This is a genomic window from Pseudomonas sp. stari2 (assembly GCF_040760005.1).
GTDB lineage: Bacteria > Pseudomonadota > Gammaproteobacteria > Pseudomonadales > Pseudomonadaceae > Aquipseudomonas.
Genome location: NZ_CP099760.1, coordinates 908,829 through 965,111 on the forward strand (window position 1 = coordinate 908,829; position 56,283 = coordinate 965,111).

A 56,283-nucleotide genomic window follows, 5' to 3' on the forward strand; every position below is an offset into this window, starting at 1 on the left:
GTCAGCAGTTCCAGATGGGCCAGTACCGGGGCGGCTTCGGTGCCGCCCTCGAACAGGGCCAGCAGGTGGGTGTGCGCCCACAGCGGGGTGGTATTGAGTTCCGGTTCGAAGATCGGCTGATCTTCGGCGTCCATGAAGGTCACCGAAACAGCGCCCACTTCAAGGAAAGCGTCTTCGTAGGTTTCGGCTTGTTCTGGGCTGATGGCGAGACGGACTTGCAGCCAAGGCATGGCGGGCACCTGTGAAAAAGATTGATTGCAGCCTAGCGGCCTGCGAGAAGCGCGCAAGTTTACGCGAGCGCGACGGTTTTGTGGGAGCGGGGAATGTGTGAGCAGATGAAACCTGCAGAAACGACAAGGCCGCCCGAAGGCGGCCTTGTCATGTGCGGGCTTGAGCTTAGTGCTTGTCGCCAGCGAGCTTGTGCTCGAGGTAGTGAATGTTCACGCCCCCTTTGCAGAAGCCTTCGTCGCGGGTCAGATCACGGTGCAGCGGGATGTTGGTCTTGATCCCGTCAACCACGATTTCGTCCAGGGCATTGCGCATGCGTGCCATGGCTTCGTCGCGGGTGGCGCCGTAAGTGATCAGCTTGCCGATCAGCGAGTCGTAGTTCGGCGGAACCGCATAACCGCTGTACAGGTGCGAATCGACGCGAACGCCGTTGCCGCCTGGAGCGTGGAAATGCTTGACCGTGCCAGGGCTCGGCATGAAGGTCTTTGGATCTTCAGCGTTGATCCGGCATTCCAGCGAGTGACCGCGGATAACCACGTCATCTTGAGTGAACGACAGCTTGTTGCCAGCGGCGATGCTGAGCATCTCCTTGACGATGTCGATACCGGTGACCATTTCCGAAACCGGGTGCTCCACCTGAACACGAGTGTTCATTTCGATGAAGTAGAAGCGACCGTTCTCGTACAGGAACTCGAAGGTGCCGGCGCCACGGTAGCCGATGTCGATGCACGCCTTGACGCAGCGAGCGAGGACTTCCTTGCGCGCGTTCTCGTCGATGCCCGGTGCCGGCGCTTCTTCGAGAACCTTCTGGTGACGGCGTTGCAGCGAGCAGTCACGGTCGCCCAGGTGAATGGCGTTACCCTGGCCGTCGGACAGCACCTGCACTTCGACGTGACGCGGGTTGGTCAGGAATTTTTCCAGATAGACCATCGGGTTGCCGAACGCCGCGCCAGCTTCGGAGCGGGTCAGTTTCGCCGAGGCGATCAGGTCTTCTTCCTTGTGCACCACGCGCATGCCGCGACCACCACCGCCGCCGGCGGCCTTGATGATCACCGGATAGCCGACTTCACGACCGATGCGCAGCGCCGTTTCTTCGTCTTCCGGCAGTGGGCCGTCGGAGCCTGGAACGGTTGGCACGCCCGCTTCGATCATCGCGTGCTTGGCCGATACCTTGTCGCCCATCAGGCGAATGGTTTCGGCTTTCGGGCCGATGAAGGCGAAGCCGGAGTTCTCGACCTGCTCGGCGAAATCAGCGTTTTCCGCGAGGAAGCCGTAGCCTGGGTGAATGGCGGTAGCGCCAGTCACTTCAGCGGCCGCGATGATTGCCGGGATGTGCAGGTAGGAGTGCGCGGCAGAAGCCGGGCCGATGCAGACGGATTCGTCTGCCAGACCCAGGTGCATCAGCTCTTTGTCGGCCTTGGAGTAAACGGCGACGGTCTTGATGCCCATCTCTTTGCAGGCACGCAGAATCCGCAGGGCGATCTCACCGCGGTTAGCGATCAGAACTTTTTCCAACTTCGCAGTCATCAAAGGCTCTCCGCAGTTCAAACGATGGTGAACAGCGGTTGGTCGTACTCAACCGGCTGGCCGTCTTCGACGAGGATGGACTCGATCACACCGCTGGTTTCAGCTTCGATGTGGTTCATCATCTTCATGGCTTCGACGATGCACAGGGTGTCGCCTTTCTTCACGGTCTGGCCGACTTCAACGAAGGACGGCGAGGTTGGCGAAGATTTGCGATAGAAGGTGCCGACCATCGGCGAACGGGCAACGGTGCCGTTCAGCGCTGGAGCAGCAGCGGCAGCCGGAGCTGCTGCAGCAGCAACCGGAGCGGCAGCGGCAACAGGTGCAGCGGCCGGAGCCTGCATCGGAGCCGGTGCGTAGTACTGCTGCGCCGGGGTCTTGCTGTGGCGGCTGATGCGTACGGACTCTTCGCCTTCCTTGATCTCGAGCTCGTCGATGCCGGACTCTTCCAGCAATTCGATCAGTTTCTTAACTTTACGGATATCCATGAATCATCAACTCCCAAGGGTCGGTCAGGGGCGTATAGCTTGTTGTTCAAGCTGCTCTAGTGCAGCCTCCAGGGCCAGTCGGTAACCGCTGGCGCCAAGGCCGCAGATCACTCCCACCGCTACGTCGGAGAAGTAAGAGTGATGGCGGAAAGGTTCGCGTTTGTGCACGTTGGACAAATGCACTTCGATGAATGGGATGCTCACTCCCAGCAGCGCGTCACGTAATGCGACACTTGTGTGCGTAAAAGCTGCCGGATTGATAAGAATGAAGTCCACGCCTTCGCTGCGCGCGGCATGGATACGGTCGATCAATTCGTACTCGGCATTACTTTGCAGGTGCAGCAGATGATGGCCGGCTTCACGGGCGTGGCGCTCCAGATCCTGATTGATCTGCGCCAGGGTGGTCGACCCGTAGGTCCCGGGTTCCCGGGTGCCGAGCAGGTTCAGGTTGGGGCCGTGCAGCACCAGTAGCGTTGCCATCTGCGTGTTCCTTGTTATGGGTGAGCCTTCGTCAGAACCCGGCGACTATGCCGCAAAGACTTTGTGACTGTCCAGTTCTCTGCAATAGCCAGCACGATCTCCGATGTTTGCGCGAAATATGTGACTGAGCGATCAGATCCGGTCATTCACACCGCCAAACCCGGCACAGTCGCGATCAGACGCGGAACGCCTGAACCGCTGTATGCAGTTGCCCACCCAATACCAGCAGATTCTCACCCTGTTCACGTCCTTCACTGATGCGCAGCAGGTTATCCCCACCCAATTGGTGAATCCGTTCGCTGTGGTCGCGGATTTCGCTGACTGCGCCACTTTGCTGCGCCGTGACGTCGGCGATGCGGACTGCCGTGTCGGAAATGGTCTGGATCGCGCCGACGATCCTGTCCAGCGCACCGTCCGCCGATTGCGCCTGATTGGCCGTGGATTCGGCATGTTCCACCTGTGCGCGCATGCCTTCGACCGATTGTCGGGCGGCGGTTTGCAGGCCGGCGATCAAAGTTTGAATTTCTGCGGTAGCGCCGGCGGTGCGCTGTGCCAGTGAGCGAACTTCCTCTGCAACCACGGCAAAACCGCGGCCCATTTCCCCGGCGCGGGCGGCTTCGATCGCCGCGTTGAGGGCCAGCAGGTTGGTCTGATCGGCGATTGAACGGATCACCGTCAGCACGCCGCCGATGGTCGCCGACTCCTCCGCCAGATGCTCGATCATCTGCGCGTTGCCTTGCACTTCTTCCACCAGCGCATGCAGGCCGGTGAGGCTCAGGCCGATGACCTTTTGTCCATGCTCGACAGCCTGTCCCGCGTGACGGCTGGCGTCCGCAGCCTGACGTGCATCGCCGGCTACTTGCTGGATGGTCGCTTCCAATTCGCTCAGGGAGTCGCGGATCAGCGCGGTATCGCCGGCCTGATGTTCGGCGCCGCTGTGCAGGTCATTGCTCAGTTCGGCAAGGGTGCGACTGCTGCCTGCCACTTGTTCGGCGTTGCCGCGAATGGTCCCGACCAGATCCACAAGATAGGCACGCAGGCGATTGAGCGAGGCTTCGATGTCGTGCAGTTCGCGGTTGGTTTTACCCAGCTGAATGTCTCGGCTGAAATCACCCTCGGCCCAGGTCGACAATGCGGGCGCGAGATTGGTGAGGGTGCGGGCCAGGCGTCGCTGCAAGGTGTCGATCAACAGGGCGATCAACAGGATCAGGACGATCATCACGCCTTGCATCAGGCGTACTTCGCTCTGGATCTTCCCGTGCTGGGCGCGTACCACTGGCTCCAGACCGGCGATGGCTTGTTGAACGGCGGCGATTTTCTGGTGGGTGGCGGTGCTGAGTTCAGTGCGTTTCTGGATCTGGTCGCGAGTACGGGCCAGTTCTGCCGGGTAGCGGCCGAGCAAGCTGTTGAGTTCGCGTTTGAGACCGACGCCGGCGTCTTCGGCGACTGCCTTTTCGGTGCTTTCAATGCCCATCATCGAGGCGAAATCGTCGCTGCCGGATTCGCTGCTGGCGACCACGCCGAGCAGGGGCAGGGCATCGATTGCCTGGGCCTGGGTGCGGATGTTGGTGACCTCGCGTTCGACATCGGCAGCCAACTCGCTGCGCCCGCTGCTGACCAGTTTGTCCCTGGCCAGCGACAGCTTGCCCAAGTGCTGAGAGGCGGCGAGCAATGGTGTCAGGTACGCCACGTTGCCGCCGGCATAAGTGCTGAGCTGATCGAGGCTGGCACTCAGTTCGCGCTCGGCCTGCAGCAGTAACGCCTGAGGATCCCCGGCCAGTTTGCCGGCAGCCAGCAGGTCGGTCTTGCTGAATTCTTCGAGGCCTGACAGGCTCGGACGCAGTGTTTCGGCCAGCGCCAGTGGCAGTTCGCCGAGTTCTTTCTGCAGGCTGTCGATGGCCTGGCTGGCACTGCTCAGGCGCAGGGCGTCGCCACTGCCGAGGTAGTCTTCGACGTTGCGCGCGACTTCATTCTGAAATCGCTGGGACAGCCCGAGGTAGCGCTCCATCAACAAATACGGACGTTCGAGGGCTTTCTGCGACCACCACAGCGTGGCGCCGAGGGCCACGCAGACGGCGACCAGCAACAGTGTGTTGAGATTGGTGAGCAACTTCAGGCGCATGACGGCTACCAACGGCAGAAATGGTAAGTGCCTGAATTTATTGCGGTTCTGTTACAGGGTTATGACCGAATCGGTGGATTCCGGTGAAAAAGTGGCACTTTGCTTTGAGTCCCGCGCGGTCTGCACCCGATTGCGGCCTTCACCCTTGGCACGGTACAGCGCCTCGTCGGCCTGGCTGGCCATCATCAGGCTGTCGGAATCGTCGTGCATCTCCACCACCCCGGCGCTGAACGTGCACCACAGATCCTGCGGCTGGGCCGGATAATGGATTTCGGCGAAGCGCTGGCGGATTTCGTCGAGCACTTTGTGCGCGGCTTCTATATCGGTGTCGGGCATGACGATGGCGAATTCTTCGCCGCCGTAACGGCCGATGAAATCGGTCTTGCGCAGACGCTGCTTGAGGAACAGAGCCAGGCTCTTGATCACCCGATCGCCCATGGGGTGGCCGTGGCTGTCGTTGACCCGTTTGAAGTGATCGATGTCGAGCATCGCAAAGCTCAGCGGCTTGTTCTCGCGGCGGGCGCGGAACGAGCAATCTTCCAGCAACTGAAGAATGTGCGTGTGGTTGTACAGGCCGGTGAGGCTGTCGCGGACCATTCGCGCCTTGAGGTTGCGTGCCCGCGCCGCGCGGTTGCGTACGGTGGTGATCAGGTGGCGCGGCTTGATCGGTTTGGTCAGGAAGTCGTCGCCGCCCTCGCTCATGGCGTCGAGCTGCTTGTCCAGGTCGTCTTCGGCCGACAGGTAAATGATCGGCACGCTGACGTAGCGGTCGTTGTGGCGGATGACCTTGGCCAGTTCGGTACCGGTGCAGGCCGGCATGTACATGTCGAGGATGATCAGGTCTGGCTGGAATTCCGCCAGCTCGGCCATGGCCTGAATCGGCTCGATCAGGGTGCGGGTGACAATCCCGGCGCTGTTGAGCAGGCGCTCGGTGTGCATTGCCTGGGCGCGGGAGTCGTCGATGATCAGCACTTTATAAGGCTCGTACTGGGCGACGCAGGTCAGCACTTCGATTTTCTCCAGCAGACTCGAGGCTTCGAGGGTGCCGGTGAGGAATTCCTGGCCGCCGGCGCGAACGGCGGCGAGGCGGGTCGGGGTGTCGGTTTCGTGCAGGCTGAAGAACAGCAGTGGCAACGGTTCTTCCAGGCCTTGCTGGGCTTCGGCGGCGAGTTTCAGGCCGACGCCGGCACCGCTGAAGTCCACGTCCATGACGATGGCGGCCGGCAGTCGCTCGACCATCGAGGAGCGAAACGCCGACACACTGTCCAGCGCCTGGGCGCTGAGACCGAAGAATTCCAGTTGTTTGGCCAGTCGTTCGGCGCGGTCGTGATCCTGAAGCATCACGTAGATCGGTTTGCGCAGGGGTGGCAGAAAGGTCTGGTCGAGCTGGTCGCCATGGCGCAGCCCGGTGCGTGACAAGCGCTGCATCAAACGGTTGAGGTCAGTGATCAGGCCACTGCTCAGGCGTCCGCGATTGGCATCCACCGCTTCCAGCGACTGGCTGATGTGGTGGGCGAGTTGAGTGTGCTCGGGCTGTTCAAAGCGCTCGGCAAAACGTAGCAGGCGCAGATTGGCCTCGCTCAGTTCGGCGAGGTCGGCAGTGGACCACTCACTGCGTTGCAGGCGCTGCCATATCTCAAGAATCTGACGTGCCTGATGAATTACCCGCTGGGCAAAGTGGTGCTTGAGGCGCTCACGGCTGGGGTCTTCTGGCTCGGTCATATCCTGACTACTAGTTAGGGTGCATGCTGAGATCGACTGGTGGCTCTATGCTAGCACCTCTTTCCGGTTACATGAGTGTCGTACGTCAATAATCTGCGGTGCGTCACCATTCAGTTTCCGACCGGTGGGTTTTGATTCGAACCGGATCGTCGGGAAAGTCCCCGTGAACAGGGCGCTTTGTGGCGAATCGAGAAACAGGTGCTGCCGAAAGCGCGAAACGGAAACCTGAGGGTTCACGAATTTTTCCATCGGTACCGACAAGGTTTTCTCAGGGCGACAGGTATCAGGGAATCCCTTAGCGCACGACGGCGGACCCCAAGAGTCGTCCCCTGTCATTATTGACGGGTGCGGGCCAGAGGCACGTTGTTGTATGGTTGCTGTCGAACCGTTGAACCCAAGATTGAAAGGATATCGCCATGCTGGACTGGAAGAATCGCGCGGGCAGCGCGCCCGAACGTGCCGCCGAGCCGAAATCCGCCGCCCGCAGCTATGTGGGCGGCCTGTTGTTCAGCCGCGCGCTGGCCACGCTGGTTGGTATTTACCTGTTGGTGACCATCGCTCTGGGCTGGTACTGGAGCGAGGAACCGGCCCTGTTCCCTGTGGCGCAGAACGCCCAGCTGGCTGCCGAGAAGGAAGGCAAGCAGATGGTGGTCGGCTACACCACCGTCGAAACCCTCAAGACCGTCGCCGGTACCCTGCTGAACAAGCCGGGCGGCTACATTTCCAACGACCGCTTCCCGCCGGGCCTGTGGATGGACAACATGCCGAGCTGGGAATATGGCGTGCTGGTCCAGGTGCGCGACCTGACCCGTGCCTTGCGCAAGGACTTCGCCCGCTCGCAGTCGCAATCGGCGGAAGACGCTGATCTGGCCAAGGCCGAACCACGCTTCAACTTCGACAACAAGAGCTGGATCCTGCCTTCCAGCGAGTCGGAATACCAGGAAGGCATCAACTCCCTGAGCCGTTATCAGGCACGTCTGTCTGACCCGACGCAAAAGAATGCGCTGTTCTACGCCCGCGCCGACAACCTGAACAACTGGCTGGGCGACGTCGGTACGCGTCTCGGTTCGCTGTCGCAACGACTGTCGGCCAGTGTCGGCCGCGTCAAACTGAACACAGCGCTGAAAACCGAAGTCCCGGCTGTGGGTGAAGTGCCACAGGTTGACGAGGAAGTCGTCGAGACTCCATGGATGCAGATCGACAACGTGTTCTATGAAGCCCGTGGCCAGGCCTGGGCGCTGTCGCACCTGCTGCGTGCCATCGAAGTCGATTTCGCCGACGTGCTGGCGAAGAAGAACGCTACGGTCAGCGTGCGCCAGATCATTCGTGAACTGGAGGCTTCGCAGGAGCCGGTGTGGAGTCCGATGATCCTCAACGGCAGTGGCTTCGGGGTGCTGGCCAACCACTCGCTGGTGATGGCCAACTACATTTCCCGGGCCAACGCCGCCGTGATCGATCTTCGTCAACTGCTCAATCAGGGCTGAGTCATGAGCGACAATGCCAGAGAGGCTGCCCACCGGGCGGCCTCGGATGCCGAACAGATCGCCTGGGTCGACGAGCAGGACAACCTGCTCGGCGCCCTGGTGCGCTCCGACTTGCGCGAGCGCGGGCTGATCGGGCGTGGCACCTACATCATGCTGTTCAACTCTGCCGGTGAACTCTGCGTGCATCGGCGGACCCTGAGCAAAGCCATTTATCCCGGCTACTGGGACGTGGCGGCAGGCGGCATGGTGCAGGCGAACGAGACCTACGCCGAGTCGGCGGCCCGTGAACTGGAAGAAGAACTGGGAGTGAGCGGCGTCGAGCTGACGGCCCACGACCATTTCTACTTCGAGGACACCGGTAATCGACTGTGGTGTTCGGCGTTTTCGGCGGTGTGGGACGGGCCGTTGATCCTGCAACCGGAAGAGGTGCTCGAAGCACGCTTCATTCCGGTCGATCAGGTCATGCTGGAAATCGAGCAAAAGCCTTATTGCCCGGACTCTCTGGCCGCTCTGAAGCGCTATCTGAAGGCTCAGCAAAGCGGCGTCGCAAAGAACTCATAAAATGGCGCCGATTGGCACTTAGCAATCGGCGTTTTTGCCGTTACACTGCGCGACCTTTTCAAGCTGTACCGGCCTGCTTTACAGGAGCAACCGGAACAGTAGCGCTGCCCCTGCCTGAGTGGGGCTTCGCGGTCGATAGCCTTGCCCAAGGCTGCGATCAGTCTTTGTCCTCCCGAGAGGATTGCCGGTGGCCAAAAAAGCCGCATCCTTCGCCGCCCTGGGCGGCCTGGTATTTTCCACCGACGCAGGTCGTCATTGCCCGGAATGCAGTAAACCGGTGGACGCCTGTATCTGCAGACAAACCGTGATCCCGGCCGGCGACGGCATTGCCCGCGTGCGCCGCGAGAGCAAGGGCCGTGGCGGCAAGACGGTGACCACCATCACCGGCGTGCCCCTGGCCGAAGACGCACTCAAAGAGCTGGCGACGACGCTGAAGAAGCGTTGCGGCACCGGCGGTGCGTTGAAAGACGGGGTCATCGAGATCCAGGGCGATCATGTCGAGCTACTCTTGGCCGAGTTGATCAAGCACGGTTTCAAGGCGAAGAAGTCCGGCGGCTAGCAGCCTCTGTGAAAACCACCAGCGGCTTGATCCGGCTCTGATTGTCATCAGTCCCGGCGTCGTCTCCATGGTTTTCACAGAGCCTGTTCATGACCGGTTTCTAAACTCAACGCTGTCAGCGCGGTCTACCGCCCCGCTGACGAACCGTCATTTTCACTCTTTAGACTGCGCCGGCCTGCAATCAGGCGACGCACTATGACTTCTTTATAGGGGACTTCGATGTCCGTACGACGCACACGCAAAGACGATGGCAGCCAATGGACAGTTGCGGACAGCCGCAGTGTTTACGGGATTCGCCATTGGGGGGCCGGGTATTTCGCGATCAATGACGCCGGTCGCGTCGAAGTTCGTCCGAACGGTCCGAGCAGTTCACCGATCGACCTGTTCGAGCAAGTCGACCAGTTGCGCAAGAGTGGCTTGTCCTTGCCGTTGCTGGTGCGTTTCCCCGACATTCTGCAAGACCGCGTGCGTCAGCTGACCGGTGCTTTCGACTCGAACATCGAGCGACTGGAATACCAGAGCAAGTACACCGCGCTGTACCCGATCAAGGTCAACCAGCAAGAAGCGGTGATCGAAAACATCATCGCCACCCAGAACGTCTCCATCGGTCTGGAAGCCGGCTCCAAGCCTGAGCTGCTGGCTGTGCTGGCGCTGGCGCCGAAGGGCGGCACCATCGTCTGCAACGGTTACAAGGATCGCGAGTTCATCCGTCTGGCGCTGATGGGCCAGAAGCTCGGCCACAACGTGTTCATCGTGATCGAGAAAGAATCCGAAGTCGGTCTGGTGATCGAAGAAGCCGCGTCGCTCAAGGTCAAGCCGCAGGTCGGCTTGCGTGTTCGTCTGTCGTCGCTGGCGTCGTCGAAGTGGGCGGACACCGGTGGCGAGAAATCCAAGTTCGGCCTGTCGGCGGCACAACTGCTGTCGGTGGTGGAGCGTTTCCGCGCGGCCGGCCTGGATCAGGGCATCCGTCTGCTGCACTTCCATATGGGTTCGCAGATCGCCAATCTGGCCGACTACCAGCACGGCTTCAAGGAAGCGATTCGATACTACGGCGAGTTGCGCAATCTGGGTCTGCCGGTCGATCACATCGACGTCGGTGGCGGTCTGGGTGTCGACTACGACGGTACCCACTCGCGCAACGCCAGTTCGATCAACTACGACATGGACGACTACGCCGGTGTCGTGGTCGGCATGCTCAAGGAATTCTGCGATGCGCAGAGCCTGCCGCATCCGCACATCTTCTCCGAAAGCGGCCGTTCGCTGACCGCTCACCATGCGATGCTGGTGGTGCAGGTGACCGACGTCGAGAAACACAACGACGACGTGCCGCAGATCGAGAACAAGGAGTCGCTGCCGGAAACCGTGCAATGGCTGGTTGATCTGCTCGGCCCGACCGACATCGAAATGGTCACGGAAACCTACTGGCGCGCCACTCACTACATGAGCGACGTGGCCGCTCAGTACGCCGACGGCAAACTGACCCTGGCCGAGAAAGCCCTGGCCGAGCAGTGCTACTTCGCTGTGTGCCGTCGCCTGCACAATTCGCTGAAGGCGCGTCAGCGTTCGCATCGTCAGGTGCTGGACGAACTCAACGACAAGCTGGCCGACAAGTACATCTGCAACTTCTCGGTGTTCCAGAGCCTGCCGGACACCTGGGCCATCGATCAGGTGCTGCCGATCATCCCGCTGCATCGTCTCGATGAAGAGCCGCTGCGCCGCGCGGTGCTGCAAGACCTGACCTGCGACTCCGACGGCAAGATCAACCAATATGTCGACGAGCAGAGCATCGAAACCAGCCTGCCGGTACACGGGCTGAACGAGGGTGAAGATTACTTGCTGGGCGTGTTCCTGGTCGGCGCGTATCAGGAAATCCTCGGCGACATGCACAACCTGTTCGGTGACACCGACTCGGTGAACATCTATCAGAACGCCGACGGCAGCGTGTATCACGCCGGGATCGAGACCCACGACACCATCGAAGACATGCTGCGCTACGTGCACCTGTCGCCGGAAGAGCTGATGACCCACTACCGCGACAAGTGCGCCAGTGCCCGCATCAGCGCCAGCGAGCGCACCCAGTTCCTCGATGCATTGCGCCTGGGGCTGACCCGTTCCTCGTACCTGTCTTCCTGACGTCAGGTTCCGAATCCATCAGGTTGTCTGAAATTGTTCCGCACGCAGCGGAAGTTTCAGATGACTTGATGAGACTTCTCTCTTTTCTGCTTGCGAATTGCCCTTCATCCACCCGAGAAAAGTGATGTTGTCTGCTTTTCGCGTAGGCTATTTCCTAATTTGTACTTCGGCTCTCTACTCGGCCATGGCTCTCGGCGAGAATCCCCGGCCGCCCCTCCTGTAGAGAATCGCTCATGTTCGATCCAGCCGACGAGTCGTCGTTTCGCCTCGATGTCGCGGGGCTGTCCGCCCCGCTCGAAGTCCTGGCCTTTACTGGTTGTGAGGCGATCAGCGAGCCTTTTGCGTTCGAAATCGATCTGTTGATCGACGATCCTCATCTCGACCTTGGCGGCCTTCTGTACCGCTCGGCACGCCTGTGCTTCGGGCCCTCGGGCAATGGCGTGCACGGGCAGTTGCAGGGTCTCGTCCAGCACGAACATGGCCACGGCGCCAGGTTGTGCCGGGCGCGCATGGGCCCGAAGCTGAGTTGTCTGGGCCTGCGCCATAGCCAGCGAATCTTCAGTGGCCGGTCGGTGCCGCAGATCCTCGATCAGGTGCTCAGGGAGCACGGCATCAGTGGCCACCAGCGCCGGTTCGAATTACAGGCCAACCATCCGTCTCGGGCCTTCTGTACCCAATACGGCGAAACAGATCTGCAACTGGTGCAGCGCTTGTGTGCGCAGTCGCGAATTCACTATCACTTCGAGCATGGGCACGAGAACCATTGCCTGGTGTTCGGTGACGATCCGGCATTGCTGCCGCAAACGGGGAAAGTGAGTTTCGCGGCTGAGGGGCGTGCGCCGGCGGTGCGCCGCTGGCTGATGCGGGAGCAGGCCCGAGGACCCGGTGAATACACCCTGCGGGTCCAAACGGCGCAGGGCCATTCCGATGTACCAACCCTGCGTTGTGGTCGATGGTTGAGTGTGTCCCCGCGGCCGTTTGCAGGGTGCGACAGAGAATGGTTGCTGACCCGAGTCGAACACCGCGCCGATCAGACGCTGGACCCCTCATACAGCAACCGGCTCTGTGCCGCCGACCACTGGCAGGCGTGTGAGTCGGTGGTCGAACGTTCGGCGTTGCGCATGGGCAGTCTGCAACGGGCCTGGGTCGTAACCGTCGATGAACCGCGTCCTGATCGGTCGCGGCCGGTCGCGGTCCAGTTCGACTGGCTTTATCAGGGCGAGGGTGCAAAACCCAGCCACTGCTGGCTGCCTCTGGCCCCCGCGTTGGCGGATACGGGGCTGACGTTATTGCGTGAAGGTGTCGAAGTGGTGGTGAGCTTTCTCGAAGGCGATCCCGAGCAACCGGTGATCAGCGGCGTTCTGCAGCCCCCGGTAACTGTCGAGAGCCATGAGGATGACAATCCGCCAGCGCTGCCCGACTCTCTTGAGAGTGAAGGCCTGGCACCATGGTTGAGTACGCGCGAGCCTTTGATGCTGTTGTGTCTGATGCCGGGAGGCGGCAGTTATCGACACTGTCGGGAGTCGGTATGCAGTTGTCGACTGGTCGCCAGGCTCAACTCTGGCGATGGGCGATGAGCGGCAGGGTGTCGGGACAGAGTGCACAGTGGCTTTTGCTGGATGTCGCGCATGCACCGCAGGCGTTGAGCGTATTACGTCAAGGGTTCGCGGGTGTGCCGTGCCTGAAGTTGTTTGATGGCACGGAGTTCCAGCCTGTTTGCGAGCAGGGACCGTTGTTGGTTGATCTGCGCGATTGCCCGGTGCTATCGGCGTTGTGTCACACCGACCCGCAGACCTGGTGCGGGTTGCTGCTGGGCAGCGATGCCACGGCCGAATCGCTGCGTGAACATTTGCAACGGATGCTGACGGTTTCTATTGGCCTGAATCATCGTGCGCTGCTCAATTACTACGACCGGCAGACCGCCAGCTACTTTTTCGACGCCTGCGATGCCCGACAGTTGAGTCGCTGGCTCGGGCCGATCAGTTGGCTGCGCTGGTTCGGCGGTACCTGGGCCGACCGGGCGAGCGGCAGCCTGGGCTGGCAACAACTGCGAAATCCGGGGCTGGATGTCGAGCCTCTGAAGATCGAACAGGCACTGACCCGTCATCAACGCGAGCGCCTGCATCGCTGCCTGCTGGAGCAACATATCTGGCGCTGGAGTCAATCGACGGGAACCGATTACCGCACATTGTCCTCCCACGTTGAACAGGGCCTGACATTGGGTTTCAGCGAGCGGGCCGTGCTGGACGACTGGCTGTGGCTACGCTTGCTGCATCCGCGTGCAGAACTGGTGCAACCGCCACAAGGATTGACCCAGCAAGAGCGGCTCGATCATCTGCGACGCCGCTGGCAGAACAACCCACCCTGACACGAGGTTTCGCGCGCATGGCCCACTCTTTACGGCACTGGTTTTGCGCGATCCCCGCTGGTTTTCTGCTGTTGGTGCTCAGTGGTTGTTCGCCGCTGAAAATGCTCAATGGCCTGACCCCTGAGAACAGCTACGTCAAAACCGCAGACATCGCCTACGGAGAGGATCCGCGTCAGAAGCTCGATGTCTACGTGCCGCGTCATCTGCTCGAAGACGCCCCGGTGGTGGTGTTTTTCTATGGTGGCAGCTGGAACAGTGGCGACCGTGGAGATTACCGGTTTGTCGGCGAGGCGCTGGCCTCCCGGGGCATCGTGACGGTGGTGGCGGACTATCGCTTGTACCCGCAGGTTCGTTACCCACTGTTTCTTGAGGACGGAGCCCGTGCCGTCGGATGGACCAAGGCCCATATCCAGGAGTACTCCGGCAACCCCCGGCGGCTGTACCTGATGGGACACAGTTCCGGGGCGTATAACGCGTCGATGCTGGCGCTGGACCCGCGCCTGTTGGGCGCGGTCGGGATGTCGCCGGCAGACCTGAGCGGCTGGATCGGTCTGGCCGGCCCTTACGATTTTCTGCCGATCAAAAATCCCGAGGTACGCCCGGTGTTCTTCTGGCCGGACTCACCGCCGCAATCGCAGCCGATCCGGCATGTCAGCCCCGAAGCACCACCGGCACTGCTGATAGCCGCGAGCCGGGACAGTCTGGTCGATCCGACCCGCAATACCGGCGGGCTGGCGCGAACGCTGCGCGAGGCCGGCGTGCCGGTGCAGGATTTTTACTATGCCCGGCCCAACCACGCGACGCTGGTAGCAACCCTGTCGCGGCCATTGAGGTGGCTGTCGCCGGTACTGGATCAGGTTGTCGGTTTTATCCGGGACACGCCGTCTCAGTGAGCGGCACCGGTAAACCAGCCGTCGTTGCACCGCAGTCGCCACGCCAGTGTGCCGAGGGTCAGGCTGCGCAGCACCATGAACAGCAGGAATGAAATCCACAGGCCGTGATTGCCCAGTGCACTTAACGCCCAGGCGAACGGCAGCAGCAGAGCGACCGTCAGCAGCATGCCGTTGCGCATTTCCCGGGCGCGGGTGGCGCCGATGAACAGACCGTCGAGCAAGTAGCTCCAGACCGCAATCAACGGCAGGACGGCGAGGTAAGGCAGATAGATGAACGCGGTCTCGCGCACGCTCTGGATATCGGTCTGCATCTCGATGAACAGGTGCCCGGCAAAAAGGAACAGCGCGGCGAAACCCAGACTCGCGAGCAGCGACCAGCCTCCGGCCACCACCAGCGAACGTCGCAACGCGAGGCGGTCACGGGCACCGATGGCATGACCGCACAAGGCTTCGACCGCGTGGGCCAGTCCGTCCAGCGCATGGGCGGTCAGCAGCAGGCCGTTGAGCAGCAGCGCGTTGGCTGCGACCGTGGCATCACCCAGCCGTGCGCCTTGTACGGTGATCAGGAAAAACACCGACTGCAGCGCCAGGCTGCGGATGAAGATGTCGCGGTTGACCCCCAGCAGCGGTCGCCAGCTCTGCCACAGCCTCAATGCCGCCCAGACGATATGCCCGGGATAGGCGCGCAAGGCCTTGCGGGTCAGCGCCAGGCCAAGCAGGGCGCCGCTCCATTCGGCGATCACCGAGGCCCGGGCCGAACCGACCACGCCCCAGTCCAGGCCGATGACGAACCACAGGTTCAGCACGATGTTGATCAGGTTGGTCGTCAGCAAAATCGCCAGCGGTGCCCGGGCGTTCTGGGTGCCGAGGAACCAGCCGACCAGTGCATAACTGGCCAGGGCCGCCGGCAACCCGAACAGGCGTGTGTGGAAGAAGTCGCGGGTCAGTTGATTGAGCTCCGGCGACGGCTGCATGAAGTGCAGGGCGACCCCGCTCAGCGGCACGCCCACAGCACCCAGCAGCAGTGCCAGTCCCATGGCCAGCAACAGGCCTTGCAGCAGGATCTGCCGCAGCGCCGCACCATCGCTGCGCCCGGCAGCCTGTGCGGCGAACCCGGTGGTACCCATGCGCAGAAAACCCATGGCCCAGGCCAGAAAGGTGTAAAGGCTGGCCCCGACCGCCACCGCGCCCAACTGATGGGCGTGGGGCAGGTGACCGATGACGGTGCTGTCGACCAGCGCCACCAGCGGAACGGAAATGTTCGAAAGGATCATGGGGGCGGCGAGGGCCCAGACCCGGCGATGGGTCGGACGGTCGCGCCAGTCGGCGGTCAGGTTGGACATGCGGGCTCCTTGGGGAGCGGCATTGTAGCGGGTGGGGTCAGTGAATGATCCAGCTCAGCAGCCACAACCCCAGCAGCAACCAGATGATTCCGGCAATGATCGACGCATTCATGAACGCGCGTATCGCCGACCACAGCAGCATCAACCCGACGATCAGCGCGATGATGCTGATGATCGAAGTGTCCATGCCCAGGGCCTTCGCCAGCCCGTCGACGAAGTTGCCGCCGGCATTGCCCAAGATGTTGAACAGGCCGCTCAGGCCGTCGACGATGAAGCGGATGATCGAGCCGAGCGCCTGGCCCAACCATTCGAAAAAGCTTTCTACCTGCATGTTTGCATCCTGATGAAAGAGCTGAGCCTTGGGCCGCGCCGGGGGCGGCCGAGTTCCCTGCAAGCATAGAGGGTTTGCAGGGTGGTGGCTGCCCCTTGCCTTCGTGCGGCATCCCCCCGAAGCTATACGCCTTCAGGAGAACCCGATGAACCTTGTTGAACTGACCGAACGCCTGCACGCCATTCGCGACCGCAATGACTGGCGGCAATTTCACAGCCCGAAAAACCTGGCCATGGCCGCCAGCGTGGAAATGTCCGAGCTGGTGGAAATCTTCCAGTGGCTGACCGAAGACCAGTCCCGCGAATTGCCGGCGGACAAACTGGCCCACGCCGGCCAGGAAGTCGGCGACATCGTCCTTTATCTGTTGCTGCTGTGCAGCGAGCTGGGGCTGGACATGAATGAAGTGGTGCGCAGCAAGCTCGCCGACAGCGAACGGCGGTTCAGCTGATGAGCGACCGTCATTTCGATCAGTTGGCGACCCGTTTCGCCGAAAAGATCTACGGCGGCGCCAAAGGCGCGATCCGCCTTGCGGTGTTGCAGGCCGATCTTGCCGAAGCCTTGCCGGATCGTCCGTTGCGGGTGCTGGACATCGGCGGTGGCCTGGGCCACATGTCGTTGTGGCTGGCCGAGCGCGGACACGAGGTGACCTTTACCGAGCCGGCCGAACCGATGCTCGAAGGCGCGCGTCAGCGTTTCGCCGAGGCCGGGCAGACCGCGACGTTCATTCAGGCGCCGTGGCAGGAGCTGCTCGGCCAACTCACCGAACCTTATGACGTGGTGATCTGCCACGCCGTGCTCGAATGGCTGGCCGAACCCCACGCGATCCTGCCGGTGCTGCATCAACTGACCAAACCCGGTGGCTGGCTGTCGCTGGCGTTCTACAACCGTGATGCGCTGGTCTACCGCAACCTGCTCAAAGGCCATTTCAAGAAAATGCGCAGGAACGACATGGCCGGCGAAAAGCAGAGCCTGACCCCGCAGCAGCCGCTCGATCCACGGGAGTTGGCCGCGCAACTCGAAGGGTTGTGGCAGGTCGAAAGTCAGAGCGGGGTGCGGGTTTTCCACGATTACATGCCGGTGGAATTCCAGGCTCGTGCCGAGTTGATTGATTTGCTCGAGATGGAGCTCGCCCATCGTCGTCACCCAAGCTTCGCCGGGCTTGGGCGCTACTTGCACTGGATCTGCCGGCCGATCTGATCGGAGCATGAAATGAAAGGTCATTCAGGGTTATTGCTGATCTGTCTGGGCTTGGCCGCCTGCCAGGGCAGCAACCCTTATGTGGCGCAGTCGCGGCCATTGCCGCCGGCGCCTCCGCAAGCCGCGACCACCTTCGACCGCAGCGCTTATCCCGCGCCACCACGGGATTACGGGCGCTACCGCAGTTGGGCGTGGCTCAACGGACGCCTGCCGCCGGGGAGTGCCTGGGCGGATTCGGCGCAAGTGGCCGAAGCGGTCAGCAGTGCGCTGGATCAACGCGGCTTGCGCCCACTTCATGACAATCGCCCGGCCGACTTGTTCGTCAGCGCCAACCTGAGTCTGGAAACCCGCTTGCGCCAGGTCCAGGACGATTACGGTTATTACGGCGGATACGGTGGCTATGACCGTTACGGCCGCGGTTACGGTATGTACAACACAGTGCCGGTCGTGCGCACCTATCAGGAACAGGTCGTGGTGGTACGGGTCGATCTGTTCGATGCCGGCACCGGTCAGCCGGTCTGGAGTGCCAGCGCCGAAACCGGCACCCAGGGCAACCAGAGTGACCGGGCCGATGCGATCCGGGAGGCTGTCGAAAAGGCCATGTCGGCGTATCCTCCCAGTTAGCTTCCCGTGAACTGGAAGCTCCCTCAGGTTCATGTTTTCCACCGGAGAAAAACCATGTTCCGCCGTTTTGCTTTACTGGCCATGGCCGCGCTGCTCAGTGCCTGCGCCGCCAACCAGGTCAATCATGACTTTGACGCCAGCCGCGACTTTGCCGCCTACCGCAGCTGGAGCTGGAAAGAACCCGCCCTGCAATACCGCCCTGACGACCCACGGATCAAGAGCGACCTTACCGAACAGCGGATTCGCCAGTCCGTCGCCGATCAACTCGACCAGCGCGGCCTGCGTCCTGCCGCTGCGGGCACCAAGGGTGACTTGAATGTGCAAACCTACCTGATCGTCGAGGATCGCCAGCAGCAGGTCACCACCAACTATGGCGGTGGTTGGGGTGGCCCATGGAACGGTTACTGGGGCGCACCGATGTACAACGAAACCCGCAACATCACCTACAAGGTCGCTACGATCCAGATCGACCTGCTCGACGGCAAGGACGGCAAACTGGTGTGGCGCGGCAGCGATGAACAGATGCTCAGCCGCACGCCGAATCCGGCGGATCGCAACAGCGCCATCCATGAAACGGTGACGCGGATTCTGTCGAACTACCCTCCGCGCTGAGCCTGCGCACAAAAAACGGGAGCCAATGGCTCCCGTTTTTTTATGGAGAAGCGGCTGGCGCGTTGCCAGCAGTGTCGTTGCGCCGGGTCTACACTGACATCCACCAATGGAGCTTGCGCCCGGCCGTGCGCCGGCAAAGGAGTGCGCCATGTCGCGTCTTTCGCAGTGTCGCGGCCCCGCCCGACAGCGCGGGGCCATCGGCTTGATGGCGGCCGCGACCCTCAGCCTCGCGCTGATCCTGATGTTGCTGGTGGTGGACACCGGCCGTCTGTACATGGAACAACGCAAATTGCAGCGGCTGGTGGATAACGCGGCGCTGGAGGCGGTCAGCCGTGGCGGCAACTGCCTGCCGGGCCTCACGGCGGCCAGTTACGCGGGGCAAAGTGCGACACGCAACGGTTTTGTCACGGACGCGAATAATGTGCTGGTGGTCGACTGCGGCACACTGGTAACGGCCTCCAGCGGTTTGCGCACGTTCAGCGTGGACGCCACTCAGGCGGTGGCGGTCAAGGTCGCGGCCAACCACACCGTGACCACCAGTTTCGCCGGTGGTGTGCAGTCACTCTTCAGCGGCACACCGCTGAGCCTCAACACCGTGCTCTATGCCTCGGCCGTGGCCGCGCAACCCCAGCCCACCGTGGCCCAACTGAATATCCGCAGCAACCTGGCCAACATCAGCACCGCTCAGTCGAGCATTCTCAACCCGCTGGTCTCCGGCTTGCTGGGCGGCAATGTGAATCTGACGGCGGTGGGCTGGAACGGCCTGCTCAACACCGACATCAATCTGCTCAGTTATCTGAATCAACTGGCGATCAACCTCAACGTCGCCGCCGGCAACTACACTCAGTTGCTCAATACCCAGACCACCGTGACGCAATTGATCCAGGCCGCGATTACGGTGGTCCAGCTCAATGGCGCAACCGCCGACGTGATTACCGCGCTGGGGCAACTGCAAGTCGCGGCGATCAATGCCGCGCCACTCAAGCTGGGCGATATCCTGCAATTGCAGACCGGCACCACGGCGGCCGGGCTCGACGCCAATCTGCAACTGCTGCAACTGATCCAGGGCGTGATCCAGCTGGCCAACAGCAACAGCGCGGTGGCCGCCACCCTGCCGATCAGCGTGCTGGGGCTGGCGAATGTCACGGTGCGGGTCAAGGTCATCGAGCCGCCGCAGTTCTCCGCTATCGGTGATCCGGCGCTGGCCAAGGCCAACCCCACCGGGCCGAACCGGATTTACGTGCGCACCGCGCAGATCCGCACGATGCTTTCGGTGAATCTGCCGGTGTTGTCCGGGGTTGCCGGGCTGACCAACGCCGTGCTGGGACTGGTCGGAACCCTGACCCCGACACTAAATGCACTGCTCAGCCTGAATCTGGTCGCCACCCTGAACTCGGTGGGCTGCCTGCTCGGTGCAGGTTGCCAGCAATTGGACCCACTGCTGCTGCCCTCGCCGGAAATCGACATCAGCCTCGATGCCGGGGGCGCCATCAGTTACGTCACCGACTACAGCTGCCCCACCGGCAACACCGGGACCAAGAGCCTGACGGCCCACACCATCACCTCCGTCGCCGATCTCAAACTGGGCAAGATCGACCCGACCAACGCCTTTTCTTCTTCTGCCGAGCCCACGGTCACCCCGCTGCCGTTGGTGGATCTGGGCATCGTGACGTGCCACAAAATCCTTGGAATCGGCACTTGCGACCCGAGCACCCACGTGCAATACGGCGCCGGCGGCATTGCGATCATGGTCGATACCCAAGTGGCGAAAAACACCCAGGATCTGGTGTTTTCCAGCGGCACGCCGTTTGCCACGCCGCCCAACCTGAAGCTGCCGCCGAGCGTGATTTCCGTCGCACCCACCAGCAACATCGTCAACAGCCTGGCGAGCACCTTGGCCGGGATCAATCTGATCGTTTACAAGCCGCAGGGCAGCAACCCGCTGGGTGCTATCGTTACCGGTGTCGCCAGCCTGATCAGCGATGTGACGACGATCCTGCAACCGCTGATCACCAATCTGGTCAGCCCTCTGCTGGATCCGCTGCTCAACAATTTGCTCAGTGGACTGGGGATCAATCTGATGGACGTGGACGTCGGCGCCAACATGACCTGCGGCCAGACCGGCAAGGCTTATCTGGTGATCTAGTCGTCGGTGGCGATCGGCAGTTCGATGCAAAAGCGTGCGCCGTCCAGCGAGTTGCGCACACTGAGGTGACCGCCCATGTTTTCAATGATCCCGTAACTCACCGACAACCCCAGACCGGTGCCGACACCCACCGGTTTGGTGGTGAAGAACGGCTCGAATATCCGCTCAAGCAGACGCGGATCGATACCGCCACCATTGTCCTCGACCCACAGTCGCACCTTCTGCTCGTCGTGCTCGGCATAGATCGAGATCCAGGGTTTGAACCCTGAGTCAGACTCGCGCTTGCCCAGCAACGCATCCCGGGCGTTGACCATCAGGTTGATCAACACCTGCTCCAACTGATCGACGTAACCGCGCACCTGAACCTCGAACGGGGTTTCACTGATGCGCAAATCCACGCCTTTGCCGCGCATGCCTTCGGCCAACAACGACAGCGTGCCTTCGATGGCGCTGGCCGGGTTGAACAGCTGTTGTTCGATCTCCGAGCGACGGCCGAACACTCGCATGTGGTCCACTACTTTCGCGGCGCGCTGGACCTGGGCGTCGATGCGGTTGAGTTTGTCGGTCAGGTAGTCGATCTGCACATCGCCGTTGCTCAGGCGCTTCTGCACGTTGACGATGGCCATGCGCATGACGTTCAACGGCTGATTGATTTCATGGGCGAGACCTGTGGCCATTTCGCCGAGGGTGGCCATTTTTGCGCTTTGCGTGAGTTGTTGTTGGGAGCGGCGCACTTCGGTGTTGTCGCGGCCAACGGCTTGCACTTCGATCAGTTTGCCGTGCTCATCGAACACGCCGCGATCCGACCACACCCACCATGCATGCTCGCGCCCCGGCAATTGCAGGTTGATTTCGGCGGTGCTGACGGGGGACTCCGGGGTCAACAACGCCAGACGCTCGACGAAGTCTGCACGTTGTACGTCCGACATCCAACTGCCCAGATTGACCCCGGGTAAATCTTCGGGCGCGCATTCCAGATACTTCGCCAAAGGACGGTTGCCGAAGGTCAGGATCAGGTCCGGACGATAACGGCAGATCATCGCTGGCGAGTCTTCCACCAGAATCCGGTAGCGTTCTTCACTCTGTCTGACTTGTTCGGCGGCCAACGTTGCTTCGGTGACATCCAGCCAGAGCCCAACGGCTTCCACCGGCAGCCCGAGGTCATTGCGCAGCAGGCGGGCTTCGTCGAGCAGCCAGTGGTAATCGCCGTGACTGTCGCGAAGGCGATAGCGGGCGCGTACCGAACCTTCGCGCAACAGTTGGCGGGTGCGTTCGAAATACAGGGGCCGATCATCCGGGTGTATCCGCTCCACCAACGCACCGGCATCGCAGTCTTCCAGGCTCCAGCCCAGCAGCGGTTGCAGACTGGCGCTGAAAAACGCCGGCAGCAAGGCCCCTTCGACGTAGTGCTGGACATAGATGACCGCCGGCGAGCTGGCGATCAGATTGTCCAGCCGCGCATGGGCCGCAGCGGCCAGTTGCTGCTGGTTCTTGATGTCGCTGATGTCCAGCATGAAGCCCGCCAGCCGGCGGTGATCGCCGGTGCCGCTGACCTGCCCCTGAAGGCGATACCACGCGGGCGTCTGACTGGCATCGGGTCGATGCAGACGCACGCACAGATCGAGGATTTCCCCATGTATCTGCAGGGCTTGCAGTCGGCTGCGCACCTCTTCGCGGTCAGCGGGGTGGATCAGGTTCAGCCAGTGTTCCAGGGGCAGCGTCGAGCTGTCCTGTTGCAGGGTGACGGCCAGCGTCGGGGCCAGCTGAATGTGTTCGCCAATGCTGCCGATTTCCCACCAGCCGGTGCCCAGCAATGTCTGCAACGACTCGAGGCGCTCCAGTTGCAGTTGATGCTGCTGCTCACGCAAACGCCCGAGCAACGGCCCCGCCAGAGCGCCGGCCAGCATCAACCAGTCACTGTCGGTCAGATAGGGCGCGGTCTTGTCGACGGCGTAAAAACCGCAGAGTAGCCACGCCATCACGCCTCTATCGTCGCTGTAGGGCACGGCGAAACCCTCGGCATTGCCGAACAGCCCCTGCACCCGTGTGTGTTCATACTGGCCATAATGCGCGCCGAGGCGTTGCGGGCCGGTGCCATTGAGGCTGTCCAGCGGCGTGCCCAGGCGTTGGCCGTCGTGCCATAGCGCGGGCGCGTCGTGGGCGTGGAACTGGCAGTGAATCTGCCAGCCCAGTTCCTGTTCATCGAGCAGTGCGAGCGCCACACACGGGATCTGCCAGAGCTGGGCGATGATCTGCAGTTGATCGCTGACGACCACCGGCAGTCGTCCCAGGCTGCAACTGCGCAACTGCTTGCTGATCTGCTCGGCGATCCTGTGGCACGCCTCGCGCTGATGGGCTTGCCGGCGTTCGGACAAGAGGTCGGCAATGTCGATCAGTTGCAGCAGCCAGCCGTTGCCCAGAGGCTGGGCCCAGCCGCGCAGGTGCAGGGTCTGTTCGCCCAGGCCGGGGAAGTCCAGGTCCAGCAGTAGCCCTTGCCATTCCTGTGGCCGGCCTTCGATCGCCAGTGTGCTGTGGGGTAGCAGTAAATCGTGCAGTGGCAACGGTTTGTCATAGGGAATCTGCTGTGCCAGCAACAGGCGCAAGGGGCCGGCCATCTGCAATACGGCGCCTTCGCCATCGAGGTACAGGTGCAGGCCCGTCGCGGGCGAGCCGAGCACGTCCGGCAGGTCGCCGGCCAGCGGCGCGCGCTTGAGCAGGCGGCCGAACAGATTGTCCCCGGACGTCAAAATTTCAGGCTCGAGCTGGCGGTCAGGTTGGTGGGCAGGCTGGGGACGGCGCCGACGCCCGGTAACACCAGAAACGGAATGACCTGATTGAGCTTGCTGACGGGGTAGTTGACGCTGACGGTAAGCGTACCCTGCGTCGTGTCATAGATCGCTGAAGTGTCCACGCCGACCACGACGTTCAGGGCGCTGGGCAGGCCTGAAAACTGCTGCGTCAGGGCGGCATTGGCGGTGTTGACGACAACTGTCGAGTAGTTGGGCGTCGTGGGGTCGACCGCCACACTGCGACGTACCGCTTCAGCGGTGGCCTGATTGAACGTCTGCATCAGCACGAACGGCAGGGCATAGCTGACCAGGCCGTAAAACACCGCGAAGAAGATCACGAACACCACGGCGAATTCGATCGCCACCGCGCCTTTTTGCGCCTTCCGAGAGCCGGTTTTCATCCGTGCGTCTACCCTGACAGTCACTGCGTAGTATCAGCATAGAATCATTCAGCCAAAACGGACGGTTTTTACCGGATGCAAAGCTTTGTTCTTCTGATCTGGTTGACCTTGTGTGCGGCCCAGGATGCCCGGCAGCGAAGGATCACCAACGCCATGACATTGGGCGTTGGCGCCCTGGCACTGGTTTATCTGCTGTATTTCGGAACGACCTGGACGGGGGCCGCAGCGGAGCAGGGCGGCTGGGCCTGTCTGGTGGCGCTGGCGTTCACCCTGCCGGGGTATTTCATGGGACGCATGGGGGCCGGCGATGTGAAATTAATGACAGCCCTTGGCCTTGCGACAGACGGTCTGTCGTTGCTCGGGATTTTTATCGGCGCCGGTGTCGCAAGCGTCGTCTGGATCCTGCTGGCGCCAAGAGTCTGGCTGCATATGAGTCAAGGGCTTAGGCATCGTCTTCGATATATGGCGCCATCCATGTCAAAAAAGCTGCCATTTGCGCCGTTCGTGCTGATCGGTTTCCTGCTCGTACTACCTTGGATCCATTAGTCGCCAAACGCCACTAGTCTTATGTACATAGTCGGAAAGTGCGTCTACTTTCTAATGAACTGGTTATACAGCCAACGGCTGACAGTACAGGAACGGTCAGTTTTGGCCCGGGCATGGAGTGGCACGTGAACAAGCTTACATCTGCGGTAAAAGTCCTCGTTGTCGATGATCAGGCGCTGATCGTCGAGGAGCTCTGTGAGTTTCTCGAGAGCAGCGGCTATCGCTGTGTCCCCTGCGGGTCCGGCAAAGAGGCCGTCGAGCGTTTTGCCGAGGATCCGGCGATCGGTCTGGTGCTGTGCGATCTGCACATGCCGGACCTCGACGGCATCCAGCTGGTGCAGGAACTGCAGCGACAGGCCGGCAAGGCGCGGGTGTTCGAGGCGATCATGCTCACCGGCCGCGCCGACAAGCAGGATGTGATCAAGGCGTTGCGCGCCGGGATTGCCGACTACTACCAGAAACCGGTCAACCTGGACGAACTGCTCGAAGGCCTGCAGCGTCAGGAGGCCGTGCTGCAGGAACGGCAGAAAACCCTGCAGCTGGGGCACCTGAAACAGAAGCTGCAAGACCTGTCGTCGTCCATCGATGATCTGTATCAGGATCTGGACAAGGTGCGTCGCGGGCCGGCTCCCGTCAGTGAGCAGGCATCGGGTGACACCGATGCGCTGGAGATCCCGGCCATCTTCAATCAGCTGTCGCCGCGGCAACTGGACGTGGCGCGTCTGGTGGGCAAGGGGCAGACCAATTACCAGATCGCCTGCGAGCTGGGCATCACCGAAAACACCGTCAAGCTTTACGTCTCGCAGGTGCTGCGCCTGACCCACATGCACAACCGCACCCAACTGGCGCTGGCGCTTTCGCCGAGTGCCGCAGCTTTGCGGCAGCGGGTTACCGCGCACTAGTTCTTTGTTCCTGGTCGCCATTGTGCGGCCAGGGGCGTCGACACCTTCAATCAGTTCTTCCTCTCGATCTTGCCCCCGGCGTCGGGGTCATAGAAGTCGGGAATGTCATATTTGTATTTCTTCAGCCAGCGCTGCATGGCCAGCTCTCGTTCGGTGGCCGTGGCCGCCTGTGGATCGGGGGAGGCGGCCTTGTTGCGGCTTTGCAGCAACAGCCAGCCTTCGGTTTCCTGCTGCTGGGCCGAGGCGGGACCGGCGTCGATGGCCAGCGCGCCGAGCGGCAGGCTCAACAGGCTCATGCAGCACAGTGTTTTGCAGATGTTCATGTGGCCTCCCTGAGGTTCACTTGATCGTCGCCGGTTGCGGGTCGGCCGCCACCGCGACCTGATTGTCGGTGGCAGGTTTTGCCTTGATCGGGGACTTTAGTTTTTCCGCCCGCTCCTGAGCGTCGGTGAACTGTTCCGGGGTCAGGTGCGCGCGACTGACGATTTCGGCGGCCTGCTGCCAGTTGTTCTGGTAGATCAGCAAGGTGATCAGGTTCAGCGTCGCCAATTGATTGTTCTGCTTGAGTTCGATGGCCGTGAGGAACTCGAAGCGCGCGTCTTCGAGCCGCAGCTGATTGAGGTACACCACGCCCAGATCGTTGTGGATGTTTTCATTGGTCGGCGCCAGTCGAACGGCACGTTGCAGATGAGCCTGGGCCTGGCCGTTATCGCCACGGGCGGCATACAGCTGACCCAGACCGTGTTCGGCGTCGGCGCTCAGGCAAGTGCCGAGCAGGCCGCGATACAGCGGTTCGGCTTCGCTGCGCCCCAGCAGGCGATAGACCCTGGCCTTGCGCAAACGCACCTCTACAAGGTTGTCGGGCAGGCCCTGCAGGTTGGCCAGGCTGGCGTGCAGCTTGCCGTCATTGGCCAGATCGTCCACCAGATTCAACGACAACTCCTGCTCGGCGCTCAGCTTGCTGCAACTGGTGGGCGCAAGCATGGCCGTCCACGGCGCCTGACCATCGGTTGCGCAACCGCCCAGCAGCAACAGGCTCGCCACCACCATCAGTGTTTTCATCAAACCCTCTCCATGTCAGGACGCAAAGGCCCGGGTGATTGCGGTAAATCCGGGGCCCGCCAGTACGATCAGCAAGGCTGGAAACAGGAACAGCATCATGACCACCGACATCTTCGCCGACATCTTCGAGATGTATTCCTGCAAGCGTGTAAGGCGCCGGTCATCCAGAAGTTGCTTGAGCGCCAGCAGCGATTTCATCGCGCCGCCGCCCTGTTGAATCAGTTGTTGCAGGATCACGCAGGTGTCGGTGAACTCATCCACCGCCAGCATCACCGCTGCCTTGTTCAACTCCTGGCCCAACTCCAGCCCCGAATCGACACGGGCGAGGATCAGGCGCAATTCGCTGGTCAGTTCCGGCAGCAGTTTCTGCCCCTCGATGCTCAACACGCGCAATGCCTGTTCGACCGCCATGCCGGACTCGAACAAGATGCGCAGCAGAGGAATGAACGTCGAAACCTCCACCGAAATGATTTTCTGCCGCCGGGCGGCGGCATAGGCCAGCAGGCGCTTGGGCAGCAGGTAACCGGTGCCGGTGGCGAACATCGGCACCAGCCAGCCCTTGGGCGTCTGGGGAAAGAACACTTCCTGCAGAAACAAACCGATGCCCAGTGCCAGTAACGGCGTGCCGATCTGGCACGCGGCAAACAGCGAGCGCTCGCTGGCCCGGCGCCAGCCGAGGCGGTTGAGCAGGGTCTGGGTTTCGCTGTCCATGCTCACCGAACGCTGGCCGAACCGGCTGTTGCCCAGCGCTCGCAACAAGGTACGCAAGCGGCTCTCGCGCACCAGATGGCCCAGCAGGCGCTGGTTGACCTGACGCACCCGGCGACGTTCGGTCAGCAAATGATTGCCTACCAGCAACAGCGCCCCGAGCAGCATGAGACTGGCCAGGATCATCATCTCAGACGCTCCTCAACATGCGCCACAGCGCCAGGCTGCCGATGACCTGCAACACCACCGCGATGATCAGCATGGTCTGGCCGCCGGGGTCTTTCCACATGCCGAGCATGTAACCGGGATTGGTCAGCATGAAGTAGCTGACGATGATCATCGGCAGCGATCCCAGCACCCACGCGGTCAAGCGGGTTTCTCCGGTCAGGGCGCGTAGCTGGCGGGCGCCCTGATCGCGTTCGCGGATCAGCTTGATCAGGTTTTCCAGCAGTTCGCTCGCATTGCCGCCGTAGCGGTGATTGACCTTCAGCCCCAGAGCAAACATGCGCAGTTCATCCTGTTCGTAGAGCTCGGCAAAGTCGCTCACCGCATCCGGCAGGTTCACGCCCAACTGCACGTTGCGCTGGACCCGGCCCATTGCGGTTTTCAACGGATCCTCGCTGTAGTCGATACCACCCAGCACGGCGTCGTTCAGGGTGCGCCCGGATTTGAGGCTGCGCACCGTGTGGTCCAGCAGTTGCGGCAGTTGCTCGATCATACGGTTGAGCCGGCGGCGATAGAGCCACGCGATGTACATGCGCAACACCAGGGGAGGTGCCAGCATCATGATCAACAGGCCGATCCACTCGGCGGTCAGGTAACCCAGCAACATCGCGATGGCACATAACGCCAGCCACAACCCCAGACGCTCGCCAGGGCGGCCCAGGCCGGCCCGCAGGAACATGCGTTCAAGCCCCGTCCACGAAGTTTTGCCGGGTGCTGTCTGCGGTTGCCCGGCAGCCAGTCGCGTGAGCACCCGTTCGTTGGCGGTCTTGCGCACGCCATGCAGGAACAGGCGAATCGACAGCCCCAGCAGCATCAGGCAAATGACGATGAGAATCACCGGCCCCATCATGACGAAAGCTCCATGCGCTCAGCCCAGGCTCGACTCGTGCCGCAACTTGTCGCCGGCCGGATTGACCGCTTCGCGCAGGAAGCCGAACCCGGTGCGTCGATCGAGGCGGAACAAAGTGTTGGTGACGTAGATGTCTTCGCGCACGCCAACCACTTCCACCACCTCGCTCACGCAGCGGCGGCCGTCCGGCATGCGGGTCAACTGGATGATCATGTCGAGCGCGGCACAGATCATTTGCCGCAACGTGCGCTCGGCCACCGTGCGACCGGTCAGGCCGACCAGGGTTTCCAGACGCAGCAACGCATCCTGGGCGTTGTTGGCGTGCACCGTGCTCATCGAACCATCGTGGCCGGTGTTCATCGCCGTAAGCACGTCGAGCACTTCGACGCCACGGATTTCGCCGAGAATGATCCGGTCCGGACGCATCCGCAGGGCATTGCGAATCAGGTCGCTGGCCTTGACCTCGCCATGACCTTCAGCGTTTGGCGGCCGGGTTTCCAGGCGCACCACGTGCGGGTGGCCGAGCTGCAGTTCGGCAACGTCTTCAATGGTCACCAGCCGTTCGTGGGGGTTGATCAATTGACTGAGAATGTTCAGCAACGTGGTCTTGCCGGTGCCCGTGCCGCCACTGATCAGGATGTTGCAGCGCTTGCCCACCGCTTCCTGGAAGCAATCGAAGATCGCCAGGTCGATGGTCTGCATGGCGATCAGGTCGCTGCTCTTGAGCATGTCCTTGCGGAATTTTCGAATGGACAGGCAGGGACCGTCGAGGGCGATTGGCGGAATGATCGCGTTGACCCGGCTGCCGTCGGGCAGGCGCGCATCGACCATTGGCGAGGACTCGTCCAGACGTCGCCCGAGCGGCGCCAGAATACGCTGCATGACCCGTTCGACGTGATGCGCATCGATGAAGCGCAGGTCACTCTGGTGCAGCACGCCGTCGCGTTCGATGAACACCCGGTGCGGGCCGTTGACCAGGATTTCGGTCACGGCGCTGTCGCGCAGCAACACTTCCAACGGGCCGAAGCCGGTCAGTTCATCGACGATTTCTTCCGCCAGCCGTTCCATCTCGTAACGTGAAATCGCCAGGTGCAAACGGGCAATGTATTCGGCGACCTTGTCGGTGACGAATTGCGCGAGCAACTGCCGCGAACCTTCCAGCAGGTTTTTCCCGGACTCCTCGATGGCATCGATGATGTAGCGATGCAGGACCAGTTTCAGGCCTTCGTGATCTCCGTTGCCCGACTGGCCTTGCGCGGGGGCGCCGAAGAGTTTTTCCGGACTCATGAGGTGCCTCGCAACCGGTCGAACCAGGTGGCCTTGGGTTTGGCCAGGCTTTCGGAACGATTGGTCATGTTTTCGGAACGTTTTGCCAGGCGTTCGCCAAGTGCCCGCAGGCTCTGGGTGAGTTTTTCCCGGGGGGCCAGATCAAACAGGCTGACGCCTTGGTTCTTGGCATTCATGCGCAGTTCCGGACTCAAGGCCAGCACCGCGATCACTTCCAGATTGAAGGTTTTGCCCAGGGTGTCCGCATCCGGCGCGACGTTGCTCAGATAGCGGTCGACCAACAGCCGTCCGTGATCGAGCTTCATGCCTTTTTCCCGCCACAGATTGAACACTGCCAGGTTGCGCCGGCAATCCAGAACGCTCTGGTCGGTGTACCAGATCAGCTTGTCGCAATGGCTGACGAAGGTGCGCAGGGCTTCGCTGTCAGGCTGGCCGGTGAGGTTCACGACAATGTGCTGGAAGTGCTGGCGCAAGGCGCTGAGCAACATGAACAGCTCGGCGGCACTGGTGCTCTCCAGCGGTTCGTCATTGTCGGCGTACGCCAGAATCCGCAACCCCGCTTCGGTGCTGGTGAACGCGCTGTCGATCAGCGTCGCATCGAGTCTGCGCAAGTGACGCAAGGCATCGCCGAAGTGGAACGAACTCTCCAGCCCCAACAGCGCCAGGCTGTCGCCACGGGGCAGGCCAAGGTCCAGCAGCAGCGTCTGCTGCCCGCTTTTTTGCACCACCAGCGCCATGTGATTGGACAGTAATGCGCCGTCGGAACTGCTCTGCACGCCGTACAAGACCGTCAGACCACCCAGTTGCGTGTTGTGGGTTACCGGCGGCATGCGTTTGCTCAAACGGCGCACCAGCCCGGCCACTTCGCTGGAGCGTGAACCGTAGGCGACAAAATCCCGAGCCCCGGCGCGCATGGCGTTGAGCACCAGCTGGTTATCCATACCGTCGCCGAGGGCCACGATCGCCAGCATCGGCTTGGCCTCCAGCGCGCCTTCGATCAGCGCGCTTTGGGCTACCACGTGTTCGCGATCGAGGCCGACGAACACCAGGCTGGCGAAGGTGACATCCACCAATGCGAGCAATTCATCGAGGCTGCCGGCGCCGGCGCTGACCACTTGGCCCAAGGGCGCGAGGGCGCTTTGCAGCCACTCCAGATCGGTGCTGTTGCGGGTGATGGCGAGAAAGGTCTGACTCAGGTTCTGGCTCATTGGGACAACCCGCTGCGCTTGTCGAAGTTGCCATTTTCCAGGAAGAACATGCGGTAGAAATTCGGGTCGTAGTTGCGCAGTTTTTCGCCCGGCAACGACGGCAACTGCGCTTCCGCCGACAACGGTCGCACCAGGTGCGGCGTGACGATCATCAGTAGCTCGCGCTCTTCGCGCTTGATCTGCGAGCTTTTGAAAAACGCCCCGAGCACCGGGATATCGCCCAGCCCCGGAAACTTGTCGACCTGGGAACTGTTGGTGGTGCTGATCAAACCGCTGATGACAAAACTCTCGCCGTCAGCGAGGGAAATGCTGGTGTCGGTGCGGCGGATGGTCAGCGCCGGCACCGTGGTGCCGGCGATTTGCACGGAATTGCTGAAGTCCAGCTCGCTGACTTCCGGTGCGACTTTCAGGGCGATGCGGTCGTGGCTGATGATCGTGGGCGTCAGGGTCAGGCGGATGCCGAACTCCTTGTATTCGATGGACACGCTGTCGCTGCCGGCGCTGGGAACCGGAATCGGGATCTGCCCGCCCGCGAGGAAGCTCGCGCTTTGCCCGTTCAGCGCCACCAGACTGGGCCGTGCCAGGGTGTAGGCGAAACCGCTGCCTTCAAGGGCGTTGATGATCGCCATGGTATTGCCGCCGATCCACGAGAAGTTGAACAGCGAGTTGTCCACCGGCAGTCGCGGCTGCGGCACACCATCGATGGGTGGCAGTGTTCCGGGGGAGCCGAACAGGAAGTTGCCACGGGTGCCGATCAGTTTGGCCGAGGCCTGCTTGAGTTTGGTGCGGCTGACTTCAACGAAACGAATATCGGTCTGTACCTGCGAAGGCAGCTGCGCATCATCTGAAGGCAACGGGCCGGCGCCGGTGAGGGCGTTCGTGGCGGCACCCTGGACAAACACCATGCTCTGGCGCGGCTCGCTGGAGCAGCCGGTCCAGACCATCAGGCTGGTGGCGCCGGGGGCTACACCCGTGAGCAGGAACGACGAGTTGCCGGTGGCGTGCACATCGGCGATTTTCGGATCGCCGATGGCCAGGCGGGTGATTGCGACCGGCGATTGCAGATCCTTTTGCCAGCCTTCATTGACTTCGATTACCGGCGGCAAACGGCTCAGGGCCGAACAGTTACCGGTGGCCGCCTGCGCGGCGCTGATCGACAGTCCCGTCAACAACAAGGCCCGGAGCAGGGGATTGAAGGTCGGCCAGAAACGACTCTGCATGCACTTGGATCCTTGCTCTGTCATGGATTCTGTTGGGTGATCTGATTGCCGCGAATCACTTCCACCGCCGGCCGCGCTGCCCCAGTGTGCTCGCCACTGGACGGGATTTTCGGCGCAGTGCCGAGGGCAAGCTGGGTGAACTGGAAGAGCTGGCTGTTGGCGGCGACCAGTTTGTCCGGTGCCTGGTTTTCGCCGGCCCAGTATTTGGCCAGGCGCTGTTCCTCACTGCTGCGCACTGCCAGACGCAAGGTGCCGACCTGGGTGGCGAGCATCATCCGGCTCAGCAGTTGTTCCGGTACCGCCAGCACCACGGTGCGCGCAGCGATCCGGCGCTGATCCTGTTTGAGCTTGTCATCGGCACTCAGCGCAGGGGAGGCTGGCTGACCATCGTTGGTCAGGCCGTACTGTTCGCCGACGCCGAGTACGCGCATCGCCGGCACCGCGATCTGCGCCGACTGTTGTGGGTTGCTGGCGTCCTGGCGCAGGTACAGCAACACATCGACGTAGTCGCCGGGCATCAGTTGTCCGGCGGCACCGATCACTTCATCCACCGACACCGCCAGCGCGCGCTCGTCGCTGTGGATCATGCGTGCCAGCGCACCGCCCGCTTCGAAGCTTTCAGCGTTGAGCCAGGTGCCGGCGCTCAGGTGGCGCCACGGCGTGCGGCCCACGGCCTGATCGATGGCGCTCAGGCTGCCGGCGGGGGCGCTGCGCAGTTTTTCGATGGCCAGGTCGGCAGCGGTGAGGGGGGTGAACGGCGGAACGTCATGCACCAGCACCACCACAGGCTGGCGGGTCTGGTCTTCGGCGGCGGCGACGGTCTTTTCCACGGTGACCACCGCAGGCGCGGGTGCCTCGGCAACCGGTGCCGGTTGCCGGCTGAGCACCAGGCCCCAGTAGCCGACGACAATGGCCCCCAACAGAAGCACGGCGGCAAGACCCATGGTGACACGACTGTTCATGACGGCTCTCCCTTTCCTGCTGCACTACCAGCCCGCACTTCCAACCAAGGGAACATCGCAATCAGGCAGCTATGAACATCCAACTATTTCGCTATTTCCACGCTAGCTGAAACAAGCCAAAACGCCATTACTGGCCGGCAAATAACCTACGAAAGTATGGGGGTTGGCCAATTAGCAGTCGAAATGGGTAGAAAGACGAAGCGATTAATGCTTTGGGATTAATCCGTTCTTACAGTTGTTGACGGGTGGTTTGTTGACAATGCTCAGATGGCACGGTGGAAGCATTGCCGCTGTAGCGACATCGGCGCCGGGAGCGCAAAGGAGTGAACGTATGATTCTCGATTATCTGTTGGCCAGGGCCCGTTTGTTTTTCAAGAGTGAGGAAGGGGCTTCGGCTATCGAGTACGCGATCGTGGTAGCGATGGTGGCGGTGGTGGTCGTCGTGTTCGTGACACCGATGGGCACCAAGGTCTTCAATATTTTCAGCGCGATCCTGACCTCGCTCGGCGGCACTGCTCCGACCAAGCCCGGCATACCTTGACCGAACGCTCTCTTCCTCTGTCGATGCCTGTCTGCTGCCGAGCAGGAGCGTTCAGGCATTGCCCCGATCATTGGCTTTCCGGTGCCCGGTAAATCCCGGGCATGAAGGAGAATGTCCATGCTCTTCGATTACCTGATGATGCGTGCCCGGTCTTTCCTGGCAAGCACTGAAGCCGCGTCGGCCATCGAGTACGCAATTGTCGTGGCGATGGTCGCCATTGTGGTTGTGGTGTTCGTGACGCCGGTAGGCACCAAGGTGCTGGCGATCTTCAACAACATCCTCGTGGCCCTGGGTGGTACGGCACAGACTGCGCCGACGCAGTTGCCCTGACTCGATGGGTGGCGAATCTCGCACTACACTCGGTTCCACCTTCAGCTTCTCAGGGATTGACCAATGACTGCTTCTTCACTGCCCCGCCAACAGTTGCTTCTGGTTGACGATGAAGAGGACGCATTGCTGGAGTTGGCGGAGTTGCTGGAGGGCGAGGGCTTCGTCTGTCATACCGCGACCTCGGTGAAGCTCGCCCTTCATCATCTGACCCGTCATCCCGACATCGCCCTGGTGATCACCGATCTGCGCATGCCCGAAGAGAGCGGCATGTCGCTGATCAAGCGCCTGCGCGAACACACCTCGCGTCAGCATCTGCCGGTGATCGTGACCTCGGGGCATGCGGACATGGAAGACGTCAGTGACATGCTGCGCCTGCAGGTGCTGGACCTGTTCCGCAAGCCGATCTATCACGTGCGGCTGCTGGAAACCCTCGACAACCTGTTTCCCAAACCCAGGGTCAATGTTTCCTGAATCCTGAGACCGCTGCGGTGACCGTCAGCGGTCTCAAGGCTGACGGTCACTGCGAAAGAACTTCACCCCGACGCCCGATGGCTACAACTGATAGCTGAAGCTGATGCTGTAGCGCGGCCGGCGGTTGTAGGTATCCAGTGCTTCATCCGACATCGGTTTGGCCGCCTCCAGCGCAATGTTGTAGTACTTGGCATCACCGAACCGCAGGCCCACCGCTGCCGAAGACAGACTGTTGGCCTGCACCGGCAACTGGTTGAACCAGCTGCGCGAACGATCGAGCACGACATAGGGTTGCAGGATGCGCACCCAGTTGCCGTCGCGGTTGAAGCTGTAGTTGACCTCGTAAGCCACCCCCCAACCCTTGTCGCCGGATGCCTGATCGTCGGGGTAGCCGCGACCGAAATTTTGCCCGCCAAACACCGCACGCTCGCTGTCGGGCAGGGTGTCGTCGCTCCAGTAGAGCGCGCCCGACAGCACACCTTGCCAATTGTCGAAGAACTTGTCGCTCTGCACCCCGGAAAGCCGCAGACGCAGGAAGTTGAGATCGATGGCGCTGTTGTTGGTGTGCGCCCCCATGCTGTCCAGCCCTTGATACACACCACCGCTGAGAATCCGCAGTTGCCGGGCGTCGGCCTTGCGCCAGTCGCTTTCGAAGGCGAGGGCGCGGATGTCGGTGCGTTCTTCGACGCTGAGCGGGTAGCCAATGACGTTGTAGCGGGTCTTGTCGTTGACCGCGTAGAGACGTGGTCCGGCCGTCAACAGTTCGCTGGAGGCAGCAATCAGTGGCACGCTGAAGCCGATCGAGTACCGGTCGTTTTCGCGGTGCGGCTTGAGTTCCAGACCGTTGTTCAGCCGCACATTGGTGCCTGGGTCGGCGCGATAGCGCGAGGCGGACAGACTCAGTTGCGTGCCCTCGTCGCCGAGGAACTGGTTGTAGTCCAGTCGATAGTAATGCTCGTGATCATCGCCAGGCGGAAACAGACCGCTGAGGCTCAACTGTTCGCCCATCGAGGTCTGTGAATTGCTGCTGACACCCAGCAAGGCCTGGGTGCCGTTGCGGTTGTCTTCGGTGGTGCTCAGGTTGCTGGTGAACGGCTTGCGACTGGCCTGGGCAACCAGTGTGGTTGCGCCGTCGGTGGTGCCTGGCGGTGGCACCTGGGCCTGGATCGTCACGCCGGGAATACGCGTCATCAGTGTGGTGTAGCGCTCGAAGGTCTTGCGGGTCAATGGGCGTTCGGCCTGGATCTTTGCCGTCAGTTTGTCGAGCAGGCCTTTGACTCGACCAATATCACCCTGGACCTGAACATCCCGCACGTAACCTTCCACCAGAACTACCCGCGCCGCGCCGTCATCGAAGGTCTGTTGCGGCAGGAACGCATAGGACAGCAGGTAGCCGTCATTCTGGTAGCGTCGGGTGATATTGCGGGTGGCTTCGATCAGGTCGGCGAGGCTGGACTCATGGCCGATCAGGGGTTTGTAGATCTCTGCCAGTTCGTTGAGCGGGTAGATCGTGCCGCCTTCGATCTGTACGGTTTTCAGGTTGAGCTTCGTGCTCATCATCAGCGGCTCGGTAGCTGCGGCACCGGGTTCCGGAACCTGCAGTGGCGCGGCGCCCGGACGGTAGGCGTCGGCAGGCAGGTTCGGCACCGGCAGGTTGCGGATCGTTTCGTTGCTGTTGAGAAAGCTGGGCAGGGTGTCGGCGAGAGCAGTGGAACTGAGACTGAGGAACAGCAGGGATGCCATAACGCGCATAGGACACTCCATGTTCAAACCGCAGCACCGGGCAGGGTTTCTCCTAAGAAAAAAGCGGAAGACTCGTGGGAATCTTCCGCCCTCAACCAAGCGTAGGCGCTGTAGGTTAGGCCGTCGAATCGGCCAGGTGCAATTCAGCGATTGTTGCCGCCCAGAGTACCGGTCAGGCCGCCGAGGACACTTCCCAGACCTGCGCCGACGCCAGTGCCTGAGCCACCAGTCGCGGCGCCGCCGTTCACCAGTCCGCCGACGGCGGTGACGGTATTGCCCACGGTGACGACCGTGTTGCCGACCGCGGTCACGACGGGGTTACTGTTGGTGCCGGCGATGGTGCTACCCAGATTGCCGACCGCACCGCCAACCTGACTGGTGACGCTGGCAACCGGAGCTCCGAGACCGGTGGCACTGCCGACGTTCTGGGTCAGACCGGTGACGGCGGTGGTGACGGGAGCGATCCCGCCGCCGACGTTGGTGCCCAGGGTTGCCAGGGGTGTGGTGGGTGCAGTGATTGGTGTGCCCGAACCGCCAAGCACGGTGTTGAGCGAAGCCACGGTATTACCGGCCGATGCCAGTACGCCACCGGGTGCGCCGAGCGCGCCGTTGCCGGCCGCCAGCCCGGTGCCGACATTGGCTACCGCGCCGCCGACGGTCTGCAGCAGGCCATTGTTGCCCAGTCCGCTACCGGTGCCGGTTCCCGAGCCGGTGCCGTTGTCCACCACCCCGCCGACCTTGCCGACAGTCGTGCCGACGTTGCTCAGTGCACCGCCGACGGTGTTGGTGAGGGCATTGCCATTGCCGGCCGCGGTGACGTTGTTGCCCACGCCGTTGACGGTGCTGCCGACTTTCTGAACGATCCCGTTCAGCGGTGCACCCAGGCCGGTGGCGCTGCCGAGTTTGTCGGTGGTGCTTTCTACCATGGCGATCACTGGCACCAGGCTGTTGCCGACGTTTTTGGTCACCGATCCGAGGGGACCGGTGGTCGTAGCTGTGCTGAGGGTGTCGCCGATCATGGTGACTTTCTCACCGACACCATCGAGCAGCGGCGCGACCTTGGTGACCACGCCGCCGACTACCGGAACGCTGCCTGTGCCCGTGGCCAGTTTGCCGCTCAGATCGGACACGCCGTTGCCGACATCTTGTACCACGCCGCCGACCGCCGAGGCTGTCACACCCAGGCCATTATCGGTCGTACCCAATTTGCCGATACCGTTAGCTACGCCGTCACCCAGAGTGGTCACGACGTTGCCGGCGGTCTTGGCTGCACTTTGCACAACGCCGCCGACCACGGGCACACCACTGAGTGAGTCACCCACCTGACCTACGCCGCTGCCGACGCCGGCAACGGTGGTGCCAACATCCTGCACCAGCGTCGAAGTGACCAAGGGCGAAGGGGTGCTCGGGTTTGTTGGATCAGTTGGATCAGTTGGGTTAGTGGGATTCGTCGGGTTGGTCGGGTTCGTCGGATTGGTGGTGCCAGTGCCCCCGGTTCCACCGGTGCCTGCTGTCCCGCCAGTGCCGGTTCCAGTGCCGGTTCCAGTGTCAGTGCCTGCCGTGCCGGTCCCGGCACCGGTGCCCGATGTTCCACCAGTGCCTGCGGTGGAACTGTCCGGCGAGGAACTGCCGGAGCTGCTGTGATGGCCGCCACCGCCGCTGCTGCAACCGGAGAGACCGAGAGAAAGAATCAATGCCAGCGCTGTTGCCGATTTGCACCACACTTGAGTTTTCATGATGGTAATTCCTTGCACCTGTCACAACGTTCGTTGTCTTCGATGGCCCGCCGGTTCTGTTGCCGGCAATGCCTTCGCCCGTTGTGCCCATATCAATCGCAAGGCTGGATCCACACCATTCTCGACTTGGTATTAACGCCTTTATATAGATCGGTGAACCTGGTGCTTAACGACTAATGCCGAGGATATAGACACGCAAAAAAAAGCCTTGAGAATCAAGGCCTGGTGTTTGGCAAGGAAGTGGATGGCGGGAGAAAAAACTTAAGTTATATACACACAATTAATCATGTTTCGCGCGTGGGGATCGTACCCCGCCAGGAGCGGGGTAGCGACTGAAGCGGTGGATCGACTCAGGCAACCGGTTGCCAGTGGCCGACCATGTGCTCCAGATCCCCGGCACCGATCAGGCGCAATTCACCGCTGGATCCCGCAGCGCTGGCGAACAGCGATACTTCGCTCGGCAGACGCACCGGCTTGCGAAAGTACACGGCAATTTCCAGATTGGCGCGTGGCAGATGATCTGCCAGCGCCGCCAACGTACGTGCCTTGTTCCACAAACCGTGGGCAATGGCCGTGGGGAAACCGAACAACTTTGCACTTGCCGCGCTCAGGTGGATAGGGTTGTAGTCGCCGGATATTTTGGCGTACTGCCGACCAATGTCTGTCGGGGCTTTCCATTGCGCAACCTGCATCAAGGGCAGCGCAGGTTCCCACACTTGTTCGAGCGCCTCGCCCTCAAGTTTCACGCCTCGACAGAGCATCTGGCTTTCGGCCTCCCACAACGGGCCGAGTTGATCGTCGAGGGTGGTCAGCAGATCGAAGGTCGCGCCTTTCGGATGCGGTTGCAGGTTGTGCACCCGAACGCTGATCTGCGCCCGACTGATGCCGCCCATTGGCCGCAGAATGCGGATGCGGTTGCTCAGGTGAATCAGCCCCAACAGCGGGAATGGAAAGTCTTTGGCCGTGAGCAATTGCATCTGCAACGCAAACGCCAGGACGTGTGGATACGTCGGCGGCAGCAGACCGTCATCGGCAAAACCGCAGACCTTGCGATAAGCCGCCAGACGCTTGCCGTCGATGTCGACCGCGCAGCGCAAGCCGCTGTCGGGCAAACGGGTGCCAGTGATTTTGCGCCGGGTCGCAGCCCGGGCATACAGCCCCGGCAGACTTGGTTCGCGGTGCAGCGTATGCCATTCGATGCTCATGCCTAAGCCCCCAGAACGCTTTGTCCACAGACCCGCAGCGCCTGCCCGGTGAACGCGCCGGTGCCCGGTTGTGCGAGCCATGCCACTGCTTCGGCGACATCTTGCGGCAGACCGCCCTGGCCCAGCGAACTCATGCGTCGCCCGGCCTCACGCAGACCAAAAGGAATGTGCGCGGTCATCTGGGTCTCGATAAACCCCGGCGCCACGGCGTTGATGCTGATGCCGCGTTCCAGCAGGGTCGGCGCCCAGGCCTGGGCCAGCCCGATCAGCCCGGCCTTGCTCGCCGCGTAATTGGTCTGCCCGCGATTGCCGGCGATGCCGCTGATCGAGGCCAGCAGAATCACCCGCGCGTTATCGCGCAGGGTGCCGCTGTCGAGCAGGGCCTTGGTCAGCACTTGCGGTGCGTTGAGATTGACCGCGAGCACCGCGTCCCAGAACTCGGGCGTCATGTTGGCCAGGGTCTTGTCGCGGGTGATGCCGGCGTTGTGCACCAGAATGTCGAGGCCGTCCGGCAACTGTTCGATCAGTTGCGCGGCGGCGTCTTCCGCGCAGATGTCGAGGGTGATGGCGCGCCCACCGAGGCGCGCGGCCAAGGCTTCCAGATCGGTCTTGGCTGGCGGTACGTCGAGCAGAATCACCTCGGCGCCGTCACGGGCCAGGGTTTCGGCGATGGAGGCGCCGATGCCGCGAGCCGCGCCGGTGACCAGCGCCTTTCGCCCGGCCAGCGGGCGTGTCCAGTCGGTTACCGGTGTGGCGCAAGGGTTCAGGCGAATCACTTGCCCGGAGACAAATGCGCTTTTCGGCGAGAGGAAAAACCGCAGCGGCCCCTCGAGCTGATCCTCGGCGCCTTCGCCCACGTAAATCAATTGCAGTGTGCCGCCGCTGCGCAGCTCCTTGGCCAGCGAACGGGAGAAACCTTCAAGTGCGCGCTGTGCACTGGCGGCGAACGGTTCGCGCAGGGTTTCCGGGGCGCGGCCAAGGATCACCAGGTGCGCGCTGCTGTCGAGGTTTTTCATCAATGGCTGGAAAAACTCGCGTAGTTGCTTGAGCTGGTCGGTGTGCTGCAAATCGCTGGCGTCGAACACCACGGCCTTGAGTTTCGGGCCATGGCCGGGAATCCATTGGGTGGCGGCCGCAGGCTGATCGCCGTAGCGATAAATGGCATCGGTCAGTCGGTTGGCAAAGGCGCTGACCCGTTCGGCCAGCGCCCCGCCGCCGATCAGCAGCGCGCCCTCCACCGGCCGCAGGCGCCCGGCCTGCCAGCGTTCCAGCCGCACCGGCGACGGCAGGCCCAAAGCCCCGACCAGACGGTGGCCGATGGACGAGTTTGCGAAGTCGATATAGCGGTCAGACATGGAACGCTCTCCAGAAGATGGGGTTCAAAGTGTGGACTGCGAAGGGCAATCAATCGTTCGATCCACGCAATAAGGCCTACGCTAGAACAGCAGAGTAGTTTGCCCCCGGTGTTTTTGGGGCCCGACGGGATTTTCAGTGCCCGATTTTCAGACTGGATATTTCACAAGGAGCTTTTCATGAGTCAGCTGCGCCGCGTCGCGATCATTGGTGGCAACCGTATTCCGTTCGCCCGTTCCAACGGGCCGTATGCCACCGCGAGCAATCAGGTGATGCTCACCGCTGCCTTGGAAGGCCTGATCGAACGCTACAACCTGCACGGCCAGCGCATGGGTGAAGTGGTCGCGGGGGCGGTGCTGAAATTGTCACGGGATATGAACCTGACCCGCGAATGCGTGCTCGGCTCGCGTCTGTCACCGGCGACTCCGGCCTATGACATCCAGCAGGCCTGCGGCACCGGTCTGGAAGCCGCGTTGCTGGTGGCGAACAAGATCGCCCTCGGGCAGATCGATTGCGGCATTGCCGGCGGTGTCGACACTACGTCGGACGCGCCGATCAGCGTCAGCGAAGGCCTGCGCAAAATCCTCCTGCAAGCCAACCGCGCCAAGACCACCGGCGACAAGCTCAAGACCTTCCTGCAACTGCGTCCGAAACACCTGATCCCCGAATTCCCGCGCAACGGCGAACCGCGCACCGGCCTGTCGATGGGCCAGCACTGTGAACTGATGGCACAGACCTGGAACATTCCTCGCGAAGAGCAGGATCAACTGGCCCTCGAAAGTCACCACAAACTGGCGGCGTCCTACAGCGAAGGCTGGCACAACGACCTGATGACGCCGTTCCTCGGCCTGACCCGCGACAACAACCTGCGCCCGGACCTGACCCTGGAAAAACTCGCGACCCTGAAACCGGCCTTCGAGAAAAGCGCCAAGGGCACGCTGACCGCCGGCAACTCCACGCCACTGACCGATGGCGCGTCGGTAGTGTTGCTGGGCAGCGAAGAGTGGGCGAAAGAGCGTGGTTTGCCGATCCTCGCGTATCTGCGCGACGGTGAAGCGGCGGCGGTGGATTTCGTCAACGGGGCCGAAGGGCTGCTGATGGCCCCGGTGTACGCGGTGCCGCGCTTGCTGGCGCGCAATGGTCTGACCTTGCAGGATTTCGACTACTACGAAATCCACGAGGCATTTGCCGCTCAGGTGTTGTGCACGCTCAAGGCCTGGGAAGATCCGGAGTACTGCAAATCCCGACTCGGGCTTGATGCGCCGTTGGGTTCGATTGATCGCAGCCGCTTGAACGTCAAGGGCAGCTCGCTGGCGGCGGGGCACCCGTTTGCCGCGACGGGCGGGCGGATCGTTGCCAATCTGGCGAAGTTGCTGGATGCGGCGGGGCAGGGGCGGGGGTTGATTTCGATTTGTGCGGCTGGCGGACAGGGTGTGACAGCGATCATCGAGCGCTGAAAGAACAAGACGCCCCTCCCCAAAAGGAGAGGGGCCTCCAAAGGTTATTCAGGTACGGAACCTGCGCACTAACCCATCCAGCTCATTCGACAACCCCGCCAGACTCTGCGAATCCAGCCGCGCCGAATTCGCCAGCTCCGCCACCAGCTGCGCATCACCATGAATCTGGCTGATATGCCGATTGATGTCCTCGGCCACCTGATGCTGCTCTTCCGCCGCAGTCGCGATCTGAGTGTTCATGTCACGAATCACATCCACCGACTCACGGATCTGCCCAAAGCTCTCCCGCGCCTCACCAATCCGTGCCACCGATTGCTGCGACACATCAAGACTGGCACGCATCTGCTGGGTCACCGCGCTGGTGCGCTTCGCCAGATTGCCCAGCAGCCCGTCGATTTCCGCCGTCGAATCCGCCGTGCGCTTGGCCAATGCGCGAACCTCATCGGCGACCACCGCAAATCCACGCCCCTGTTCACCGGCCCGCGCTGCTTCGATAGCCGCGTTGAGCGCCAGCAGGTTGGTCTGTTCGGCGATGGAGCGGATGGTGCCGAGGATCGACTGGATGTCGTTGCTGTCGCGTTCCAGTTGCTGCATCGACTGCGCCGATTGCTCCAGTTCCTGGCTCAGTTGGTCGACACTGTGCACCGCCGCATCGATCTGCTGCTGACCTTCGCGGGCCTGGCGCTGGCCGCTGTCGGCCGACTCGGCTGCCTGGCTACACGAGCGGGCGACTTCGTTGGCGGTGGCGACCATTTCGTGGAACGCGGTCGAGACCATATCCACCGCTTCGCGCTGGCGTCCGGCGGCTTCGGCCATGTCGCCGGAGACCCGGGTCGAGCTCTGCGAAGTGGCGAGGATTTTTCCGGCCGCGCCGCCGATGTGTTGGATCAGGCTGCGGATCGCGGTGAGGAACTGGTTGAACCAGTTGGCCAGTTGCGCGGTTTCGTCGCTGCCACGGATGTCGAGGCTCTTGGTCAGGTCGCCTTCGCCCTGGGCGATACCTTCCAGACCGCTGGCCACGCTGCGGATCGGCCTTACGATCAGGCTGGCGAAACTGGCGCCGACGACGGCGAAAAATGCTGCCAGCACGGCCGCGATGATCGCGATCAGCCAGGTCAGTTGAGTGGCGGAACTCATCACTTCGTTCTGTTTGATCAGGCCGATGAAGGTCCAGCCCAATTGCTCCGACGGCCAGACGTTGGCCATGTAGCGTTCGCCGTTGAGCTTGACTTCCACCAGGCCTTTGCCGGCCTTGGCCAGTTGTGCGTAACCGTCGCCGAGGCTGTCGAGCTTCTTGAAGTTGTGCTCCGGTTGCTTCGGATCGACCAGCACCGTGCCGGTGTTTTCCATCAGCATCAGGTAACCGCTTTCACCGAGCTTGATCTGTTTGACGATCTCGGTCAGTTGCTTGAGCGACACGTCAATGTTGACCACGCCACCCTGGGCGCCCAACTGGTTGGCCACTGCGCGCACGGTGCTGACCAGTACCGCGTCATCGCCGGCCCAATAATAGGCTTCGGTGCGCAGGGTCTTGCCCGGGTTGGCCATGGCGGTCTTGTACCACGGGCGGGTACGCGGGTCGTAGTTGGCCATTTTCGGGTCGCCCGGCCAGAAGGCGTAGCCGCCGCTGCTCAGGCCATAGGAAACATAGGAGTAGGCCGGGTGAGATTTCGCCAGCCCTTCGAACAGGGCAAACAGTTGCTTGTCGATTTCTCCGTCGGAGGTATCGGCGGCGTTCGCGCTCATGCGGCTGCGTACGGTGCCGTCGGCGTTTTTGACCAGGGGCTGCGCCGCCAGGTAATCGACGTTCTGGCTGATGCCGTCGAAAAACAGCTGCATGGCGTTGCTGACCTGTCGGATCTCGCGTCCGCTGCTGTCGACAAAGCCTTCCCGGGCATCGCTGCGCAGGTTCAGTACCACCAGCGTGGCGACCAGTACCACGGGCAAGCAGGCGATGATTGCAAACGCCCAGGTCAACTTCTGTTTGATGTTCATCCGCGCTCCAGATTTTCTTGTAGGCCCACGCAGTGCAGATGACTCGCGGTTTATTGGCAGCCGAAAAACGTATTTCTCACCCGTTTCCTTGAGTGCGACATCGAAGATTTTTTTGAAACGATTGTCGGACAAATTCCTCTGCCTCAAATGAATTCGGCCGCGCGTGAGGGAAATTGAGGCTGCAAAAGAAAATTATTGTGAGCGGTGTTCGGCGGGATGTCAGATTCTGTCGCAAATGCCCTCAAGTCCTGTCGCCAACAACTCCGACAGCCTCGGCTATGATTCGCAGCAGTCGATAAAGAGGCGGATCGGCCCGGTTTATCCGGCACAGTGTGTGCATCCACAGGTTCACAGGTCGGCAACCCCTCCCCGTGATGCGAGGATTGCCGTATAACGAGTGACATTCGCGTGTTTGGTAATAAAGGACCCACAATAAAAGCTGATGAAGACTCCAAAACGCATTGAACCCCTGATCGAGGACGGTCTGGTCGACGAAGTGCTGCGTCCACTCATGAGTGGCAAAGAAGCAGCTGTTTATGTGGTGCGCTGCGGCAATCAGTTACGTTGCGCAAAGGTCTACAAGGAGGCGAACAAACGCAGTTTCCGCCAGGCGGCCGAGTATCAGGAAGGCCGCAAGGTTCGTAACAGCCGACAGGCCCGGGCGATGGCCAAGGGTTCCAAGTTCGGGCGCAAGGAAGCCGAAGACGCCTGGCAGAACGCCGAAGTCGCGGCGCTGTTCCGCCTGGCCAACGCCGGTGTGCGGGTGCCCAAGCCGTACGATTTCCTCGAAGGCGTGCTGCTGATGGAACTGGTGGCCGACGAATACGGCGATGCCGCACCGCGTCTGAACGACGTGGTGCTGGAGCCGGATCAGGCCCGCGAATATCACGCGTTCCTGATTTCGCAGATCGTGCTGATGTTGTGTACCGGTCTGGTGCACGGTGACCTCTCGGAGTTCAACGTGCTGCTGACGCCGACAGGGCCGGTCATCATCGACCTGCCGCAAGCGGTGGACGCCGCCGGCAACAACCACGCGTTCAGCATGCTCGAACGTGACGTCGGCAACATGGCGTCGTATTTCGGTCGCTTCGCCCCGGAGTTGAAGAAGACCCGATACGCCAAGGAAATGTGGGCGTTATACGAAGCGGGTACGTTGCACCCGGCCAGCGTGCTGACCGGCGAGTTCGACGATCCCGAGGACCTGGCCGATGTCGGCGGAGTGCTGCGCGAGATCGAAGCGGCGCGTCTGGATGAGGAGCGCAAGCAAGCCATCCGCGCGGCGGACGACGAGCCCAAGGGCAAGTCCGACGAACCGCCTCCGCCACCGTGGATGCAGTGAGCATCTGAAAAGGAAAACCCGGCTTCGGCCGGGTTTTACACATTCAAGGATTGATTGTGACCACCACTTCCCGCAATGCCCGGTTGATCATCACGGCCCGGCTGATTTCCGATTTCGGCGCGTTCCTCAACATGGTGGCGCTGGCCACTTATGTCTACCTGCTGAGCAACAGCGCCATGAGCGTGGGGATCTTCCTGGCCAGTCGCGTGGGCGGCGGGATTTTCGCCAGCCTGATCGGCACCGCGTTTTATCGTCGATGCAGCGGTCGCTGGCCGTTGATTGCCTTCGATCTGCTGCGCGCCGCTGTGCTCGGTTTATTGCTGATCGTGCCGGTCAGTCAGCAGGCGTTGTTGCTGCCGCTGATTGCGTTCGGTCTGGGTTTTGGCAATTCGATGTTCGCCATCGGCCTCAACAGCCAGTTGCCGCGATTGATCGAACCGGCGCAGTTACTCAAGACCAATGCCTGGATCACCTCCGCCTCGTCCATGGCGATGGTCGGCGGCAGTCTGGTGTCCGGGGTGCTGGTCGCGGGGTTTGGTTTTGAAACTGTATTCGCGCTGAATGTGCTGACCTATCTATTGGCGGCAGTGTTGATCGCGCCGCTGCGGTTCAGCGCAACGGAGCCAGTGGCTGAATCCTGCGCTAAACAGGGGGAATGGTCGGCGTTGCTGCAGGGGTTGCGCAGCGCTCCGGTGGTGGCGGCGATGCTGGCGGTGACCATGGCTGACACCCTCGGAAGCGCAGCGCACAACGTCGGATTTCCGATCATTTCCAAATTGCTGACGCCGGACTCGGCGAGCACCACGCTGGGCCTGATGCTTGCGGTGTGGGCCAGCGGCAAACTGCTGGGGGCGCGGATCGCCAGTCGCTTGAACGGCTCGGACAACATCAATCTGGAGCGCCGCTACTTCGGCGGCGTGTTGTTGATGTCCTGCGGTTTCATCCTGATGTTCCAGCAGCACAGCGTCGTCGGTCTGTTGCTGTTTTCGCTGCCGGCCGGGTTAGGTGACGGGGTCTCGGAAGTCGGCCTGATGTCACGGCTGCAACGGGAGCCGGAGCCTTTGCGCCTGCCGATCTTCAGTTTCCTGACGCTGTTGCAGATGACCGGGTTCGGCGTCGGCATGCTGATCGCCGCACCGTTCTATGAGTGGTGGGCGCCGGGGGCCGTGGTGTTGCTGTTCCACGGCATTCCCCTAGCCACTGTGCTGTCGATGAAAGCCCTGCTGCTCAGGCGCGAGCGGGTTGCGCGCAGCAGCCCGACGCCAGTTCCTTGAGGATCGGGCAGTCCGGGCGGTGGTCGCCGTGGCAGTGTTCGACCAGATCCTGCAGGGTGTCGCGCAGTTCGCCGAGTTCGCGGATCTTTTGATTCAGCTCGTCGATGTGCTGGCGGGCCAGGGCCTTCACATCGGCGCTGGCGCGCTGGCGGTCCTGCCAGAGCGTCAGTAACTTGCCGACTTCCTCCAGCGAAAATCCCAGGTCCCGCGAGCGCTTGATGAACGCCAGCGTGTGCAGGTCATCGTCACCGTAGAGGCGATAGCCGCTGTCGGTGCGATGGGCAGCCTTGAGCAGGCCGATCGACTCGTAATACCGGATCATTTTCGCGCTCAGGCCACTGTGGCGGGCCGCTTGGCCGATGTTCATCGGTTGTCCTCCAGATCCTCGGGTTTCCAGGTTTTCAACAGTAGCGCATTGCTTACCACGCTGACGCTCGACAGGGCCATCGCCGCACCGGCCAGCACCGGATTGAGAAAGCCGAACGCCGCCAGCGGAATGCCGATCAGGTTGTAGATGAAGGCCCAGAACAGGTTCTGGCGGATCTTCGCGTAAGTCTTGCGGCTGATTTCCAGCGCCGCGGGTACCAGTCGCGGATCGCCGCGCATCAGGGTGATACCGGCGGCGTGCATGGCCACGTCGGTGCCGCCGCCCATGGCGATGCCGATATCGGCAGCGGCCAGCGCGGGGGCGTCGTTGATGCCGTCGCCGACCATGGCCACGACCCAGGTTTTTTTCAGCTCGGCGACGGTGGCGGCTTTTTCCGCCGGCAGCACTTCGGCGTGGACGTTTTCGATGCCCAGCGCTTCGGCGACGACGCGAGCGCTGCCACGGTTGTCGCCGGTCAGCAGGTGGCTGTGGATGTGCTGGGTCGCCAGTTGTTGCACCGCGTGCAGCGCGCCGGGCTTGAGGGTATCGCCGAAGGCGAAAAGACCGAGTACGCGTGGCTCGGGGCTTTGCTCGATCAGCCAGGACAGCGTGCGGCCTTCGGTTTCCCAGGCCTGGGCCGACTCGCTCAGGTTTCCGGCGTTCAGACCGCTTTCTTCCAGCAAGCGACGGTTACCCAGCGCCAGGCGTCGGCCGTCGAGGCTGCCGGCGATGCCGCGACCGGTCAGGGACTGGCTGTCGCTCACATCCGGTACGTTCAGGCTACGTTCGGCACAGGCATCCAGCACCGCTTTGGCCAGCGGATGTTCGCTGCCGCGTTGCAGAGCGCCGGCCGCTGCCAGCAAGGCGTTTTCGTCACCGTCGATTGCACTGAAATGCGCAATGCGCGGCGTGCCGGAGGTCAGTGTTCCAGTCTTGTCGAACACCACGGCGCTGACTTCATGGGCGCGCTCCAGAGCTTCGGCGTCCTTGATCAAAATCCCGTGCCGCGCGGCCACGCCAGTGCCGGCCATGATTGCGGTCGGTGTCGCCAGGCCGAGGGCGCAGGGGCAGGCGATCACCAGCACCGCGACGGCGTTGATCAACGCCGTCTCCAGCGGCGCGCCGTATAGCCACCAGCCGATCAGCGTGGCCAGGGCCAGCAGCAGAACCGTCGGCACGAACACCTGACTGACTTTATCCACCAGTTTCTGGATCGGCGCCTTCGCGGCCTGTGCGTCTTCCACCAGACGAATGATCCGCGCCAGTACGCTTTCCGCACCGAGCGCCGTGGTCCTCACCAACAAACGGCCTTCGCCGTTGATTGCACCGCCGGTGACCTTGTCGCCCGGTTGCTTGGGCACCGGCAGGCTTTCGCCGCTGATCAACGCTTCGTCGGCGTGGCTCTGGCCTTCCAGCACTTCGCCGTCCACCGGGAAACGTTCGCCGGGTTTGACCAATACCAGATCGCCGAGGCGCAGGGCACTGATGGCGACGTCCTGTTCACGGCCTTCGATGACTTGAATCGCCCGCTCCGGCCGCAACGCCTCCAGGGCACGGATGGCGCTGGCGGTCTGGCGTTTGGCGCGGCTTTCCAGGTATTTGCCGAGCAGCACCAGCGCGATGACCACCGCCGAGGCCTCGAAATACAGATGCGGCATGCGCCCGGCAGCGGTCGCCCATTCATAGAGACTCAGGCCATAACCGGCGCTGGTGCCCAGCGCTACCAGCAAGTCCATGTTGCCGGCGCCGGCGCGCACGGCTTTCCAAGCAGCCACATAGAACCGCGCGCCGAAGATGAACTGCACCGGGGTCGCGAGGGCGAACTGCGCCCAGGCCGGCAGCATCCAGTGAATACCGAACGGTTGCAGCAGCATCGGCAGCACCAGCGGCAAGGCGAGGGCGATGGCGCAGATCAGCGCCCAGCGCTCATGATTCAGGCGTTGCTGGCGATTGTCAGATTGAGGGTGTTCAAGTTCGAAGAGGCTGGCCGAATAACCGGCCTTGCTCACCGCGGCGATCAGGGTTTGCGGGTTGACCGCGCCGAGCAGTTCAAGATGAGCGCGCTCATTGGCGAGGTTGACGCTGACGCTTTTCACCCCCGCAACCTTGTTCAGGGCGCGTTCGACACGACCCACGCAGGACGCGCAGGTCATGCCGTCGATGTTCAATTCCACGGTGTGCTGCGGCACGCTGTAACCGGCGCGTTCGACTGCCTCCACCAGCGCCGGCAGGCTGTCGCCGGGGGCCTGCACCCTGGCCTGCTCGGTGGCGAGGTTGACACTGACGGCACTGGCGCCGCTGACTTTGCTCAGCGCCCGCTCGACACGGCCGGCGCAACTGGCGCAGGTCATGCCGCTGATGGGCAGATCAAACGTGATGGAATCGGACATCGGTCGTACTCCCTGTAGTGGATGCCTACAGGATCAACCTTGCCATGCTGGCAAGGTCAAGCGCCAGATTCCGCCGCCCGATCCGGGTAAGTCAATAACCGAGGTCGGTGCGCTTGAGGTACATGCCTTCCGCATTCATCGCGATGCGGAATTTCAGGATGTCGCCGGCATGCAGTTTGATCTCCTGCGAGCCCGGCGCGAGCATGCCCGGGTTGCAACCCGGCATTTGCCCTGGCAGCAGTTTCAGGCGCAGCGAGACATTGCCCGGCGGCAGGTTGAACGAAGTGCTTTGTTCCTGGAACAGTCGCGCCGACAGTTGATCCTGGATGTACACGCCGATTTCGCACGAGGTCGCGACTTCCAGGCGCTCGCGGGAAATGATCAGCACCCCGTAATCTTCTCCGGCGGCATGCACCGAAGGGATCGCGGCAAAGAGGCTGAGAAAGCCAAACAGGCTGAAAGCTGACCAGCGCATGGCTGAATCTCCTGAATTCATGTCATTGATGCACGCAGCTTGGCCGAGCGCGGCGCCGATTGCCAGCCCGGCAGTTTTTTGCAGAACTTGACCTTGCCATCGTGGCAAGCTCGAAACTGCCGGCAACCTCACTCAAAGGAGTCATTCCATGCAAGTGTTCACTGTTGAAGGCATGTCCTGCGGTCACTGTGTCAAAGCCGTCACCCAGGCGGTGCAGAGCAAGGATCCGGCCGCCAGCGTGCGGGTCGATCTGGCAGCGAAGGAAGTCGGCGTCGAAAGTGCGTTGAGCGCCGAGCAAGTGATCGAGGCGATCAGCGAAGAAGGTTATGCCATCAAACTCGCCTGATCTTTTTAATAGTTAGCGAGCTACCGGATTGTTCAAGGTGTCCTCGCGCGGCTAGACTGTCGGGCTGCATAGTCAGTCCGACTGCCCAACCCAACCGCCGCCCGAACTGGACGCCTGATGAACTTCCGTACCCTTCTGATTCTCGGTGCCTTGACCGCATTCGGTCCGTTGGCAATCGATTTCTATCTTCCCGCCTTTCCAACCATGGCGCTGGCGTTCGGCACGGATGAGAAACACGTCCAGCTGACGCTGTCGGCTTACTTTTTCGGCCTGTCCATCGGCCAACTGGCTTACGGGCCTTTGGCGGATCGCTTCGGTCGGCGGATTCCGCTGCTCATTGGTCTGACGCTGTTCACGCTGGCGTCGGTGGCCTGCGCCTACGCGCCGAATCTGGAATGGCTGATCGGTGCGCGGCTCGTGCAGGCACTGGGCGGATGCGCGGGGATGGTGATTTCCCGGGCGGTGGTCGCTGACAAATGCGACGCTGTGGGTTCGGCTAAAGTCTTTTCGCAACTGATGCTGGTAATGGGGCTGGCACCGATTCTGGCGCCAATGCTCGGCGGCCTGCTGGTGAACACGACGGGTTGGCAGTCGATCTTCCTGGTGCTGACCGGGTTCAGTGCCCTGGCCGGCCTGGCGGTGGCCCTCGGCCTGCCGGAAAGTCTGCCGGCCCATGTTCCGCGCCAGCCACTGTCCGGTGCACTGCGTCAGTACGGTCGACTGCTGACCGACCCGGTTTACATGGGCCATGCCCTGACCGGCGGCATCGCCATCGCCGGGATGTTTGCCTACATTGCCGGCTCGCCGTTCATTTTCATCAAGCTGTATGGCGTACCCGCCGAGCATTTCGGCTGGCTGTTCGGTACCAACGCCGCAGGGTTCATTCTGGTGGCGCAGGTCAATGCGCGATTGTTGGCCAAGCGCGGCCCGGCGTTTCTACTGTCACGGGCGGTCTGGGTTTATTTCGGCGCCGGACTGACGCTGCTCGGGGTCAGCGCCCTGCACACCGAGGCACTGTGGCCGCTGCTGATTCCATTGTTCATTTGCGTGGCGAGTCTTGGTTGCATCAGCCCCAATGCGGCGGCGAGTGCGATGAACGGGCAGGGCGCTCGCGCCGGCAGTGCGTCAGCATTGCTCGGCAGCATGCAGTTCAGCGTCGCCGCCGGGGCTTCGGCGCTGGTGGGGGTTTTGCACGATGGCACAGCCGTGCCGATGGCCATGGTCATCAGCCTGTGCGGTCTGTTGGTGGTCAGCACGGCGATGCTCACCCGGCGCATACAGAATGCCCGGGCGCTGGCAAAGGCGCAGGCCGAAGTCTGAACGGAAGAACTCAGCCGACAGCGCGTTGCTGGCCGAGGTCGGGAATCTGATGGGGCGCGTAGATACGCGCTTCTAGGGTGCGGGTGAAGGCCCGAGCTTCGGCCTCACTGCGGAATGTCACGGCGTGCTGGTCGAGACGAACTTGCCACTGGGACTTTGCCACTTCTTTTATCAGGATCTTCATTGCTGACCTCCCGGACGTAAAAGATTGCATCGCAGAGGTTTCGATTGTAGACCCGAATACGATCGCAATTGTGACAAGGGTCAAGCATCTGACTGACGGCAAAAAGCGACCGCAGCCCCCGCGTCAGATGCTTTTGGCACTGGCGAAGGCTGCGGTCTCCCAGGTTTTAGAAACTTTCTAAAACAATTTTCCCCTTGGCCTTGCCGCTTTCCAGCAATTCATGGGCACGGCGCAGATTGCTCGCGTTGATCTTGCCGAAGTGCTCGCCCACCGTGGTCTTCAACGTCCCTGCATCGATCAGGTCGGCCACCCGGTTGAGCAATTTGTGCTGCTCGATCATGTCTGGCGTTTCGAACAGCGAGCGGGTGTACATGAACTCCCAGTGCAGCGACAGGCTCTTGCGCTTGAGTTTGGTCACGTCCAGCGCCTTCGGATCATCGATCAGTGCCAGTTTTCCTTGCGGCGCCAGTGCCTCGACCAGTTGGTCCAGGTGCTGGTCGGTCTGAGTCAGGCTTGCGACGTGGGTCACATGGTCGAGGCCGGCGCGTTTCAGTTCATCGCTCAACGGCTGACTGTGATCGATCACCACATCGGCGCCCAGCTCGCTTACCCAGTCGCGGGTTTGTGGGCGAGAAGCGGTGCCGATCACTTTGAGTCCGGTCAACTGGCTGGCCAGTTGAGTGAGAATCGAGCCCACGCCGCCGGCCGCGCCGACGATCAGCAGACTCTGACCTTCGTCGATGTTGCCTTCGCGAATCTGCAGGCGTTCGAACAACAGCTCCCACGCCGTAATGGCAGTCAGCGGCAGGGCGGCGGCCTCGGCGAAACCGAGGGTTTTCGGCATATGACCGACGATCCGTTCATCCACCACGTGCAGTTCACTGTTGCCGCCGGCCCGGGCGATGGAGCCGGCGTAGAACACCTTGTCGCCCGCCTTGAACAGCGTCACTTCACTGCCGACCGACTTGACCACGCCGGCCACATCCCAGCCCAGCACTTTGGCGGCGCCGCCTTCTGGCGCGACGTTCTGGCGAACCTTGGTGTCGACCGGGTTGACCGAAATCGCTTTGACTTCCACCAGCAGGTCGCGCGGGCCGGCCACCGGCTCCGGGAGTTCGATGTCTTGCAGGGATTTTTCGTCGCTGATCGGCAGGGATGCGTAATAGGCGATGGCTTTCATGGATGACTCCGAAAGGTGCTTGAAGGAATGATTCAGGCGATGGCGCGCAGACGCTTGAGCTCGAAGTGTTCGAGGAACGCCTCGGCCTTGCTGCGGAAATGCTGGATATGTGCACTGTCGTCGTGGGCCTGCAAGGCTTTGTCACTGGCCCACTGCTCGATCATGTAGAAGGCCAGCGGGTTGGCCAGGTCCTGGTGCAGGTCGTATTGGCCGCAACCGGCTTCGGCGCGGGTCGGTTCGATCAGTGCGCGCAGGTGCTGTTCGAGGGCGTCCTGCTGGCCAGGTTTGGCAATCAGGGTGGCGATGGCTGTGAATGGCTGGGACATATTGATCTCCGGAACGGGATGAATTCGATGGGAGGCATGATTGGCTATTTCTACGCGAGATAAAACCGGCTAAAAGAGCAGTCTCTTTCATTTTTTTTTTGATAATCGAGGCTGAAATGCTGCGTTTCGATGACTTGCAGTTGTTTGTCCGGGCGGCGGATCTGGGCAGCCTGTCGGCCGCTGCACGGATGATGGACATGTCCGCCGCCGTGGCCAGCGCGGCGCTCAAGCGTATCGAACAACAACTCGGGGCACGACTGCTGGCACGCTCCACCCGTAGTTTGCGCCTGACCTCCGAGGGCGAAGGCTTCCTCGAATATGCCCGGGCGGCGTTGAGCAACCTGGATGAAGGCCGCCGTCTGTTGGCCAGCGGTCAGGATCAGGTCAGCGGAATTCTGCAGTTGTCTGCCCCCTCGGATTTCGGCCGCAACCTGCTGTTGCCGTGGCTTGATGAGTTTCAGCGTGAACACCCGAAACTGACCGTGCGTCTGCTGCTCGGCGACCGCATCGCCGACCTGTTTCACCAGCCGGTGGATATAGCCCTGCGTTATGGAGAACCGGAAGACTCCAGCCTGGTCGCGCTACCCATCGCCGCGCAGAACCGGCGGGTGCTTTGCGCCTCTCCCGGCTATCTGGCGAAGCATGGTGAGCCGACTCAACTCGAACAGCTCGCACAGCACAATTGCCTGTTGTACATGCTGGGCAGTCGGGTGCATGACCACTGGAGTTTCCATGACGGCAAACGTGAAGTCGGCCTGACGGTCAGTGGCGACCGCTTCAGCGATGACGCCGACGTGGTGCGTTTATGGGCCGTCGCGGGGGCGGGTATCGCTTACAAGTCCTGGCTGGATGTGGCTGATGATGTACTCGCCGGGCGACTGAAAGTACTGCTGCCAGGGTTGCTTTGCGAGCGGGCTCCGCTGAATCTGCTGTGCGCCCATCGCGCTCAATTGAGTAAGCCGGTGAACCTTCTGAGGGATATGCTCGCCAGCCGATGCGCCGAATTGAGTAGCCGATTTCCCGTTTTTTCGCAGGTTGATCATTAGTCGCAGGTAAATAGCGAAATTTCTGTCAGGAACAATCACCAGCTATACCCGCTCCGGCGCAGGACGCCGCGAGCAACCCGCTTATACTAGCGACCGCCTGAAGCCTGTACCGACACGCACGACAGGCACGATCAGACTGACACTTGGCGGGTAGCGGTGAAGGTCACGTCAAGTACTGCGAATGTCGGGTGGCAGTGAGTTGCCTTGCCTTGGATCAAGGCGTTTTGCGCGGCTTGGCCGACGACTGATTACTGGTCAAGATGTCTCTGAGCAGTAGACGATACGATTCAACAGGGAGTGAATACATGGAACATGCACCTTGCATCAGCCAGATCGCCACGTTGCTGGCCGATCCCAAACGCAGCGCAATGATGTGGGCGTTGATGGATGGCTCGGCCCGGCAGACCGAGGAGCTGGCGCTGCTGGCAGGCCTGTCGCCCTCGTCGGCCAGTGCGCACCTGGGGCGCTTGTCCGCTGGCGGTCTGTTGAAGGTCGAGGCCCGCGGGCGCAAGCGTTTTTTTCGCCTGGCAGCTCCCGAAATCGGCGCGGCCATCGAGGCCCTGGCCAGCGCCACGCTCGCGAGCGCTCCGCGGGAAATTCCCGACGTGCTCAAGCGCACCACGCCGATTGCCAGACCCCAGGCCGCGCCATCGTCACTGCTGCGTGCGCGTTTTTGCGATGACCATCTTGGCGGTACGCTGGCTGCCGACCTGTATCAGCGCCTGCTCGATTCGGGCTGGATCGAACAGTTCGAACATCGGGTGGTGGTCACCCACAAGGGAGCGACACAATTGGCCAGTCGCGGGGTCTTCATCCAGGCGCTGGCCCACCGCAATGCCCAGGTGGCTTGCGCTTGCCCGGACTGGAGCGAGCGTCGCCCGCACATGGGCGGTTCACTGGGCGCTGCGTTGCTGCAGTTGTTCATGCAGTCCGGCTGGTTGATGCTGCCCAACGACTCCCGCGCCCTGCAACTGACGGCGGCGGGGCAACGGGAAATTCATCGATTCGCCCGAGAAACCGAGCTGGAAATGGCGTTGTAGGGCACGTCTCGCCAGTGCGCTGATGACGGGCGTCGTCTACGGTTGGGAACAGGTCGCATCTGGCATAAGCGCTGAACGGCTATCGCGCACACTCGATCCGCGGACATTTCGGATGGAGGAGGTGGCATGGACACAGGAAGCTTCAGCGCGGCGGATCGACTGGAACGCCTGCCGGTCAGCGGTTATCACCGGATCATATTCATCATCATCGCCCTGGCGTTTTTCTTCGACTCCATGGATCTGGCGATGATGACCTTCCTGCTTGGCTCGATCAAAACCGAATTCGGCCTGAGTAGCGCCGAGGCCGGTCTGCTCGCCAGTTCGAGTTTTTTCGGCATGGTGCTGGGGGCGTCGCTGTCCGGACTACTCGCTGATCGTTTTGGCCGCAAACCGGTATTTCAGTGGAGCATCGTATTGTGGGGCGTGGCCAGTTACCTGTGCTCCACGGCGCAAACGGTCGAGAGCCTGACGCTGTTCCGCATCCTGCTGGGGATCGGCATGGGCATGGAGTTTCCGATTGCCCAGTCGATGCTGTCGGAGCTGATCCCGGCTCGTCGCCGCGGGCGCTACATTGCCTTGATGGACGGCTTCTGGCCGCTGGGTTTTGTCGCCGCCGGGGTGCTTTCGTATTTCCTGCTGCCGCTGATTGGCTGGCGCGACATCTTTCTGGTGTTGGCGGTGCCGGCAGTATTTGTACTGGCGATCCGCTTTTTCATTCCCGAGTCGCCGCGCTGGCTGGAGCAGGCGGGCAAGCATGAGGCCGCGGATAAGGTGCTGTGCACGATAGAGAGTAAGGTGCGGGCGTCGCTTGGCGGGGCTGCGTTGCCGGAGCCGGTTCGCCTGCCTCGGGTGATCACGCCTCCGGGCAACTTCCTGTCGGCCCTCGGCCAGATCTGGTCGCCGCTGTACCGCCAGCGCACAATGATGCTCTGGAGTCTATGGTTCTTTGCATTGCTCGGGTTCTACGGACTGACGTCCTGGCTCAGCGCGTTGCTGCAACAGTCGGGGTTCGCGGTCACTCAGTCGGTGTATTACACGGTGCTGATTTCCCTGGGCGGGATTCCCGGGTTCCTGATGGCGGCCTGGCTGGTGGAGCGCTGGGGACGTAAACCGGTGTGCATCGTTACGTTGCTGGGCGGCGGGGTGATGGCGTTTCTGTACGGCCAGAGTGCGGTGTTCGGCGGCAATGT

Annotated in this window: 54 protein-coding genes (2 of these 54 running past the window's edge); 25 read left to right on the top strand and 29 right to left on the bottom strand. The window is 61.9% G+C overall.

The window, feature by feature from the left end; genetic code table 11:
- The 6 genes from prmA to gcbA all read right to left on the bottom strand — a co-directional run.
- Positions 1-230: the 5' portion of a 50S ribosomal protein L11 methyltransferase gene (gene prmA / locus NH234_RS04010; RefSeq protein WP_085732735.1), read on the bottom strand. Its footprint begins 649 nt before the window's first position; the window shows 230 of its 879 coding nt (coding positions 1-230); it begins with the start codon at positions 228-230; its stop codon lies beyond the left edge, outside the window.
- Positions 231-396: 166 nt separating this feature from the next.
- Positions 397-1,755 carry an acetyl-CoA carboxylase biotin carboxylase subunit gene (gene accC / locus NH234_RS04015; protein WP_085711231.1) on the bottom strand — a complete coding sequence of 453 codons (1,359 nt, stop codon included), beginning with the start codon at positions 1,753-1,755 and terminating at the stop codon, positions 397-399.
- 17 nt (positions 1,756-1,772) lie between these two features.
- The gene (gene accB, locus NH234_RS04020; RefSeq protein ID WP_085732736.1) at positions 1,773-2,240 is read right to left on the bottom strand and encodes an acetyl-CoA carboxylase biotin carboxyl carrier protein; all 468 of its coding nucleotides are present in this window, start codon (positions 2,238-2,240) and stop codon (positions 1,773-1,775) included.
- Positions 2,241-2,264: 24 nt separating this feature from the next.
- A complete protein-coding gene (gene aroQ, locus NH234_RS04025; RefSeq protein ID WP_367255678.1) occupies positions 2,265-2,720 on the bottom strand; it encodes a type II 3-dehydroquinate dehydratase in 456 nt (151 codons plus the stop codon).
- A 175-nt stretch (positions 2,721-2,895) separates the two neighbouring features.
- A complete protein-coding gene (locus NH234_RS04030; RefSeq protein WP_085732737.1) occupies positions 2,896-4,842 on the bottom strand; it encodes a methyl-accepting chemotaxis protein in 1,947 nt (648 codons plus the stop codon).
- Positions 4,843-4,893: 51 nt separating this feature from the next.
- Positions 4,894-6,564, bottom strand: a complete 1,671-nt coding sequence (gene gcbA, locus NH234_RS04035) for a diguanylate cyclase GcbA (protein ID WP_085732738.1) — start codon at positions 6,562-6,564, stop codon at positions 4,894-4,896.
- Between the two features lie 416 nt (positions 6,565-6,980).
- Here gcbA and NH234_RS04040 point away from each other — a divergent pair, with 416 nt between their 5' ends.
- The 7 genes from NH234_RS04040 (at position 6,981) to NH234_RS04070 (ending at position 14,562) form a co-directional block, all read left to right on the top strand.
- On the top strand, positions 6,981-8,048 hold the full coding sequence (locus NH234_RS04040) for a DUF2333 family protein (RefSeq protein ID WP_085732739.1): 1,068 nt from the start codon (positions 6,981-6,983) through the stop codon (positions 8,046-8,048).
- A gap of 3 nt (positions 8,049-8,051) precedes the next feature.
- The gene (locus tag NH234_RS04045; protein WP_085732740.1) at positions 8,052-8,609 is read left to right on the top strand and encodes an NUDIX hydrolase; all 558 of its coding nucleotides are present in this window, start codon (positions 8,052-8,054) and stop codon (positions 8,607-8,609) included.
- A gap of 187 nt (positions 8,610-8,796) precedes the next feature.
- A complete protein-coding gene (locus NH234_RS04050; protein WP_085732741.1) occupies positions 8,797-9,168 on the top strand; it encodes a translation initiation factor Sui1 in 372 nt (123 codons plus the stop codon).
- Between the two features lie 219 nt (positions 9,169-9,387).
- Positions 9,388-11,301, top strand: coding sequence for an arginine decarboxylase (speA, locus tag NH234_RS04055; protein ID WP_085732742.1), 1,914 nt, complete (start codon positions 9,388-9,390; stop codon positions 11,299-11,301).
- 233 nt (positions 11,302-11,534) lie between these two features.
- Entirely contained in the window at positions 11,535-12,878 is a 1,344-nt protein-coding gene (locus NH234_RS04060) for a type VI secretion system Vgr family protein (RefSeq protein ID WP_367255679.1), read from the top strand.
- Positions 12,875-13,669: a DUF4123 domain-containing protein gene (locus NH234_RS04065; protein WP_367257120.1), complete on the top strand. Its 795-nt coding sequence runs from the start codon at positions 12,875-12,877 to the stop codon at positions 13,667-13,669. The genes NH234_RS04060 and NH234_RS04065 overlap by 4 nt, the downstream gene beginning before the upstream one ends.
- Positions 13,670-13,686: 17 nt before the next feature.
- The gene (locus tag NH234_RS04070) at positions 13,687-14,562 is read left to right on the top strand and encodes an alpha/beta hydrolase (RefSeq protein WP_085732745.1); all 876 of its coding nucleotides are present in this window, start codon (positions 13,687-13,689) and stop codon (positions 14,560-14,562) included.
- Here NH234_RS04070 and NH234_RS04075 read toward each other — a convergent pair.
- Positions 14,556-15,905 carry an MATE family efflux transporter gene (locus NH234_RS04075; protein WP_367255680.1) on the bottom strand — a complete coding sequence of 450 codons (1,350 nt, stop codon included), beginning with the start codon at positions 15,903-15,905 and terminating at the stop codon, positions 14,556-14,558. The genes NH234_RS04070 and NH234_RS04075 overlap by 7 nt on opposite strands.
- 37 nt (positions 15,906-15,942) lie before the next feature.
- Positions 15,943-16,236: a hypothetical protein gene (locus NH234_RS04080; protein WP_085732747.1), complete on the bottom strand. Its 294-nt coding sequence runs from the start codon at positions 16,234-16,236 to the stop codon at positions 15,943-15,945.
- Positions 16,237-16,381: 145 nt separating this feature from the next.
- Here NH234_RS04080 and NH234_RS04085 point away from each other — a divergent pair, with 145 nt between their 5' ends.
- From NH234_RS04085 to NH234_RS04105, 5 genes are all read left to right on the top strand, one after another.
- Complete coding sequence (locus NH234_RS04085) at positions 16,382-16,684, top strand: MazG-like family protein (RefSeq protein WP_011332275.1); 303 nt, start codon at positions 16,382-16,384, stop codon at positions 16,682-16,684.
- Entirely contained in the window at positions 16,684-17,433 is a 750-nt protein-coding gene (locus tag NH234_RS04090) for a methyltransferase (protein ID WP_367255681.1), read from the top strand. Before NH234_RS04085 ends, NH234_RS04090 begins: the two co-directional genes overlap by 1 nt.
- Before the next feature lie 12 nt (positions 17,434-17,445).
- Entirely contained in the window at positions 17,446-18,057 is a 612-nt protein-coding gene (locus NH234_RS04095) for a DUF4136 domain-containing protein (protein WP_367255682.1), read from the top strand.
- Between the two features lie 54 nt (positions 18,058-18,111).
- Positions 18,112-18,669 (top strand): DUF4136 domain-containing protein, encoded by a 558-nt coding sequence (locus tag NH234_RS04100; RefSeq protein WP_367255683.1) that lies wholly within the window; start codon positions 18,112-18,114, stop codon positions 18,667-18,669.
- A gap of 148 nt (positions 18,670-18,817) precedes the next feature.
- Positions 18,818-20,815 carry a pilus assembly protein TadG-related protein gene (locus NH234_RS04105; RefSeq protein ID WP_367255684.1) on the top strand — a complete coding sequence of 666 codons (1,998 nt, stop codon included), beginning with the start codon at positions 18,818-18,820 and terminating at the stop codon, positions 20,813-20,815.
- Here NH234_RS04105 and NH234_RS04110 read toward each other — a convergent pair.
- Positions 20,812-23,562, bottom strand: coding sequence for an ATP-binding protein (locus NH234_RS04110; RefSeq protein WP_367255685.1), 2,751 nt, complete (start codon positions 23,560-23,562; stop codon positions 20,812-20,814). The genes NH234_RS04105 and NH234_RS04110 overlap by 4 nt on opposite strands.
- Positions 23,559-24,005, bottom strand: coding sequence for a TadE/TadG family type IV pilus assembly protein (locus NH234_RS04115; protein WP_085732753.1), 447 nt, complete (start codon positions 24,003-24,005; stop codon positions 23,559-23,561). Before NH234_RS04115 ends, NH234_RS04110 begins: the two co-directional genes overlap by 4 nt.
- Before the next feature lie 75 nt (positions 24,006-24,080).
- On the opposite strand from NH234_RS04115, the gene NH234_RS04120 reads away from it, so the two are divergent.
- Both NH234_RS04120 and NH234_RS04125 read left to right on the top strand, forming a co-directional pair.
- Positions 24,081-24,551, top strand: coding sequence for a prepilin peptidase (locus NH234_RS04120; protein WP_085732754.1), 471 nt, complete (start codon positions 24,081-24,083; stop codon positions 24,549-24,551).
- 125 nt (positions 24,552-24,676) lie between these two features.
- Positions 24,677-25,453, top strand: coding sequence for a response regulator (locus tag NH234_RS04125; RefSeq protein ID WP_367255686.1), 777 nt, complete (start codon positions 24,677-24,679; stop codon positions 25,451-25,453).
- Positions 25,454-25,503: 50 nt separating this feature from the next.
- Here the strand turns inward: NH234_RS04125 and NH234_RS04130 are convergent, their stop codons facing one another.
- Genes NH234_RS04130 through cpaB form a run of 8 tightly spaced genes read right to left on the bottom strand, consistent with a single transcriptional unit; the run spans position 25,504 to position 32,975 of the window.
- On the bottom strand, positions 25,504-25,776 hold the full coding sequence (locus tag NH234_RS04130) for a DUF3613 domain-containing protein (protein ID WP_085711249.1): 273 nt from the start codon (positions 25,774-25,776) through the stop codon (positions 25,504-25,506).
- A 16-nt stretch (positions 25,777-25,792) separates the two neighbouring features.
- Positions 25,793-26,515, bottom strand: coding sequence for a tetratricopeptide repeat protein (locus tag NH234_RS04135; protein ID WP_085732755.1), 723 nt, complete (start codon positions 26,513-26,515; stop codon positions 25,793-25,795).
- A 15-nt stretch (positions 26,516-26,530) separates the two neighbouring features.
- On the bottom strand, positions 26,531-27,412 hold the full coding sequence (locus tag NH234_RS04140) for a type II secretion system F family protein (protein ID WP_367255687.1): 882 nt from the start codon (positions 27,410-27,412) through the stop codon (positions 26,531-26,533).
- A gap of 1 nt (position 27,413) precedes the next feature.
- Complete coding sequence (locus tag NH234_RS04145; RefSeq protein ID WP_367255688.1) at positions 27,414-28,298, bottom strand: type II secretion system F family protein; 885 nt, start codon at positions 28,296-28,298, stop codon at positions 27,414-27,416.
- An 18-nt stretch (positions 28,299-28,316) separates the two neighbouring features.
- Positions 28,317-29,585 carry a CpaF family protein gene (locus NH234_RS04150; RefSeq protein ID WP_085732758.1) on the bottom strand — a complete coding sequence of 423 codons (1,269 nt, stop codon included), beginning with the start codon at positions 29,583-29,585 and terminating at the stop codon, positions 28,317-28,319.
- A complete protein-coding gene (locus NH234_RS04155; protein ID WP_085732759.1) occupies positions 29,582-30,793 on the bottom strand; it encodes a pilus assembly protein in 1,212 nt (403 codons plus the stop codon). The genes NH234_RS04150 and NH234_RS04155 overlap by 4 nt, the downstream gene beginning before the upstream one ends.
- The gene (locus NH234_RS04160; RefSeq protein ID WP_085732760.1) at positions 30,790-32,013 is read right to left on the bottom strand and encodes a type II and III secretion system protein family protein; all 1,224 of its coding nucleotides are present in this window, start codon (positions 32,011-32,013) and stop codon (positions 30,790-30,792) included. Before NH234_RS04160 ends, NH234_RS04155 begins: the two co-directional genes overlap by 4 nt.
- 20 nt (positions 32,014-32,033) lie before the next feature.
- Positions 32,034-32,975, bottom strand: a complete 942-nt coding sequence (gene cpaB / locus NH234_RS04165; RefSeq protein WP_367255689.1) for a Flp pilus assembly protein CpaB — start codon at positions 32,973-32,975, stop codon at positions 32,034-32,036.
- A gap of 331 nt (positions 32,976-33,306) precedes the next feature.
- Between cpaB and NH234_RS04170 the strand changes: the two genes are divergently transcribed.
- From NH234_RS04170 to NH234_RS04180, 3 genes are all read left to right on the top strand, one after another.
- Positions 33,307-33,516: a Flp family type IVb pilin gene (locus tag NH234_RS04170; RefSeq protein ID WP_085711257.1), complete on the top strand. Its 210-nt coding sequence runs from the start codon at positions 33,307-33,309 to the stop codon at positions 33,514-33,516.
- A gap of 117 nt (positions 33,517-33,633) precedes the next feature.
- Positions 33,634-33,846, top strand: coding sequence for a Flp family type IVb pilin (locus NH234_RS04175; RefSeq protein WP_085732762.1), 213 nt, complete (start codon positions 33,634-33,636; stop codon positions 33,844-33,846).
- Between the two features lie 63 nt (positions 33,847-33,909).
- Complete coding sequence (locus tag NH234_RS04180) at positions 33,910-34,317, top strand: response regulator (RefSeq protein WP_085732763.1); 408 nt, start codon at positions 33,910-33,912, stop codon at positions 34,315-34,317.
- A gap of 81 nt (positions 34,318-34,398) precedes the next feature.
- Here NH234_RS04180 and NH234_RS04185 read toward each other — a convergent pair whose 3' ends face one another.
- The 4 genes from NH234_RS04185 to NH234_RS04200 all read right to left on the bottom strand — a co-directional run bounded on the left by NH234_RS04185 (position 34,399) and on the right by NH234_RS04200 (position 40,356).
- Entirely contained in the window at positions 34,399-36,069 is a 1,671-nt protein-coding gene (locus tag NH234_RS04185; RefSeq protein ID WP_085732764.1) for a ShlB/FhaC/HecB family hemolysin secretion/activation protein, read from the bottom strand.
- 134 nt (positions 36,070-36,203) lie between these two features.
- A complete protein-coding gene (locus NH234_RS04190) occupies positions 36,204-37,796 on the bottom strand; it encodes a collagen-like triple helix repeat-containing protein (protein WP_367255690.1) in 1,593 nt (530 codons plus the stop codon).
- Between the two features lie 350 nt (positions 37,797-38,146).
- The gene (locus tag NH234_RS04195) at positions 38,147-39,001 is read right to left on the bottom strand and encodes a MaoC family dehydratase (protein ID WP_367255691.1); all 855 of its coding nucleotides are present in this window, start codon (positions 38,999-39,001) and stop codon (positions 38,147-38,149) included.
- A gap of 2 nt (positions 39,002-39,003) precedes the next feature.
- Complete coding sequence (locus NH234_RS04200) at positions 39,004-40,356, bottom strand: 3-oxoacyl-ACP reductase (RefSeq protein ID WP_367255692.1); 1,353 nt, start codon at positions 40,354-40,356, stop codon at positions 39,004-39,006.
- Positions 40,357-40,533: 177 nt separating this feature from the next.
- On the opposite strand from NH234_RS04200, the gene NH234_RS04205 reads away from it, so the two are divergent.
- Positions 40,534-41,811, top strand: coding sequence for an acetyl-CoA C-acetyltransferase (locus tag NH234_RS04205; RefSeq protein WP_085732768.1), 1,278 nt, complete (start codon positions 40,534-40,536; stop codon positions 41,809-41,811).
- Positions 41,812-41,859: 48 nt separating this feature from the next.
- On the opposite strand, the gene NH234_RS04210 is transcribed toward NH234_RS04205, so the two are convergent.
- Positions 41,860-43,806: a methyl-accepting chemotaxis protein gene (locus NH234_RS04210; RefSeq protein WP_367255693.1), complete on the bottom strand. Its 1,947-nt coding sequence runs from the start codon at positions 43,804-43,806 to the stop codon at positions 41,860-41,862.
- 442 nt (positions 43,807-44,248) lie between these two features.
- Here NH234_RS04210 and NH234_RS04215 point away from each other — a divergent pair, with 442 nt between their 5' ends.
- Together NH234_RS04215 and NH234_RS04220 are read left to right on the top strand one after the other, a co-directional pair.
- A complete protein-coding gene (locus NH234_RS04215; protein ID WP_085684872.1) occupies positions 44,249-45,145 on the top strand; it encodes a PA4780 family RIO1-like protein kinase in 897 nt (298 codons plus the stop codon).
- Between the two features lie 56 nt (positions 45,146-45,201).
- Positions 45,202-46,419, top strand: coding sequence for an MFS transporter (locus NH234_RS04220; protein ID WP_367255694.1), 1,218 nt, complete (start codon positions 45,202-45,204; stop codon positions 46,417-46,419).
- Here NH234_RS04220 and cueR read toward each other — a convergent pair.
- From cueR to NH234_RS04235, 3 genes are all read right to left on the bottom strand, one after another.
- On the bottom strand, positions 46,373-46,786 hold the full coding sequence (gene cueR / locus NH234_RS04225) for a Cu(I)-responsive transcriptional regulator (RefSeq protein ID WP_367255695.1): 414 nt from the start codon (positions 46,784-46,786) through the stop codon (positions 46,373-46,375). The genes NH234_RS04220 and cueR overlap by 47 nt on opposite strands.
- Entirely contained in the window at positions 46,783-49,176 is a 2,394-nt protein-coding gene (locus NH234_RS04230) for a heavy metal translocating P-type ATPase (protein WP_367255696.1), read from the bottom strand. Before NH234_RS04230 ends, cueR begins: the two co-directional genes overlap by 4 nt.
- 91 nt (positions 49,177-49,267) lie before the next feature.
- Positions 49,268-49,651 carry a hypothetical protein gene (locus NH234_RS04235; RefSeq protein ID WP_085732773.1) on the bottom strand — a complete coding sequence of 128 codons (384 nt, stop codon included), beginning with the start codon at positions 49,649-49,651 and terminating at the stop codon, positions 49,268-49,270.
- 148 nt (positions 49,652-49,799) lie between these two features.
- On the opposite strand from NH234_RS04235, the gene NH234_RS04240 reads away from it, so the two are divergent.
- On the top strand, positions 49,800-49,997 hold the full coding sequence (locus NH234_RS04240; protein ID WP_007958490.1) for a heavy-metal-associated domain-containing protein: 198 nt from the start codon (positions 49,800-49,802) through the stop codon (positions 49,995-49,997).
- Positions 49,998-50,114: 117 nt separating this feature from the next.
- The gene (locus tag NH234_RS04245; protein WP_085732774.1) at positions 50,115-51,317 is read left to right on the top strand and encodes a multidrug effflux MFS transporter; all 1,203 of its coding nucleotides are present in this window, start codon (positions 50,115-50,117) and stop codon (positions 51,315-51,317) included.
- 10 nt (positions 51,318-51,327) lie between these two features.
- Here NH234_RS04245 and NH234_RS04250 read toward each other — a convergent pair whose 3' ends face one another.
- From NH234_RS04250 to NH234_RS04260, 3 genes are all read right to left on the bottom strand, one after another.
- Positions 51,328-51,501, bottom strand: a complete 174-nt coding sequence (locus NH234_RS04250) for a hypothetical protein (RefSeq protein WP_170929593.1) — start codon at positions 51,499-51,501, stop codon at positions 51,328-51,330.
- A gap of 166 nt (positions 51,502-51,667) precedes the next feature.
- The gene (locus tag NH234_RS04255) at positions 51,668-52,681 is read right to left on the bottom strand and encodes a zinc-binding alcohol dehydrogenase family protein (protein WP_085732775.1); all 1,014 of its coding nucleotides are present in this window, start codon (positions 52,679-52,681) and stop codon (positions 51,668-51,670) included.
- Positions 52,682-52,713: 32 nt separating this feature from the next.
- A complete protein-coding gene (locus NH234_RS04260; RefSeq protein ID WP_085732776.1) occupies positions 52,714-53,007 on the bottom strand; it encodes a putative quinol monooxygenase in 294 nt (97 codons plus the stop codon).
- Between the two features lie 116 nt (positions 53,008-53,123).
- Between NH234_RS04260 and NH234_RS04265 the strand changes: the two genes are divergently transcribed.
- The 3 genes from NH234_RS04265 to NH234_RS04275 all read left to right on the top strand — a co-directional run.
- Positions 53,124-54,053 carry a LysR family transcriptional regulator gene (locus NH234_RS04265; protein WP_367255697.1) on the top strand — a complete coding sequence of 310 codons (930 nt, stop codon included), beginning with the start codon at positions 53,124-53,126 and terminating at the stop codon, positions 54,051-54,053.
- A 305-nt stretch (positions 54,054-54,358) separates the two neighbouring features.
- The gene (locus NH234_RS04270) at positions 54,359-55,093 is read left to right on the top strand and encodes an ArsR/SmtB family transcription factor (protein ID WP_367255698.1); all 735 of its coding nucleotides are present in this window, start codon (positions 54,359-54,361) and stop codon (positions 55,091-55,093) included.
- A 126-nt stretch (positions 55,094-55,219) separates the two neighbouring features.
- Positions 55,220-56,283 carry the 5' portion of an MFS transporter gene (locus NH234_RS04275; protein ID WP_367255699.1) on the top strand. Its footprint extends 316 nt past the window's final position, so only the first 1,064 of its 1,380 coding nucleotides appear in the window; its start codon is at positions 55,220-55,222; its stop codon lies beyond the right edge, outside the window.

Coding starts and splice junctions, on each gene's coding strand:
- NH234_RS04190 (WP_367255690.1), bottom strand. CDS start 37,796: ATGAAAACTCAAGTGTGGTGCAAATCGGCAACAGCGCTGGCATTGATT.
- NH234_RS04230 (WP_367255696.1), bottom strand. CDS start 49,176: ATGTCCGATTCCATCACGTTTGATCTGCCCATCAGCGGCATGACCTGC.
- NH234_RS04100 (WP_367255683.1), top strand. CDS start 18,112: ATGTTCCGCCGTTTTGCTTTACTGGCCATGGCCGCGCTGCTCAGTGCC.
- NH234_RS04195 (WP_367255691.1), bottom strand. CDS start 39,001: ATGAGCATCGAATGGCATACGCTGCACCGCGAACCAAGTCTGCCGGGG.
- NH234_RS04115 (WP_085732753.1), bottom strand. CDS start 24,005: ATGAAAACCGGCTCTCGGAAGGCGCAAAAAGGCGCGGTGGCGATCGAA.
- NH234_RS04095 (WP_367255682.1), top strand. CDS start 17,446: ATGAAAGGTCATTCAGGGTTATTGCTGATCTGTCTGGGCTTGGCCGCC.
- NH234_RS04180 (WP_085732763.1), top strand. CDS start 33,910: ATGACTGCTTCTTCACTGCCCCGCCAACAGTTGCTTCTGGTTGACGAT.
- NH234_RS04160 (WP_085732760.1), bottom strand. CDS start 32,013: ATGCAGAGTCGTTTCTGGCCGACCTTCAATCCCCTGCTCCGGGCCTTG.
- NH234_RS04030 (WP_085732737.1), bottom strand. CDS start 4,842: ATGCGCCTGAAGTTGCTCACCAATCTCAACACACTGTTGCTGGTCGCC.
- NH234_RS04155 (WP_085732759.1), bottom strand. CDS start 30,793: ATGAGCCAGAACCTGAGTCAGACCTTTCTCGCCATCACCCGCAACAGC.
- gcbA (WP_085732738.1), bottom strand. CDS start 6,564: ATGACCGAGCCAGAAGACCCCAGCCGTGAGCGCCTCAAGCACCACTTT.
- NH234_RS04070 (WP_085732745.1), top strand. CDS start 13,687: ATGGCCCACTCTTTACGGCACTGGTTTTGCGCGATCCCCGCTGGTTTT.
- NH234_RS04205 (WP_085732768.1), top strand. CDS start 40,534: ATGAGTCAGCTGCGCCGCGTCGCGATCATTGGTGGCAACCGTATTCCG.
- NH234_RS04175 (WP_085732762.1), top strand. CDS start 33,634: ATGCTCTTCGATTACCTGATGATGCGTGCCCGGTCTTTCCTGGCAAGC.
- NH234_RS04245 (WP_085732774.1), top strand. CDS start 50,115: ATGAACTTCCGTACCCTTCTGATTCTCGGTGCCTTGACCGCATTCGGT.
- NH234_RS04215 (WP_085684872.1), top strand. CDS start 44,249: ATGAAGACTCCAAAACGCATTGAACCCCTGATCGAGGACGGTCTGGTC.
- NH234_RS04085 (WP_011332275.1), top strand. CDS start 16,382: ATGAACCTTGTTGAACTGACCGAACGCCTGCACGCCATTCGCGACCGC.
- NH234_RS04140 (WP_367255687.1), bottom strand. CDS start 27,412: ATGATGATCCTGGCCAGTCTCATGCTGCTCGGGGCGCTGTTGCTGGTA.
- NH234_RS04080 (WP_085732747.1), bottom strand. CDS start 16,236: ATGCAGGTAGAAAGCTTTTTCGAATGGTTGGGCCAGGCGCTCGGCTCG.
- NH234_RS04040 (WP_085732739.1), top strand. CDS start 6,981: ATGCTGGACTGGAAGAATCGCGCGGGCAGCGCGCCCGAACGTGCCGCC.
- NH234_RS04105 (WP_367255684.1), top strand. CDS start 18,818: ATGTCGCGTCTTTCGCAGTGTCGCGGCCCCGCCCGACAGCGCGGGGCC.
- NH234_RS04090 (WP_367255681.1), top strand. CDS start 16,684: ATGAGCGACCGTCATTTCGATCAGTTGGCGACCCGTTTCGCCGAAAAG.
- NH234_RS04250 (WP_170929593.1), bottom strand. CDS start 51,501: ATGAAGATCCTGATAAAAGAAGTGGCAAAGTCCCAGTGGCAAGTTCGT.
- cueR (WP_367255695.1), bottom strand. CDS start 46,786: ATGAACATCGGCCAAGCGGCCCGCCACAGTGGCCTGAGCGCGAAAATG.
- NH234_RS04200 (WP_367255692.1), bottom strand. CDS start 40,356: ATGTCTGACCGCTATATCGACTTCGCAAACTCGTCCATCGGCCACCGT.
- cpaB (WP_367255689.1), bottom strand. CDS start 32,975: ATGAACAGTCGTGTCACCATGGGTCTTGCCGCCGTGCTTCTGTTGGGG.
- accB (WP_085732736.1), bottom strand. CDS start 2,240: ATGGATATCCGTAAAGTTAAGAAACTGATCGAATTGCTGGAAGAGTCC.
- NH234_RS04265 (WP_367255697.1), top strand. CDS start 53,124: ATGCTGCGTTTCGATGACTTGCAGTTGTTTGTCCGGGCGGCGGATCTG.
- NH234_RS04240 (WP_007958490.1), top strand. CDS start 49,800: ATGCAAGTGTTCACTGTTGAAGGCATGTCCTGCGGTCACTGTGTCAAA.
- NH234_RS04210 (WP_367255693.1), bottom strand. CDS start 43,806: ATGAACATCAAACAGAAGTTGACCTGGGCGTTTGCAATCATCGCCTGC.
- NH234_RS04260 (WP_085732776.1), bottom strand. CDS start 53,007: ATGTCCCAGCCATTCACAGCCATCGCCACCCTGATTGCCAAACCTGGC.
- NH234_RS04060 (WP_367255679.1), top strand. CDS start 11,535: ATGTTCGATCCAGCCGACGAGTCGTCGTTTCGCCTCGATGTCGCGGGG.
- NH234_RS04255 (WP_085732775.1), bottom strand. CDS start 52,681: ATGAAAGCCATCGCCTATTACGCATCCCTGCCGATCAGCGACGAAAAA.
- NH234_RS04135 (WP_085732755.1), bottom strand. CDS start 26,515: ATGAAAACACTGATGGTGGTGGCGAGCCTGTTGCTGCTGGGCGGTTGC.
- speA (WP_085732742.1), top strand. CDS start 9,388: ATGTCCGTACGACGCACACGCAAAGACGATGGCAGCCAATGGACAGTT.
- NH234_RS04145 (WP_367255688.1), bottom strand. CDS start 28,298: ATGATGGGGCCGGTGATTCTCATCGTCATTTGCCTGATGCTGCTGGGG.
- aroQ (WP_367255678.1), bottom strand. CDS start 2,720: ATGGCAACGCTACTGGTGCTGCACGGCCCCAACCTGAACCTGCTCGGC.
- NH234_RS04075 (WP_367255680.1), bottom strand. CDS start 15,905: ATGTCCAACCTGACCGCCGACTGGCGCGACCGTCCGACCCATCGCCGG.
- NH234_RS04130 (WP_085711249.1), bottom strand. CDS start 25,776: ATGAACATCTGCAAAACACTGTGCTGCATGAGCCTGTTGAGCCTGCCG.
- NH234_RS04045 (WP_085732740.1), top strand. CDS start 8,052: ATGAGCGACAATGCCAGAGAGGCTGCCCACCGGGCGGCCTCGGATGCC.
- NH234_RS04270 (WP_367255698.1), top strand. CDS start 54,359: ATGGAACATGCACCTTGCATCAGCCAGATCGCCACGTTGCTGGCCGAT.
- NH234_RS04065 (WP_367257120.1), top strand. CDS start 12,875: ATGAGCGGCAGGGTGTCGGGACAGAGTGCACAGTGGCTTTTGCTGGAT.
- NH234_RS04235 (WP_085732773.1), bottom strand. CDS start 49,651: ATGCGCTGGTCAGCTTTCAGCCTGTTTGGCTTTCTCAGCCTCTTTGCC.
- NH234_RS04150 (WP_085732758.1), bottom strand. CDS start 29,585: ATGAGTCCGGAAAAACTCTTCGGCGCCCCCGCGCAAGGCCAGTCGGGC.
- NH234_RS04170 (WP_085711257.1), top strand. CDS start 33,307: ATGATTCTCGATTATCTGTTGGCCAGGGCCCGTTTGTTTTTCAAGAGT.
- accC (WP_085711231.1), bottom strand. CDS start 1,755: ATGACTGCGAAGTTGGAAAAAGTTCTGATCGCTAACCGCGGTGAGATC.
- NH234_RS04120 (WP_085732754.1), top strand. CDS start 24,081: ATGCAAAGCTTTGTTCTTCTGATCTGGTTGACCTTGTGTGCGGCCCAG.
- NH234_RS04185 (WP_085732764.1), bottom strand. CDS start 36,069: ATGCGCGTTATGGCATCCCTGCTGTTCCTCAGTCTCAGTTCCACTGCT.